Source organism: Bradyrhizobium semiaridum (genome assembly GCF_020329505.1).
GTDB classification, from domain to species: domain Bacteria; phylum Pseudomonadota; class Alphaproteobacteria; order Rhizobiales; family Xanthobacteraceae; genus Bradyrhizobium; species Bradyrhizobium semiaridum.
This window is the reverse complement of the sequence record NZ_JAGKJJ010000010.1, coordinates 1-57671: the sequence shown is the minus strand read 5'-3', so window position 1 is coordinate 57671 and position 57671 is coordinate 1. Positions and strand designations below refer to the sequence as shown.

General features: G+C 65.6%; 49 protein-coding genes and 1 pseudogene (1 of these 50 running past the window's edge). 15 read left to right on the top strand and 35 right to left on the bottom strand.

Features of this window, described 5'->3' with window-relative positions; genetic code table 11:
- The 3 genes in view from J6500_RS14240 to J6500_RS14230 are tightly spaced (each overlapping or abutting the next) and all read right to left on the bottom strand, a layout consistent with a single transcriptional unit that may run on beyond the window.
- Positions 1-242, bottom strand: partial view of an ABC transporter permease gene (locus J6500_RS14240; protein WP_225713334.1) — the start only. It extends 574 nt beyond the left edge of the window; 242 of the gene's 816 nt are visible here — the first part of the coding sequence; the start codon lies at positions 240-242; its stop codon lies off the left edge, out of view.
- Positions 242-1156 (bottom strand): ABC transporter permease, encoded by a 915-nt coding sequence (locus tag J6500_RS14235; RefSeq protein ID WP_225713333.1) that lies wholly within the window; start codon positions 1154-1156, stop codon positions 242-244. Before J6500_RS14235 ends, J6500_RS14240 begins: the two co-directional genes overlap by 1 nt.
- Positions 1153-2253, bottom strand: a complete 1101-nt coding sequence (locus J6500_RS14230; RefSeq protein ID WP_225713485.1) for an ABC transporter ATP-binding protein — start codon at positions 2251-2253, stop codon at positions 1153-1155. The genes J6500_RS14235 and J6500_RS14230 overlap by 4 nt, the downstream gene beginning before the upstream one ends.
- A gap of 295 nt (positions 2254-2548) precedes the next feature.
- On the opposite strand from J6500_RS14230, the gene J6500_RS14225 reads away from it, so the two are divergent.
- Positions 2549-3778, top strand: coding sequence for a tetratricopeptide repeat protein (locus tag J6500_RS14225; protein WP_225713484.1), 1230 nt, complete (start codon positions 2549-2551; stop codon positions 3776-3778).
- 6 nt (positions 3779-3784) lie between these two features.
- On the opposite strand, the gene J6500_RS14220 is transcribed toward J6500_RS14225, so the two are convergent.
- The 3 genes from J6500_RS14220 to J6500_RS14210 form a co-directional block, all read right to left on the bottom strand.
- Positions 3785-5599 (bottom strand): chloride channel protein, encoded by a 1815-nt coding sequence (locus tag J6500_RS14220; protein ID WP_376707804.1) that lies wholly within the window; start codon positions 5597-5599, stop codon positions 3785-3787.
- Positions 5600-6176: 577 nt separating this feature from the next.
- A complete protein-coding gene (locus tag J6500_RS14215; RefSeq protein ID WP_225713331.1) occupies positions 6177-7760 on the bottom strand; it encodes an ABC-F family ATP-binding cassette domain-containing protein in 1584 nt (527 codons plus the stop codon).
- Between the two features lie 269 nt (positions 7761-8029).
- Positions 8030-10717, bottom strand: coding sequence for a sensor domain-containing protein (locus J6500_RS14210; protein WP_225713330.1), 2688 nt, complete (start codon positions 10715-10717; stop codon positions 8030-8032).
- Between the two features lie 192 nt (positions 10718-10909).
- Here J6500_RS14210 and J6500_RS14205 point away from each other — a divergent pair, with 192 nt between their 5' ends.
- Positions 10910-12082, top strand: coding sequence for an NAD(P)/FAD-dependent oxidoreductase (locus tag J6500_RS14205; protein ID WP_225713329.1), 1173 nt, complete (start codon positions 10910-10912; stop codon positions 12080-12082).
- A gap of 87 nt (positions 12083-12169) precedes the next feature.
- Here J6500_RS14205 and J6500_RS14200 read toward each other — a convergent pair whose 3' ends face one another.
- Positions 12170-12355 carry a YdcH family protein gene (locus J6500_RS14200; RefSeq protein ID WP_225713328.1) on the bottom strand — a complete coding sequence of 62 codons (186 nt, stop codon included), beginning with the start codon at positions 12353-12355 and terminating at the stop codon, positions 12170-12172.
- Positions 12356-12596: 241 nt separating this feature from the next.
- Here J6500_RS14200 and J6500_RS14195 point away from each other — a divergent pair, with 241 nt between their 5' ends.
- The 3 genes from J6500_RS14195 (at position 12597) to J6500_RS14185 (ending at position 13473) form a co-directional block, all read left to right on the top strand.
- On the top strand, positions 12597-12803 hold the full coding sequence (locus tag J6500_RS14195; RefSeq protein WP_029085523.1) for a YdcH family protein: 207 nt from the start codon (positions 12597-12599) through the stop codon (positions 12801-12803).
- Between the two features lie 191 nt (positions 12804-12994).
- A complete protein-coding gene (locus J6500_RS14190; RefSeq protein WP_225713327.1) occupies positions 12995-13207 on the top strand; it encodes a hypothetical protein in 213 nt (70 codons plus the stop codon).
- A 14-nt stretch (positions 13208-13221) separates the two neighbouring features.
- Entirely contained in the window at positions 13222-13473 is a 252-nt protein-coding gene (locus tag J6500_RS14185) for a hypothetical protein (RefSeq protein WP_225713326.1), read from the top strand.
- 39 nt (positions 13474-13512) lie between these two features.
- On the opposite strand, the gene J6500_RS14180 is transcribed toward J6500_RS14185, so the two are convergent.
- The gene (locus J6500_RS14180; RefSeq protein WP_376707803.1) at positions 13513-14226 is read right to left on the bottom strand and encodes a GGDEF domain-containing protein; all 714 of its coding nucleotides are present in this window, start codon (positions 14224-14226) and stop codon (positions 13513-13515) included.
- A 151-nt stretch (positions 14227-14377) separates the two neighbouring features.
- Between J6500_RS14180 and purE the strand changes: the two genes are divergently transcribed.
- Together purE and J6500_RS14170 are read left to right on the top strand one after the other, a co-directional pair.
- The gene (gene purE, locus J6500_RS14175; protein ID WP_225713324.1) at positions 14378-14866 is read left to right on the top strand and encodes a 5-(carboxyamino)imidazole ribonucleotide mutase; all 489 of its coding nucleotides are present in this window, start codon (positions 14378-14380) and stop codon (positions 14864-14866) included.
- The gene (locus tag J6500_RS14170; protein WP_225713323.1) at positions 14863-15966 is read left to right on the top strand and encodes a 5-(carboxyamino)imidazole ribonucleotide synthase; all 1104 of its coding nucleotides are present in this window, start codon (positions 14863-14865) and stop codon (positions 15964-15966) included. Before purE ends, J6500_RS14170 begins: the two co-directional genes overlap by 4 nt.
- 64 nt (positions 15967-16030) lie before the next feature.
- On the opposite strand, the gene aqpZ is transcribed toward J6500_RS14170, so the two are convergent.
- On the bottom strand, positions 16031-16753 hold the full coding sequence (gene aqpZ / locus J6500_RS14165) for an aquaporin Z (RefSeq protein ID WP_225713322.1): 723 nt from the start codon (positions 16751-16753) through the stop codon (positions 16031-16033).
- Between the two features lie 263 nt (positions 16754-17016).
- On the opposite strand from aqpZ, the gene rpsU reads away from it, so the two are divergent.
- Positions 17017-17316, top strand: coding sequence for a 30S ribosomal protein S21 (gene rpsU, locus J6500_RS14160; protein ID WP_225713321.1), 300 nt, complete (start codon positions 17017-17019; stop codon positions 17314-17316).
- 185 nt (positions 17317-17501) lie between these two features.
- Positions 17502-18086, top strand: coding sequence for a tetratricopeptide repeat protein (locus tag J6500_RS14155; protein ID WP_225713320.1), 585 nt, complete (start codon positions 17502-17504; stop codon positions 18084-18086).
- Positions 18087-18307: 221 nt separating this feature from the next.
- Here J6500_RS14155 and J6500_RS14150 read toward each other — a convergent pair whose 3' ends face one another.
- The 10 genes from J6500_RS14150 to J6500_RS14105 form a co-directional block, all read right to left on the bottom strand.
- Positions 18308-19156: a hypothetical protein gene (locus J6500_RS14150; protein ID WP_225713319.1), complete on the bottom strand. Its 849-nt coding sequence runs from the start codon at positions 19154-19156 to the stop codon at positions 18308-18310.
- Between the two features lie 263 nt (positions 19157-19419).
- Positions 19420-19704 carry a cupin domain-containing protein gene (locus tag J6500_RS14145; protein ID WP_225713318.1) on the bottom strand — a complete coding sequence of 95 codons (285 nt, stop codon included), beginning with the start codon at positions 19702-19704 and terminating at the stop codon, positions 19420-19422.
- A gap of 37 nt (positions 19705-19741) precedes the next feature.
- Complete coding sequence (locus J6500_RS14140; RefSeq protein ID WP_225713483.1) at positions 19742-21118, bottom strand: sodium:proton antiporter; 1377 nt, start codon at positions 21116-21118, stop codon at positions 19742-19744.
- A 60-nt stretch (positions 21119-21178) separates the two neighbouring features.
- Positions 21179-22276: a calcium:cation antiporter gene (locus tag J6500_RS14135; protein ID WP_225713317.1), complete on the bottom strand. Its 1098-nt coding sequence runs from the start codon at positions 22274-22276 to the stop codon at positions 21179-21181.
- A gap of 55 nt (positions 22277-22331) precedes the next feature.
- Complete coding sequence (locus tag J6500_RS14130; RefSeq protein ID WP_225713316.1) at positions 22332-23150, bottom strand: alpha/beta hydrolase; 819 nt, start codon at positions 23148-23150, stop codon at positions 22332-22334.
- Positions 23151-23345: 195 nt separating this feature from the next.
- Complete coding sequence (locus tag J6500_RS14125; protein ID WP_225713315.1) at positions 23346-24743, bottom strand: NAD(P)(+) transhydrogenase (Re/Si-specific) subunit beta; 1398 nt, start codon at positions 24741-24743, stop codon at positions 23346-23348.
- Between the two features lie 44 nt (positions 24744-24787).
- On the bottom strand, positions 24788-25105 hold the full coding sequence (locus J6500_RS14120) for a proton-translocating transhydrogenase family protein (RefSeq protein WP_016841609.1): 318 nt from the start codon (positions 25103-25105) through the stop codon (positions 24788-24790).
- 11 nt (positions 25106-25116) lie between these two features.
- Positions 25117-26241: a Re/Si-specific NAD(P)(+) transhydrogenase subunit alpha gene (locus J6500_RS14115; RefSeq protein ID WP_225713314.1), complete on the bottom strand. Its 1125-nt coding sequence runs from the start codon at positions 26239-26241 to the stop codon at positions 25117-25119.
- 140 nt (positions 26242-26381) lie between these two features.
- Complete coding sequence (locus J6500_RS14110) at positions 26382-26534, bottom strand: aa3-type cytochrome c oxidase subunit IV (protein ID WP_225713313.1); 153 nt, start codon at positions 26532-26534, stop codon at positions 26382-26384.
- 178 nt (positions 26535-26712) lie between these two features.
- Entirely contained in the window at positions 26713-28623 is a 1911-nt protein-coding gene (locus J6500_RS14105; protein WP_225713312.1) for a M3 family oligoendopeptidase, read from the bottom strand.
- Between the two features lie 142 nt (positions 28624-28765).
- Between J6500_RS14105 and J6500_RS14100 the strand changes: the two genes are divergently transcribed.
- From J6500_RS14100 to mepK, 3 genes are all read left to right on the top strand, one after another.
- Positions 28766-30256, top strand: coding sequence for a sigma-54-dependent transcriptional regulator (locus J6500_RS14100; RefSeq protein ID WP_225713311.1), 1491 nt, complete (start codon positions 28766-28768; stop codon positions 30254-30256).
- Between the two features lie 309 nt (positions 30257-30565).
- Positions 30566-32824 carry a L,D-transpeptidase family protein gene (locus J6500_RS14095; protein WP_225713310.1) on the top strand — a complete coding sequence of 753 codons (2259 nt, stop codon included), beginning with the start codon at positions 30566-30568 and terminating at the stop codon, positions 32822-32824.
- 265 nt (positions 32825-33089) lie between these two features.
- Positions 33090-34721, top strand: coding sequence for a peptidoglycan L,D-endopeptidase MepK (gene mepK / locus J6500_RS14090; protein WP_225713309.1), 1632 nt, complete (start codon positions 33090-33092; stop codon positions 34719-34721).
- An 82-nt stretch (positions 34722-34803) separates the two neighbouring features.
- Here mepK and J6500_RS14085 read toward each other — a convergent pair whose 3' ends face one another.
- From J6500_RS14085 to J6500_RS14075, 3 genes are all read right to left on the bottom strand, one after another.
- On the bottom strand, positions 34804-36567 hold the full coding sequence (locus tag J6500_RS14085) for an adenylate/guanylate cyclase domain-containing protein (RefSeq protein WP_225713308.1): 1764 nt from the start codon (positions 36565-36567) through the stop codon (positions 34804-34806).
- Between the two features lie 112 nt (positions 36568-36679).
- Positions 36680-36952, bottom strand: coding sequence for a DUF2312 domain-containing protein (locus tag J6500_RS14080; protein WP_225713307.1), 273 nt, complete (start codon positions 36950-36952; stop codon positions 36680-36682).
- Positions 36953-37179: 227 nt separating this feature from the next.
- The gene (locus J6500_RS14075; RefSeq protein WP_225713306.1) at positions 37180-37482 is read right to left on the bottom strand and encodes a DUF1244 domain-containing protein; all 303 of its coding nucleotides are present in this window, start codon (positions 37480-37482) and stop codon (positions 37180-37182) included.
- Positions 37483-37730: 248 nt separating this feature from the next.
- On the opposite strand from J6500_RS14075, the gene J6500_RS14070 reads away from it, so the two are divergent.
- A complete protein-coding gene (locus J6500_RS14070) occupies positions 37731-38285 on the top strand; it encodes a DUF1036 domain-containing protein (RefSeq protein WP_225713305.1) in 555 nt (184 codons plus the stop codon).
- Positions 38282-39718 carry a pyruvate kinase gene (gene pyk / locus J6500_RS14065; RefSeq protein ID WP_225713304.1) on the top strand — a complete coding sequence of 479 codons (1437 nt, stop codon included), beginning with the start codon at positions 38282-38284 and terminating at the stop codon, positions 39716-39718. Before J6500_RS14070 ends, pyk begins: the two co-directional genes overlap by 4 nt.
- A gap of 62 nt (positions 39719-39780) precedes the next feature.
- Here pyk and J6500_RS14060 read toward each other — a convergent pair whose 3' ends face one another.
- Both J6500_RS14060 and J6500_RS14055 read right to left on the bottom strand, forming a co-directional pair.
- Positions 39781-40209, bottom strand: coding sequence for an OsmC family protein (locus tag J6500_RS14060; RefSeq protein WP_225713303.1), 429 nt, complete (start codon positions 40207-40209; stop codon positions 39781-39783).
- Between the two features lie 85 nt (positions 40210-40294).
- Positions 40295-40969: a TetR/AcrR family transcriptional regulator gene (locus J6500_RS14055; RefSeq protein WP_225713302.1), complete on the bottom strand. Its 675-nt coding sequence runs from the start codon at positions 40967-40969 to the stop codon at positions 40295-40297.
- Between the two features lie 367 nt (positions 40970-41336).
- On the opposite strand from J6500_RS14055, the gene J6500_RS14050 reads away from it, so the two are divergent.
- Positions 41337-42839 (top strand): hypothetical protein, encoded by a 1503-nt coding sequence (locus J6500_RS14050; RefSeq protein WP_225713301.1) that lies wholly within the window; start codon positions 41337-41339, stop codon positions 42837-42839.
- A gap of 356 nt (positions 42840-43195) precedes the next feature.
- Here the strand turns inward: J6500_RS14050 and J6500_RS14045 are convergent, their stop codons facing one another.
- The 11 genes and pseudogenes from J6500_RS14045 to tolQ all read right to left on the bottom strand — a co-directional run bounded on the left by J6500_RS14045 (position 43196) and on the right by tolQ (position 56718).
- The gene (locus J6500_RS14045; RefSeq protein ID WP_225713300.1) at positions 43196-44395 is read right to left on the bottom strand and encodes an ABC transporter substrate-binding protein; all 1200 of its coding nucleotides are present in this window, start codon (positions 44393-44395) and stop codon (positions 43196-43198) included.
- 148 nt (positions 44396-44543) lie between these two features.
- Positions 44544-46466 carry an ATP-dependent zinc metalloprotease FtsH gene (gene ftsH / locus J6500_RS14040; protein ID WP_225713299.1) on the bottom strand — a complete coding sequence of 641 codons (1923 nt, stop codon included), beginning with the start codon at positions 46464-46466 and terminating at the stop codon, positions 44544-44546.
- A gap of 274 nt (positions 46467-46740) precedes the next feature.
- A pseudogene (tilS, locus tag J6500_RS14035) lies at positions 46741-47594 on the bottom strand (tRNA lysidine(34) synthetase TilS).
- A gap of 56 nt (positions 47595-47650) precedes the next feature.
- Positions 47651-48685 (bottom strand): tol-pal system protein YbgF, encoded by a 1035-nt coding sequence (gene ybgF / locus J6500_RS14030; protein ID WP_225713298.1) that lies wholly within the window; start codon positions 48683-48685, stop codon positions 47651-47653.
- A gap of 235 nt (positions 48686-48920) precedes the next feature.
- Positions 48921-49403 (bottom strand): peptidoglycan-associated lipoprotein Pal, encoded by a 483-nt coding sequence (gene pal / locus J6500_RS14025; protein WP_225713297.1) that lies wholly within the window; start codon positions 49401-49403, stop codon positions 48921-48923.
- A gap of 310 nt (positions 49404-49713) precedes the next feature.
- Positions 49714-50448 (bottom strand): N-acyl amino acid synthase FeeM domain-containing protein, encoded by a 735-nt coding sequence (locus J6500_RS14020; protein WP_225713296.1) that lies wholly within the window; start codon positions 50446-50448, stop codon positions 49714-49716.
- 171 nt (positions 50449-50619) lie between these two features.
- Positions 50620-52959, bottom strand: coding sequence for a putative bifunctional diguanylate cyclase/phosphodiesterase (locus J6500_RS14015; RefSeq protein WP_225713295.1), 2340 nt, complete (start codon positions 52957-52959; stop codon positions 50620-50622).
- 178 nt (positions 52960-53137) lie between these two features.
- Entirely contained in the window at positions 53138-54442 is a 1305-nt protein-coding gene (gene tolB, locus J6500_RS14010; protein ID WP_376707806.1) for a Tol-Pal system beta propeller repeat protein TolB, read from the bottom strand.
- Positions 54443-54533: 91 nt separating this feature from the next.
- On the bottom strand, positions 54534-55469 hold the full coding sequence (tolA, locus tag J6500_RS14005) for a cell envelope integrity protein TolA (RefSeq protein ID WP_225713294.1): 936 nt from the start codon (positions 55467-55469) through the stop codon (positions 54534-54536).
- A 34-nt stretch (positions 55470-55503) separates the two neighbouring features.
- Positions 55504-55971 carry a biopolymer transporter ExbD gene (locus tag J6500_RS14000; RefSeq protein WP_225713293.1) on the bottom strand — a complete coding sequence of 156 codons (468 nt, stop codon included), beginning with the start codon at positions 55969-55971 and terminating at the stop codon, positions 55504-55506.
- A gap of 33 nt (positions 55972-56004) precedes the next feature.
- The gene (gene tolQ / locus J6500_RS13995; protein ID WP_211988413.1) at positions 56005-56718 is read right to left on the bottom strand and encodes a protein TolQ; all 714 of its coding nucleotides are present in this window, start codon (positions 56716-56718) and stop codon (positions 56005-56007) included.
- Between the last annotated feature and the right edge of the window lie 953 nt (positions 56719-57671).

Sequence of the window (57671 nt, the reverse complement as noted above, 5' to 3'; positions counted from 1 at the left end):
AACGTCGCCAGCGTCGCCGACACCGCGGCGACCGACAGACTCATCCAGGCCGCCTCCAACATGGCGCGGTCGTTGAAGAACTCTTGGTACCAGCGCAGCGACCAGCCGCCCCACACCGTGACCAGCCGCGAGGCGTTGAAGGAGTAGATCACCAGGATGACGATCGGCAGATAGAGGAACGCCAGCCCCAGCGCCAGCGCGGTCATATTGAAGCGCGTGATGCTGGTGACCGGGCGCGCCATCAGTTCCTCCCCGCCAGCTGCCGCCGTTGCAGGCGGTCGTACAGCACGAGCGGCGGCACCAGCAGCAGCAGCAGCGCGACCGCGGCAGCGGAGGCGACCGGCCAGTCCTTGTTGGTGAAGAACTCGAGCCACAGCGTCTGCCCAATCATCAGCGAGCCGGAGCCGGCAAGCAGATCGGGGATCACGAACTCGCCGACGATCGGAATGAAACAGAGCAGCGCGCCGGCCCCGACGCCCGGCAGCGACAGCGGAAACGTCACCAGCCAGAACGCCTTGAGCGGCGAGGCGCCGAGATCGTTCGCCGCTTCGAGCAGCGATGCATCCATCCGCGACAGCGTCGCATAGAGCGGCAGGATCATGAACGGCAGATAGGAATAGACGATGCCGAGATACATCGCGCTGTCGGTCGACAGCCAAACCAGAGGCGCGGAGACGATATGCAGCGCCAACAGGATCTGATTGAGCAGGCCGTCATGCTGCAGGATGTTGATCCAGGCATAGATGCGGATCAGGAACGAGGTCCAGAACGGCACGATCACCAGCATCATCGCGACGCCCTGCCAGCGCCGCGGCAGCCGGGCCATGCCGTAGGCGATCGGATAGCCGATCACGAGCAGGATCAGCGTCGCGCTCACCGCGACGACGAGGCTGCGCAGATAGGACAGGATGTAGAGGTTGTCGGAGAGCAGCAGCCTGAAATTGTCGAACGACAATTGCGCGAAGGCCGCGGCCAGCGCCGCGCGGCCCTCGGCGACATCGAACACCGGCGTGTAGGGCGGCTGTGCGATCGCAGTCTGCGACAGGCTGATCTTCAGCACGAAGCCGAACGGCACCAGGAAGAACAGCACCATCCAGACATAGGGCGCGATCGCGGCAAACCGCGCCGGCCGGGCGAAGATGCGGCGCGCGCTCATTGCTCCAGCACCAGGCAGTCGTCGGCGGTGAACCACGCCACCACCCGCTGGCCGGCCAGATAGGCATCGACGTCGAGCCGTGCGGTGTTGGCCATCGACGCGCGCAGGATGGCTCCGGATTCCAGCCGCACCTTGTAGGTGGTCACGCCGCCGAGATAGTTGACGTCCGCGACCACGCCGTCGAGGCGATTGATCGTCTGCGCGTCGCCCTCGCCGTTGGCCGGCGCGCGGCGCGACAGCTTGACCTTCTCGGGTCGGATCGCGACGCTGACCACGTTCTTCGTCACCGGCGGCCACAATTCCGAGACCGTGAGCGTACCGGCCTCCGCGGTCGAAACGGTCAGGCGGCTGTGCCCGCTGGCGATCACCTGGCCGTCGAACAGGTTGATGTCGCCGACGAACCCGGCGATCCAGCGCGTCGCCGGCGCCTCGTAGAGATTGCGCGGGGTCGCGACCTGGACCAGGCGGCCCGCATCCATCACGCCGATCCGGCCGGCCATCGTCATCGCCTCCTCCTGGTCGTGGGTGACGATGATGAAGGTCATGCCGAGCCGGCGCTGCAACTCCATCAGCTCTCCTTGCGTGCTCTCGCGCAGCTTCTTGTCGAGGGCGGCGAGCGGCTCGTCGAGCAGCAGCACCTGCGGCCGCCGCGCCAGCGAGCGCGCCAAGGCGACGCGCTGCCGCTGTCCGCCGGAGAGCTGATCCGGCTTGCGCTTCTCCATCCCCTCCAGCCTGACCAGCGCGACCATCTCCGCGACGCGGGTCGCGATCTCGGCGCGCGGCATGCCGGCACGCCTGAGGCCGAAGGCGATGTTGTCGCGCACCGATAGATGCGGGAACAGCGCATAGTTCTGGAACATCATGTTGACGGGCCGCTCATGCGGCAACACATGGGCGATGTCGTTGCCGCCGAGCAGGATGCGGCCCTCGTCCGGGGTCTCGAAACCGGCGAGCATGCGCAGCAGCGTGGTCTTGCCGCAGCCGCTCGGGCCGAGCAGCGCGAAGAACTCGCCGGCCCGGATATCGAGCGAGAACGTGTCGACCGCACGGAAATTGCCGAACGATTTGGCGACGCCTTCGATGCGCAGCAATGGCATGTCCGAGACGGCCGGTTCAGGCAACGGCCTGGCCGCCTCCGCGCTCGCTTCGCTCGATGTCACGTCCTAGAGCCCCGATTCCCCGCCGGTCCGACAATGGCCGCAAGCTAGCGGCGGATCGCCATCGGCTCAACCGCTTCGCGCGACAACTCCCGCAATATTGTCGCGCGCCATGTCTCTGCTAGACTCCGCGCCGAATTCGGGAGGACAACCGATGATCCACGACCGCTACGGCCTGCCGCTGACGACCGCCTCGGACCGCGCCGCCGCATACTATGTCGACGGCGTCGATCGCATGCTGGCGGCCCTGCTTGGCGCCGATGCGGCGTTCGAGGCTGCGATCGCCGAAGACCCCGCCTTCGCGATGGCCCATATCGGGCGCGCCCGCGTGCACCAGCTCAACATGGAAGGCGGCGCGGCCCGTGCCAGGGCGGCCACGGCCCGGGAGCTCGCCGCGGCTGCGAGCCCGCGCGAGCGCCAGCATATCGAGATCATGGCGTCGGTGATCGAAAGCCAGGCGAAGAAGGCAATGGCGATGGCCGAACAGCACCTGACGGAGTATCCGCGCGATGCGCAGGTGCTGTCGCTGCTGCTCGGCGCCTTCGGGCTCTACGCGTTCTCGGGCCGGGCCGATCATGACGCCGCGCGGCTCACGCTTTGCGAACGCTATGCGGCCGACTATGGCGATGACTGGTGGTTCCTGACCTATCTCGGCTGGTCCAAGACCGAGGCCGGCGACGTCGTCGCCGGCCGCGCCGTCACCGAGCGCGGCTACGCACTGAAGCCGGAGAATGCCGGCGCGGCGCACGCCGTCGCGCATGCGCTGTTCGAGCAGGGCGATGGAGCGGAAGGCCGCGCGTTCCTGTCGGCCTGGCTGCCGGCCAATGACCGAACCAGCTTCCTGCAGGGCCATCTCGCCTGGCACCTCGCGCTGATCGATATTGAGGAGGGTGACGCCGATGCCGCGCTCGGCATCTACGAGCGCCATATCAAGCCGGCGGGCCGGCCCTATCCGCCGCTCAACATCTACACCGATACGGCCTCGCTGCTGTGGCGGCTGTCGCTCGCAGGCAAGACCGGCCTCGAGCCCTACTGGAAGGATGTCGCCGCCTATGGCGACGGCCATTTCCCGAAGGCCGGTGCGCATTTCGCCGACGTGCATCACGCTTTGGTCGCCGCCGCCACGACGAGCGACGCCTTGCAGGCGCGGCTGGCCGAGATGGAAACGCGCCACGCCGACGGCAAGCTGGCGCCCGGCCCGTCCGCGATCGGCCTCGGCCGCGGGATCGCCGCTTTCGCGGCGGGCGACTACGGCGCGGCGGTGCGCATCCTCGCGCCGCTGATGCCCGAGCTGGTGCGGATCGGCGGCAGCCATGCGCAACGCGAATTGTGGGAGGATACATTCATCGTGGCCTGCCTGCGCGCCGGCGAGGGCAAGCAGGCGGCTGAGCTGATCTCGGACCGGCTGCACCGGCGTCCATCGCGGCGCGATCAGATGTGGTCGCAACAGGCGGCGCGGCAATAGCTGCGCTCAGTCCTCATAGCTGTCGATGACAGCATCGGCAACGGCGCGCTTGGTGATGATCCCGACGATGTCGTTGACACGCGGCCGCGCCGTGCCGCGAAACACGATCGCAGCGCCGGCACGATGGCGCTTCAGCCGCGCAAACGCCAAGCTGAGCAGGTCCTGGTCGCGGCAGATCACGAGCCGGCTCTCGACATAACGTTCGACCGGCACGTCCGGATTGCTGCTGGCCTTGAGCCACAGGCCTGACCGCGGCGGGATCAGCCCCACGATGCGCCCCTCGCGCTCCACCACGATGGCGCGGACGTCGTCGATATCATCAGGGACGATCGCCTGCCGCAGCGTGGTGCCCGCCCGCGCGACGATGAACTTCTTCTCCATGATGTCCCGCGCCTGCTTGACCAGATACAGGTTGATGTGCCGTTCCTTGGGAATCCGATGGCCGCGGTGCCGCAGCTTGATGGTGTAGATGGTCTCGCCGATCAGCGCGCGCCGCACGCCGGCCGCCAGCGCCACCGCGACGATGACAGGCACGATGATCGCGTAGTCGCGCGTCATCTCGAACACCATGACGATCGCGGTCATGACGCCACCGGTGCCGGCGCCGACCATCGCCGCCATGCCAATGATCGCCGCCGAGGGCAAGCTCAGTCCGGAATGGGGGAACACCACGCCGATCGCCGCGGCGAAGGCGGCGCCGAGCGTGGCGCCGAGATAGAGCGAGGGCGAGAAGATGCCGCCGGAAGCGCCGCAGCCAAGGCTCACCGTGGTCGCCACCATCTTCAGTACGAACAGCAGCGCGAGCAGCCCCGCCACCGTCAGCTTCTGATCGAAGATCGACTGGATCACCGAATAGCCGACGCCGTTGACGTAAGGTTGCCCGAAGCCGTGGGTGAGGCCCACCATCATCAGCCCGATGATCGACATGCCGATGATGTTCTGGGTGTACTCGTTACCCGGCAGCTTCGGGAAGCCGTCCTCCATGAACACCAGCATGCGGATGAAGGCCCAGGCTGCGACGCCGCAGAGCACGCCGAGCAGCACAAAGCTCAGGATCTCGGCCGGCGCGCTCGCTCCGGCGAGCGAGAACTGGACATCCGGGACGGCAAACGCCGGATCCGGTCCGATCAGGATTCGGCCGATCGTCGTCGCGGCTCCGGTCGCCACGACAACGGGGAGAAAGGTGCGGTTGGAGACCTCCGGCAGCAGTATTTCGAGCGCAAACAGCACGCCGCCGAGCGGGGTGTTGAAGGTCGCGGCGATGCCTGCGCCCGCGCCAGCCGACAGCAACGTGATCTTTTGCCAGGTCGACAGACCGATATATTGCGAGAATGCCGAACCCAGCGCCGAACCGATCTGAATGATCGGCCCTTCGCGCCCGACCGCGGCACCGGTGCCAATGGAAATCGCGGAGGCCAGCGCCTTGACGAGGGCGACCGCGCCACGAATGTTGCCGCGCTTGTAGAATACCGCGTCCATCACCTCGGGCACGCCGTGCCCCTTGGCTTCGGGAGCGAAACGCTTCACCAGGAACACGACGACGAGTCCGCCGATGATCGGCGAGAACAGTACCAAGTCCCCGAAGCGGCTCGGCCCCTCGCTGACATTGGCGTCGTAGGCGAAGCTGAGTGTGCCGTTGTAGGAGAGATTGTGGACCATCGCGATCAGCGCGCGGAACGCGACCGCGCCAAGTCCGGTCATGATCCCGATCACGAGGGCAAGGCCGCAAAGCGTCAGCAGGCTGACCCGCCGCTCCTCGGCGGCCGGCTTGCTGGCGGAGCCGAGGAGCGCGGGACTTGCGGACGTGGACACGGCGGGCATCAGAGATCACCGATAGGCTGGAGCAGTCGTCGTTGCTGCACGAATTATACCAATCAGGCCGAGATCAAAGCGCATATTGCTGGAACATGCATGCATGTTTCGCAGACGTGCGGCGAGGCGTAACTATGTCGTGACCCGATCTAATCTGGCGGCGGGAACTCCGGCCGCGTCGATCGGGCCAGCCGGCATGGTCAGCCCGAGCTTGGCCGCGGGCGCGGCGTACGTCTGCACATTTCGTAATATCGGAAAAATACCCCTGAGTTGCCCGACATGTCAAGCGCCTGACCGAACAGCGCCTGATCGAACGCCGGCCGTCGCCGGCTCCTTTGCATGGGGTTGTTTTTCGAGATTTGGCCGGCGGGGTCCTATCATGCGCCAGCGTGCGATGGGATTGGGTTGGGCCGGAGCGGCGTCGGCGGTTCACCTCTCCCTTGGGAGAGGTCGATTTACGCAGCAAATCGGGTGAGGGGTTACGGTCTGTCGAGAGAGCAAGAGCCCTCACCCGGCGCTTCGCGCCGACCTCGCCCCGCCCGGGAGAGGTGCAACCGAATCCGCGGTCAGACCGATTCAACCTCAATCACCCGCTTTGACCCGCACCGGGCGAGGCAAAGAAGTGCTCGGGTCCGTCGACTTCCGCAAGCTTGCTGCCCTCGATCACCCAGAACCGGTTCGCCACCTCGCGCACGAACTGGCGGTCGTGCGAGACGAGGAGGCAGCTCGCCTGCTGCGCCATCAACTCGTCCTCCAGCGCCTCCTGGCCCTCGATGTCGAGATGGTTGGTCGGCTCGTCGAGCAGATAGAAGTTCGGCTGGGTGAGCCGCAGCACCAGCATGCCGAGGCGCGCCTTCTGCCCGCCCGACAGCCGCCCGATCGGACGGCCCTGCATCTCGATCGACAGGCCGGCGCCGGCGAGCAAGCCGCGCGCCCGTTGATCGCCCACCTCGAAGCGGCGGGTGATCATGCGCATCGGCGTGTCGGTGTCCACCAGATCAGCCAGTGCCTGGTCGCAATAGCCGAGCACGAGCGACTCGGTGGCCTTGATCTCTGCCGCTGCCGTCTCCGCGCCTTCGATCGCCTGGCGCAGCGCGGCGACGAACCGGGTCTTGCCGGCGCCGTTCGGCCCGAGCAGCGCGATCCGGTCGCCCTTGCAGATGAAGCGCTGGCCGGTCCTGAACAATGGCCTGCCGTCGGGTGTGGCGATGGTGGCATCGTTCAGCCTGATCAGCACCTTGGCATGGCTCTCGCGGTTGGCGAGCTTGATGCTCCCGGCGGATCGGTCGACATGCGCAGGCTTTGCCGAGTCCTCCAGCTTCTCGGCACGCTGCTTCAACTGCCGGGTCTTCGACAGCAACAGGTCGCTGCCGGAATTGACGCCGAGATTGTGCAGCTTCGCCGCCTGCTGCCGCAGCTGGCGGACCGCCTTCATGTCGCGCTGGAAGCTGCGCTGGTCCGATGCATCGGCCTCGTCCGCCGCCGCGCGCGCTAGCGTGTAGGGCAGCGCGAACAGCAGCGACCGTTCCGGACGCAGGAACAGCGTCCGGTTGGTGCTGGCGTCGAGAAAGGCGCGATCGTGGCTCGCGATCACCACCGGCATCTCGCGCGGCAATGCGTTCAGCCAGGTCTCGAGCCGGGCGATTTTGGCGAGGTCGAGATGGTTGGTCGGTTCGTCGAGCAGCAGCACGTCGGGCTCGGTCACCAGCACGCGGGCCAGCACGGCAAGGCGCAGCCAGCCGCCGCTGAGTTGCCTGAGCGGCCGCTGCCAGAGTTCCTCCGGCACGTCGAGCGATTGCAGCACGATGTCGACCCGCCAGCCTTCACTGCCGCGTTGCTCGCTGGGCAGCGCCGCGAGGACGGCGGCATGGAACGGGGTGTCGAGCAGTTCAGGCGGGGCATCCTGCGCGACATGGCCGATGGTCAGGCCGCGCGACCGGGTGATGTCACCTTCGTTCGGCTGCATCGTCCCGGCGATACAGCGCAGCAGCGTGGACTTGCCACGGCCGTTGGCGGCGACGAGGCCGATGCGGTCGCCAGCGTTGACGACGAGGTTGAGTTCGGAAAACAGCGGCGCGTTCAGCGTCACGCCGAGATTGCGGACATTGATGAGGGTCACGATCGATTCTCTGGTCTTGCCGGCCATCACGGCATCCGGGGCAGCAGCCATCGACGGACGGGCGTGACGAAGCGCGGCGGGGGATTGAAGTGCAGGCACGAGCACTCAAGGGCTCGTCGCCGCACAGCCACGAAGGGCAGACCAGGAAGATAGAGTTGAGGTTTCCGGTCAGCCCTGCAAACGCATTTGCAGGGCGTTAACGGGGCCACGCCGGAGGTGGTGATCGGCAAATCTCGTCACGACGCAGCCTCCTTTCCGGTTGGAATGATGTGACGCGGTGAAAATAGACGCGCCTGGAGCGGAAGGCAAGCACACCGGAGCTAGCCGGTCTTGCGCACGGGCTCCACAATGTCGCTGCGGCCGACCAGCGCGGCGTACTGGCCGATCGGCGCCGGCTTGCCGAGCAGATAGCCCTGCACCGCGTCGCAGCCTTCCTCCGCGAGGAAGGCAAGCTGCGGCTCGGTCTCGACGCCCTCGGCGACGATCGACATTTCGAGGCCGTGGCCGAGATCGATCACCGCGCGCACGATCGCGGCCGACTGCGGGTTGCGGCCGAGATTGATGACGAAGGCGCGGTCGATCTTGATCTTGTCGAACGGGAACGCCTGCAAATAGCTCAGCGAGGAATAGCCGCTGCCGAAATCGTCCATCGAGATGCGGACGCCGAGCGCCTTCAGCCGCCGCAGCAGCGATAGACCGCGATCGAAATCCTCGATCAGCACGCCCTCGGTGATTTCCAGCTCGAGCCGGTCGGGCGCCAGCCCGGTCTCGAGCAGGATCGAATGCACGAGGCCGACGAGATCGCCATGGGTGAATTGCGCCGGCGACAGGTTGACGGCGACCTGCAGCGGCACAGCCCAGGACGCCGCCTCGCGGCAGGCTTCGCGCAGGATCCACTCGCCCATCTCGACGATCAGCCCGCTTTCCTCGGCCAGCGGAATGAAGTCGCCGGGCGGCACGAAGCCGCGCACCGGGTGATGCCAGCGCGCCAGCGCCTCGAAGCCGATCACCTCGCTCGCCGCGATGCTCGTCCCGGCGGCGGCCTGCGGCTGGTAGTAGAGCGACAATTCGCCGTTCCTGATCGCGACCGACAGCTCCTGGTGCAGCACGCGGCGGTCGCGGACCTGCTGGTCCATCTCCGGCTCGTAGATCGAGATCGTGCCGCGCGACTTCGCCTTGGCACGGAACAGCGCCGCGCCGGCATTGGCGAGCAGCGAGGCGGCATCCGGGCCGTTGTGCGGGAACACCGCGATGCCGGTGGTGAGGCCGGTGCGCACCGACTTGCCGTCGATCGCGAAATCCTGTCCGAGCGCCTCGGCCGCCTGCTCGGCGAGCGCGATGCCGGCCGCGGGCTGCCGGCCGTCGATGATCAGGCCAAATTCGTCGCCGGACAGCCGCGCCACGACGCCGCCGCGCGCCGCCGACTGCAGCCGCTGCGCCACCTCGATCAGCACCTTGTCGCCCATCGCGTGGCCGAAGACGTCGTTGATCTCCTTCAGCCCGTCGAGATCGACGCAGAGCACCGCGAATTCCTCGTCGGTGCCGGCGCAGGCCTCGATCATCTGGGTCAGCGCCTGCAGGAAGGCAGCGCGGTTCGGCAGATCGGTCAGGCCGTCGTGATAGGCCATGTGCGCCATCCGCGACTCGGTCTGGCGCCGGTCGGTGACGTCCTCATGGGTCTTGATCAGGTATTGCGGCTCGCCTTGCTCGTCGAGCACCGTCATGCGGCGGGTCAGGAACAGCCGCAGACCGTCCTTGGTCGAGATCGGGTGCTCCTCGGCGATCATGCCGCGCTTGCGCAGCGCCGCCTCGTCGCGGGCGATGATCAGCTTGGCTTCGCGCGGGTTGAAGATGTCGGCGGCGGTCAGCCCGGTGGCATCCTCGCGACGGCGGTTGAGGATGGTCTCGGCGCTGCGGTTGGCCAAGAGGTAGCGGCCGTCCTTGACGCGCTGGACGATCAGCGAGACCGGGATGTTGTCGACCACGAGCTCGAGGAACTTCTTGTTGTTCTCGAGCTCGCGCGACAGCGAGCGGCGCTCGGTGACGTCCTCGAACAGAGCGATCAGGAATTCCGGCGCGCCGGCCTCGTTGCGCGCGATGACGCGGTTCGACGCCAGGATGCGCTTCTGCGTGCCGCGTTCGACGACGAATTCGCTGCGGTGATAGCCCTCGGACGCGTTCAAGGCGGCGCGGTCCGCCGCCTCGATGCTGGCGGCGGTCTCGGGACGGAAGATCTCGTCGGCGCGCTTGCCGACGATGTGATCGCGCGAGAAGCGGGAGAACCGCTCGAAGGCGCGGTTGGCGAAGATGTAGCGGCCGTCCTCGATGTTCTTGGCGGCGACGCAGACCGGGACGTTGTCGAGCACGGATTCCAGGAATTGCGTGGTCGAGGCCAGCTTGCGCGACAGCACGCGCTGGTCGGTGCAGTCGAGATGGGTCGCGACCGAACCGCCGTTCGGCAGCGGGAAATACTTCACCAGCACCGAGCGGCCGCCCGGCAGCTCGGTGACCATGCCTTCGGGGGCGGCGGCCTTGGTGTAGAAGTCGTCGGGACTGACGTCGAGCGCGCCGCGACTGCGGCGCAGCTCGAGCAGTTCGGGCCCGGTCATGTTGCGGCGGATGTCGGCGCGCGACAGGCCGTAGATGTCGAGATAGCGATCGTTGCAGAACACGATCCGGCCGGTGGCGTCGGTCATCACGACGCCCTGGTTCAGATGGTTCAAGGCCGACGAGACAAAGGCGTTGCGCCGCAGCTGCGCCCGCTTGGCCTTGCGCAGGGCCGACAGCACCCAGAGCCCGACCGCCCCGAAGAAGGAGGTCACAACCACGCTGCCGATCAAGAGCTCCCAGACCACGTTCGGATCGAGGTCACCGAGGTAGTTCGACGGGGCGAACGCGCCGGTGCCTGCCCAGGCCGCGCCGCCTGGCGAGACGGCGGCGATCAGGCAAAGCACGGCCTTTGCCGGAATCGAATCCTTCCCGCCCGCCTGCCGCTTCCTGCCAACCATCAGTCACCCGCGGATTTCGCGGCGGAGTGTCCGGGCGCGGCGGTTTGGATCGGGTAAACGCGTCGTGATGCAACTGGAAAATGTGACTTAAAATACGGCAATTGCCCCGACATGATTAATGGTCCACTAACAGGGCGGCGATCTGAAACTATTCCAGACAGCCCAAGCACTTAGAGTTTCAAGCGCTTGGGGATGGAATTTGCTAGATGGTCGCGCGCGACGCGACCGCTGTCGCGGCAAGCTTCTGATCTGAAGGACGAGATGGACAGGGTTGATTGCGTGATCGTGGGCGCCGGGGTGATCGGCCTCGCCGTGGCCCGCCGGCTGGCGCAGGCCGGCCGCGAAGTTGTCGTGATCGAGGAGGCGGAGGGCATCGGCACGATCACCTCGTCGCGGAACAGCGAGGTGATCCACGCTGGCATTTATTACCGCGCCGGCAGCCTGATGGCGCGGATGTGCGTCAGCGGCAAGCACAAGCTGTACCGTTACTGCGCCGAGCACGGCATCCCGCACAAGAATTGCGGCAAGCTGATCGTCGCCACTACGGCCAAGGAAACCGAGAAGCTGGAGTCGATCCGCGCCCATGCCGAGGCCAACGGCGTCGACGACATGCAGCTATTGTCCGGAGCAGCGGCGCGCGCGCTGGAGCCGGCGCTGAACTGCGATGCGGCGCTGCTGTCGCCCTCCACCGGGATCATCGACAGCCATGCCTACATGCTGGCGCTGCGCGGCGATGCCGAGGAGGCCGGCGCCGCCTTCGCGTTCCACACCCCGCTGCTGCACGCGACGGCCACCGCCGACGGGTTCGAGATCGAAGCCGGCGGCGCGTCGCCAATGACGCTCGCCTGCGATCTCCTGATCAACGCCGCCGGCCTCGGCGCCTCGGCGGTGGCGCGCAGCATCGAGGGCATGCCGATCGAACAGATCCCGACGGCCTATCTCGCCAAGGGCAATTATTTCAGCTGCAGCGCGCGGGCGCCGTTCTCGCGGTTGATCTACCCGGTGCCGGAGCCCGGCGGGCTCGGCGTGCACCTCACCCTCGACATGGCCGGACAAGCGAGGTTCGGCCCCGACGTCGAATGGGTCGATCACGTCGACTACGCCGTCGACCCGGCGCGGGCCGAGCGGTTCTATCCGGCGATCCGGAAGTATTGGCCGACGCTGCCGGATGGTGCGCTGATGCCGAGCTATTCCGGCATCCGGCCCAAGATCGTGCCGCCAGCGGTCGCGACCCAGGATTTCCTGATCCAGGGGCCGCGCGACCATGGGGTCAACGGGCTGATCAACCTGTTCGGGATCGAGTCGCCCGGACTGACGTCGTCGCTCGCGATCGCCGACCATGTCGGTGAACTGGCCGAGATCTGAGCAACCGCAGCAATACCGGCCGAGGGATGGGCACGCGTGGTGTCCATCCGGCGGCGGCTAGGCTTGGTTAACTTGCGGGGGGGACTGCTAGTGGACGGTGTCGTCCGCGGTTTGCCTCAACCGCTCGATCTCGTCCTTGACCATCAACTTCCGGCGCTTCAACTCGACAATCTGCAGGTCGTCTACGGAGGGGTGCACGAGAGCTTCGTGCAGTTCGTTTTCCAGTATTTTGTGCTTGCGCTCCAGTTCAACGAGATGCGCCTGTATTGCCATTGCGAACTCTCCTCGGTGGGTTAAACCTCAGGTTCGATCCGGACCCGTGAGTGTACACAAGTGGGCGGTGCTGTCGATGGGGGACGCGAAATGCCGCATGATGCTTTTCCAGTCTATCTGTAACCAATCGTGACTACGGAACCGGTCCGGCTTGCGTCGCGCGCGCCCAGGGACGATATTTCGGCAAGCGGCGGCCGCTTCGCCTGCCACAACCTCACCGTGCTTATCAGTAACGTACACCATGAACGACCAAGATGAGCGCGAACTTCACGCCGAGCTGGCGCGTCTGCAACAAGAGCACCGCGATCTCGATGCCGCGATCGACGCGTTGCATCAGTCGCCGGCGCCGGACTTGTTGATGCTGCAACGCTTGAAGAAGCGGAAGCTGCAATTGCGCGATCGCATCGCCTTCATCGAAGACCAGATCACGCCCGACATCATCGCCTGAGGCGCGCGCTTGCGAATTGCGCAGCAGCCGGTCCACGGCAAGCGCGGTGTTGTCCCCGTCATCCACAGCGAGTGTCAGCTTCAAGTTCACGGGCACCACGGTGCATGGGCGTTTTTTGACCCTTGACTCTATCGGAACAAAAAGAGAACATAATCCACCAAGCCGTCAGCCTCAGGAAAGGGAGTTTCGCCATGTCCGGATCGTCGTCCCTGCTCGACAACAGCCGCTACGAGAAGGCGTGCGATCAGGCGATCGCCATGTGCGACGGCAATCTACGCAGCACCATCAAGGCGCTGATCATGGCCAATGAATATCTGGAAGCCGAGCTCGAGGAATTGCAGGCCGCGATCACCGCCGGCTGCGTGCCTGCGCCGGCGCAACAAGCGGCGAGCGACGCCGCCTGATCGGGAGCACCGCGATGGCCGATGTCACCTATTACGTGGCGCTGCCCTTCTTGCAGGACGATGACGGCTCGCCGATCGCGGGCAACGCCGAGGAGTGCCAGAGTTCGGCGATCGCGCTGCGGCGGGCCGAGACGATGTCGCGGATGCCCGGAAGCATCGGCGCGGTTGCGTTCAGCCGCACCGGCGATCCCGCGATCGGCGAATTCGGCGACGCCAAGCTGCTGCGCGCGTTCGGGAATGTGCCGGAGGATCTCAGCGCATTGTGAAAGCATGGTCCGGAAAGCGTGAAGCGATTTTCCAGGACCTCATGCGCCAGAGGATTCGTGCCGCCGCTGCGCCTTGCGCAGATACATCGCGCGATCGGCTTCATTGAGGACGTGTTCGATGTCGGAGTGCGCGCCGATGAGCGCGACGCCGGCCGAGGCGCCGGCGCGGACATGGCGGCCATCGAACACGAAGGTCAGACGATCGATCGTCTGTTCCAGGGTCGCGGCCTTGGCCCTCGCATCGGTTTCGCTGAGATTCCACAGCAGCAGCGCGAACTCGTCACCGCCGAGGCGGCCGATCACGTCGGAGGCGCGCACCTGGTCCAGCACCGCCGCGACGATCGCCTTCAGCACCGCATCGCCCGCGGCGTGGCCGTGAGTGTCGTTGATCGGCTTGAGCCGATCGACGTCGAGCACGATCAATGCGCCGGTGGCGTGGTAGCGCTTGATGAAGGCGACTGCCCGGGTCAGCTCGCGCTCGAAGCCCCGCCGGTTCAGGATGTCGAGCAGGAAATCGGTCTCGGCGGTGGCCTGCAACTCCTCGATCCGGGCCTGCGCCCGCGCCAGTTGCGCCCGCAGCCGGCGAATCGTCGATTTGTCGGCCGACGCGACCGCTCCGCGCCCGGCAGGGGCGGTTCCGGCTCGGCCGGAGGCGGATTTGCGTGTAACCGCCGCGTCTTTCGGCCGTTTTGTGGCCTTGGAAGTCGCTTTGGAGGCCGCTTTGGAGCCGGCTGCCCTCGTCTTCTTCTTCATGCGCATCCTTGTTGAGGCCTGCTTATGAAGGCTTGCCGGGATTCACCAAGACAGGATAGTGCATTCTAACTCCCTTGCCACGCCTTGGATGACGCCCGGGCCGTCCCTATAATCGGCCTATGCTTTTGGATTCCTGCACAGAATTGACGACATGACCGCCCCGATCGCCATTATCATGGGAAGCCAGTCCGATTGGGAGACCATGCGCCATGCCGCCGACACGCTGGTGGCGCTCGGTGTCGCCTGTGAAACCCGGATCGTTTCCGCCCACCGCACCCCGGACCGGCTCTATGCCTTTGCCAAGGGCGCCAAGGCGGCCGGCCACAAGGTGATCATCGCCGGCGCCGGCGGCGCGGCGCATCTGCCGGGCATGACGGCGGCACTGACCGAGCTTCCGGTGTTCGGAGTTCCCGTCGAGTCGAAGGCGCTGTCGGGCGTCGATTCGCTCTACTCGATCGTGCAGATGCCGGCCGGCATTCCGGTCGGGACGCTCGCGATCGGCAAGCCCGGCGCGATCAACGCAGCGCTGCTCGCGGCCAGCGTGCTCGCCCTCAACGACCCCGCTTTGTCGGCCCGGCTCGCGGCCTGGCGCCAGCAACAGACCGACGCTGTCAAGGACCGCCCGGAGGCCTCGGCGTGACCTCCTCCAATGCAGTGAAGCTGAAGCCGGGCGACACCATCGGAATCCTCGGCGGCGGCCAATTGGGCCGGATGCTGGCGACGGCGGCGGCGCGCCTCGGGCTGCGCTGCCAGGTGTTCTCGCCCGATCCGGACTCGCCGGCCTTCGACGTGGTGCAAGCGGCGACCTGCGCCGAATATGCCGATGTCGAGGCGCTCGAACTGTTCGCCAACGACGTCAACGTCGTCACCTATGAATTCGAGAACGTGCCGGCCGCCACCGCCATGGTGCTGGCCGCGCGCCGCCCGGTGCTGCCGGCGCAGACGATCCTCGAGACCACGCAGGACCGGCTGGTTGAAAAGGATTTCGTCAGCAAGCTCGGCATCGGCACCGCCGACTATGCCGATGTCTCCTCGGTCGCGACGCTGCGCGCCGCGATCGCGCGCATCGGCCTGCCTGCCGTGATCAAGACCCGCCGCTTCGGCTATGACGGCAAGGGTCAGGCGATCGTCCGCGACGGCGACGACCTCGACCAGATCTGGGAGGACCTCGGCACCAAGTCGGCGATCCTCGAGGCGTTCGTGCCGTTCGAGCGCGAGATCTCGGTGATCGCTGCGCGTTCGACGTCCGGGCAGATCGAATGTTTCGACGTCACCGAGAACGAGCATCGCGACCACATCCTGAAAACATCCCGCGCGCCGGCGGCGATCCCTGACGCGCTCGCCGCGCAGGCGCGTGCGATCGCCGAGAAGATCGCATCGGCGCTCGACTATGTCGGCGTGCTGGCGGTCGAGATGTTCGTGGTGCCGGGCAGCGGCGCACCGACGGTGCTGGTCAACGAGATCGCGCCGCGGGTACATAATTCCGGCCACTGGACGCTCGACGGCGCCTCGATCTCGCAGTTCGAACAGCACATCCGGGCAATCGCCGGCTGGCCGCTGGGCAAGCCGGTGCGCCACGGCGAAGTCACCATGACCAATCTGATCGGCGATGACATCCTGAGCTACGAGCAGTGGCTCACGGTCCCCGGCGCCACGGTGCATCTCTACGGCAAGGGCGCGCCGCGCCCCGGCCGCAAGATGGGCCATGTCACCGAAGTGATGCCGCCGCGCAAGCCATAGCCGCGGCGGCTTTCTCGACATCGATAGAAATGGGATCGTGGCAACCACGATCCCATTCGCAAGATCACGCCGTCTTCACACCGGCCACGACGCCGGTCGGCTCGTCGCTGAGCCAGCGGTAAATGACGCCGCCGAGCGCCCCGCCGATCAGCGGCGCGACCCAGAACATCCAGAGCTGCGCCACGGCCCAGCCGCCGACGAACAGCGCCGGACCGGTGCTGCGGGCCGGATTCACCGAGGTGTTGGTGACGGGGATGCTGACGAGGTGGATCATCACCAGCGCGAGCCCGATCGCGAGCGGCGCGAAGCCCGCCGGGGCCTTGCCATGGGTCGATCCCATGATGATGAACAGGAACATCATGGTCATGACCACTTCCATGATGAAGCATACCACCATGCTGTACTGGCCGGGTGAGTGCGCGTCATAGCCGTTGGAGGCAAACCCCTTGCTGACATCGAAGCCGGGCGCACCGCTGGCGATCACATAGAGCAGCCAGGCCGCGATGATCGCGCCGGCGACCTGCGCGATGATGTAGGGCAGGATCTGGCCGGCCGGGAAACGCCCGCCGGCGGCCAGGCCGACCGTGACGGCCGGGTTGAGGTGACAGCCCGAGATATGGCCGATCGCATACGCCATGGTGACCACGCTCAGACCGAACGCCAGCGACACGCCAACCAGGCCGATCCCGACCTGCGGAAAGCCGGCCGCGATCACCGCACTGCCGCAGCCTGCGAATGTGAGCCAGAACGTGCCGATCAGCTCGGCCGCATATTTCTTCATATCCATGTGGCATCTCCCCTATTTCCAATGTCCGGACACTATAGGTTCCGGGAGCGGCCCTGATCCCGGCGCCAAACCACCCAAATCAGGGCCGCACGAGGGCATTCTCGCCTCATTTCGTGGCTTTACTAGGCCCGAAAGTCACGCCACCGGTGGACATCTGCGCATTTGTCTGATACATGCGCGCGCCTAGGGTTAAAGAGGCAGGCCTTTGCCGCCCCTTTGCTTTGCCAGAATTCCGAACCGATCAATTCAAAAGAGGATGCCGCGTGCAGGTTCTCGTCCGCGATAATAATGTCGACCAGGCTCTCAAGGCGCTGAAGAAGAAGATGCAGCGCGAGGGCATTTTCCGCGAGATGAAGCTCCGCGGTCACTATGAGAAGCCCTCCGAGAAGAAGGCCCGTGAAAAGGCCGAAGCCGTGCGCCGCGCACGCAAGCTGGCGCGCAAGAAGCTGCAGCGCGAAGGTCTGCTGCCGATGAAGCCGAAGCCGGTGTTCGGCGCCGGTCCGGGTGCCGACCGCGGCGCCGGTGGCCGTGGTGGCGCAGGCGCTGGTCGCGGCCCGCGCTGAACCGGTTTGCCGATCTGGAAGTCCAACAACGCGGGCCCTCGGCCCGCGTTGTTGTTTTGAAGCAGGCGGTATTCCGGGTTACCAATGCAAAATTACCTGCACGAGCATTTTGCATAATGGCTGTCCCGGCGCCCCGCTCCCGATTCGGACCTGCGCATCGCCGCCGAGCGCCGCAGGCCGTGCTTGTGGCAGCGGCTCTCGCCTTGCCGCTTGCGAGCTGCTCCTTCGACCTCGGATCATGGGGGTCGGACGACAAGCCGAAAGCCCCGGCCGCCGCAGCCGAGAAGCCGGCCGACACGATCACCTCGCAGGACATCAGCACCGCCAAGGATCACGCGGTCCGTGGCGGGGTGCTGGTGCGCTCCGGCAAGACCGACGAGGCACTCTCCGAGTTCGATCAGGCGCTGGCAGCCGACCCCTACAACATCCAGGCGCTCTACGGCCGCGGCCTGATCTATCAGGGGCGCGGCCAGCACCAGCAGGCGATCGAGGATTTCACCGCGGCGAGCGGGCTGTCGCCGCAAAAGGTCGAGCCGCTGCTCGGCCGCGCCACCAGCTATCTCGCGCTCGACAAGGCCAAGGAGGCGGCCGCCGACCTCGACGAGGCCGTGCAGGCCGATCCGTCCAGTGTGGGGGCGTGGACCGCCCGCGGGCAGGCCTATGAGCGGCTCGGCGACAAGGCCAAGGCGTCGGCGTCCTACAACCGCGCGCTCGCCCTGCGCCCCAAGGACGAGGCCGCGCGCAGCGGCCTGGCACGCACCGGCGGCTAGCTAGCGCATGATGAGATTAGGTCAGCTGGTACGGGATCGGAGGTTCACCTCTCCCTTGAGAGAGGTCGGCGCGCAGCGCCGGGTGAGGAGTTACGGTCCCTCGTTGGAGCTGCGGCCCCTCACCCGATTTGCTGGCGCAAATCGACCTCTCCCGTCGGGGAGAGGTGAACCGAGAGGCCGGACCGATTTAACCTAACCGCATTTCGCCTTAGCGCTTCGGCTTACTTCGGCAGGACGGCGTGGAACACCGACTTGGCGGCGGACAGCATGTCGTCGGCGACCGAGCCGCGATCCTTCGGGGGAGCTTCAGACGCTTCGGCACGCAGATCGAGCGGCGGTTGCAGCACCGGCACCGGAATATCGGCCGGGGGCGTCAGCCGATTGGCATCCTGGACATTGCTGGCATAGGGCGCGCGCGGCTGGGTCGGAGAATCCGCGACCACGTCGCCGGTCGGGTTCGACACCATGATCGGCGGCGGCAAGGGCCGGATCGCAGGCGCGGCCGCCGGACGTGCCTGGTCAGGCAGGCGGGCGACGTCGGTGCTGCGCGGCGCATCCTGGGACTTTGCTGCGTCCTGCTGACGCTCCTTGCGCAGCCGTTCGATCGCAGCGCGCGCGAGATCGTTGGCGTCGCGATTCTCGTCAGGTGTGACAGCAGCCTCAGCCGGCTGCGCGACCGCCGGCGTCAGCTTCGCGATCGACTTCGGCGCGGCGGCGGGATGGTGACGCGCATCGGCGGGGATGCTGGCGGTCTCGGCCGGCGCATCGGCCTTCAGGTCGGATGATTTCTCGGCAGGCTTGTCGGCGGCAGGCTTCTCGGTGACGCTGGCCTTCTCGGACGCCGAGCGTTCGATCAGCGTGCGCTCGGACATGCCCTTGGCCTTGACGCCGGCTTCGGGAAGGCTGCTGACGACGGTGGGCTTGTCGGCGGGCTTGGCGGCGGACACGGCGGCAGTTGCCGGGGCTTCCGGCTTGGCAACGATGTAGTGGTTAACGATGTACGCCCCGATGATGGTCGCCGCCACAGACGGCAAGATGTCCATCACGAATTTCTTCAAGTAACTCAGCATGGCCTGCCACTCCCCGCCCCGGATTTCATGCTGGAACTTTGAGGCACATTCAGGGATCAACTGCGTCGGATCGGTGGCAAACCCCCGTTCCGCCGGTCACCTTTGGTGTCACTTCGGTTTCAGCTGGAGGGCCCCCGCGTCCTACGGCCGCATCCACCTCCAGATCATCGTGCAGCCGTTAACGAGAAGTGAATGTCCACATCCCGCGTGTCATGATTCGCCATTCCGTCCCGGCGGTTCCACCCTCCGCGGCGTGCATAGGCTCAGGACTTGAGCTCGACCTCGAGGAACACGATCTCGCTCGCGGTCTCGTTGAGCACGTCGTGCTGGACGCCGGCCTTGCGGAAATAGGACTTGCCGACCCCGAGCTGCGCCTTCGAGCGCTCGCCGTTCGGCGCCACGATCGTCATCTCGCCGGCCGTGATCGGCACGATCACATAGTCCATCTCATGGGTGTGCGGACCGGTGGCGCTGCCCGGCGCCAGCCGCCATTCGGTGACGCGAACCTCGGCGGTATCGACCTGAACATCCGATTTGGCGCTGAGCATTCTTGTTTCTCCAGTGGGTCGACCTTCCGGTCGGGCTTCAGTTGAAGACAGGGGCGATCGGCAGAAAGGTCAAGAGCAGAAACAGCGGAACGAGAACAAGGGAGGCCCAGAACAGATAGCCGAAGAAGCTCGGCATCTGGATCCCGCGCTCCGCGGCGATCGCAGCGACCATGAAGTTCGGCGCGTTTCCGATATAGGTGAGCGCGCCCATGTAAACTGCCCCCATCGAAATCGCCGCCAGGGTGCCCGACAGCGCGTTCATCAGGGCCTCGGCATTGCCGCCGGCCAGCTTGAAGAACAGCAGATAGGTGGGTGCATTGTCCAGGAATGCCGACATCAGGCCGGTGTACCAGAAATAGGCAACCTGCTTGGGGGTGCCGTTGGCTTCGGTCACCGCCGACAACAGCCACGCGAAGAAGCCGTGCTTGCCGGCATCGAGCGCGGCCAGCACCGGAATGATGGTGACGAAGATCGCGGCGAACAGTTTTGCGACTTCCCGGATCGGCTCCCAGGTGAATCCGTTCACCTTGCGATGTTCCTCACGCGTCAGCCAAAGCGATAGCAGCGCGATCAGGATCAGCATGCCGTCCCGAACCAGATTTTGCAGCTCGAGATGCGTGCCGAAAACATCCACGGCGATTCCTGGCTTCCAGTTCGCAGAAAGCAAGATGCAGCCTATGATCGCGGCCACCAGCGGGAGATTGAGCAGCCCCTCGATCCTGATCGGGGCCGGGGAGGACTTGCCGGCGTCGACGGATTCGCTGCGAAAGCGCCAGGTGTCGAAGGCGATGAAGACCGTCAGCAACAGCCCGGCCACGATGAGCGTCTGAAGCCAGAGATGGCGCGCCGTCCAGAAGAAGTCCACGCCATTCAGGAACCCGACGAACAATGGCGGATCACCCAGCGGACTCAACGCACCGCCGACATTGGCCACGAGAATGATGAAGAACACGACCACATGCGTGTTGTGGGGGCGCGCAAGGTTGGCACGGATCAGAGGCCGGATCAGGATCATGCTGGCTCCGGTCGTGCCGACGATGCTTGCCATCGCCGTGCCCAGCGCCAGGATGATCGTGTTGCTCAACGGTGTGCCCCTGATGTCGCCGCTCACGACGATGCCTCCCGCGACCGTGTAGAGCGCGAACAGCACGACGATAAAGCTCAAATACTCGGCGAGCAGCGCATGGGTCACGGCGGCTACCATCGCCTCGCCTCCCGCAAACCACAGGATCGACGCGAGCGTTATCACCGACCATGCGGCCGCGATCTTCCCGTAATGGTCATGCCACAGCTTCGGAAACAGCAACGGCCCGGTTGCGATCGAGAGCAGCAGACCGACGAACGGCAACGCGAGCGGCCAGCGCAGCGACGCGCCATCGAGCGTGGCGGCATCGGCGCTATCCGGAAGGAGCATGAACAGCAGCAGAGCGGCAGCTGCCGGGGATTTCCATTTCAGCACATCAGAGGTCCGGTCTTACGGAACGAAGAGGAGGAAGATGTACACGGCGAACACCACCATGTGTACAAGACCGAACAGGATGTTGGTCCGGCCGGTCCCGAAGGTCAGCATGCTGAGCATGAACGTCAGCAGAAGGATCACCATCTCCTGTGGATTGAGCCCCAGCACCAGTTCCTTGCCGAGCGTATGGGCGGCAACGGCGACCGCCGGGATCGTGAGGCCGATCGTCGCAAGCGAGGAACCGAGCGCGAGGTTGATGCTCTTCTGCAAGTCGTTCTTGCGTGCGGCCGAAACCGCGGCGACGCTCTCCGGCAGCAGGATCAGCAGCGCCACCACCACGCCGGCAAACGCCGCGGGCGCACCGATCTTCGCCGTCACGACGTCGATCACGAGCGAGAATTTCTTGGCCAGCAGCACCACGGTCAGCAGCGAGACCAGCAGCAGGACGACGCTGAGCGCGAGCGTCCGGCCGGACATCTGCGCGCCGGCATGGCCCTCGTCCAGGCCGCCGCTGATGAAATAGTCGCGGTGGCGGATGGTCTGGGTGTAGAGGAAGACGGCATAGAGCAGGATGGTGACGACGCTGACGAAGGCGAGCTGGGCCGCCGAATAGAACGGTCCCGGCGCGGTCAGCGTGTAGTTCGGCATCACCAGCGTGATCGTCGCCAGCACGAACAGCACGCTCAGATAGAGGTTGGCACCGGTGAGCTGGAAATCCTGCTCGCGGTATCTGATACCGCCGATGAAGATGCAAAGCCCGACGAGGCCGTTGCAGACGATCATGACCACCGCAAACACGGTGTCGCGCGCCAATGTCGGGGCCGGCTTGTCACCGAGCATGATGGTCGAGATCAGCGCCACCTCGATGATCGTGACGGCGAGCGTCAACAGCAGTGTGCCGAACGGCTCGCCGATCCGCTCCGCGATCACTTCGGCGTGGTGGACGGCCGCGAACACGGTGCCGAACAGGATCACGAGCAGGATGAGCGCGAACAGCCAGCCGCCGGGCGACGGCGCGAAAGAATAGCCCGTTACCGTGAGCGCGGCGAACAAGGCGACCGCCAGGGCGGGAAACAGCCAGGCCGACCGCGGCATCGGTCCGTGTGCGCTCATCTCGTCAGGTCCCCAATTCGACTGACCGCGAGTATGCGACAGACAATCGTCGCCGTCAGCCTTTTGACGCGCCGATAAATCGCCTTGCCACGTCGGTCGCGCCGAAATCGTCGAGATTGTCGTGGCCGCCGCCCGGCAAGCGCACGAATGTCTTGGGCTCCCGGGCAAGGCCGAACAGCCGCTCGCCGAATCGGATCGGGATCACGGGATCAGCGCTGCCATGCATGATCAGGAGCGGCGCCGTGACGCCGGCGATGCGCCGGTCGGAGTGGAATTGGTCCCGCATCAACAGCCGGATCGGCACGAACCAAAACGCAGCGGCGGCGATGTCGGCCGCCGACGTATAGGGCGCCTCGAGGATCAGCCTGCCGACGGGATGCTCGGCCGCGATGGCGACCGCAACGCCGCTGCCGAGCGAGAAGCCCCAGGCCACGACCTGCCTCGCGCCATAGCGCGCCGTGGTGAACGCGTAGGCCGCCGCGGCGTCCTGCAGCAGTCCCTGCTCGCTCGGCGATCCGCTCGAGCCGGCATAGCCGCGATAGGACAGCGCAACCAGCCCGGTGCCGTCGGCGGTGATCGCCTTGAAGCGCGCGACGCGGCCGGCCAGGAAATCGCCATTGCCGAGAAAGAACAGCACGACCGGCCGGCCCGGTTTCGGCGGCACATGCCAGACGATGACCTTCTCGCCGTCGGCGGTGGTCAGGACATGCTCTTCGGCTTCGGGAAGGCCTGCGGCCGTCGGCGCGGTGCGCCCGACCGGCGGCGCCGGAAACAGCATCTCGCGCTGCTTGACGAACAGCCAGGCGAGGCCGCCGAGATAGATCACGGCCACTGCGATCAACAGCCACTTCAGGATTGCGAGTGCGAGCGCCATTCGGGAGGCCGCGGTTATTTTCTGCGTTTGGGCTTCAGCCGCCTCTCCACCTCGAGCCGGATGCTGTCCGGAACCGGCCGGCACGCGCAGGCCACCGCATGCGCCGCGTGCCATGCGACGCGCTGCTCACGCGTGGGCCGGGGCGGCATGCGATGGTCGCGATGCCACTCCCGGTTCAGCGCCATCGCGCCGGTCTCACATCGCCTTGACGATGTTCTCGGTAACCTTCTTGGCGTCGCCGAGCAGCATCATGGTGTTGTCGCGATAGAACAGCGGATTGTCGATGCCGGCATAGCCCGAGGCCAGCGAGCGCTTGATGAACATCACGGTGCCGGCCTTCCAGACCTGCAGCACCGGCATGCCATAGATCGGCGAGGTCTTGTCCTCTTCCGCGGCCGGGTTGGTGACGTCGTTGGCGCCGATCACGAAGGCGATGTCGGCCTGAGCGAACTCCGAGTTGATGTCCTCGAGCTCGAACACCTCGTCATAGGGCACGTTGGCTTCGGCGAGCAGCACATTCATGTGGCCGGGCATGCGCCCCGCCACCGGGTGAATGGCGTATTTCACCTCGACGCCTTCCTTCTTCAGGATGTCGGCCATCTCGCGCAGCGCGTGCTGGGCCTGCGCTACCGCCATGCCGTAGCCCGGCACGATGATGACCTTGGAGGCGTTCTTCATGATGAAGGCGGCATCGTCGGCCGAGCCGAGCTTGGCGGGCTTCTGCTCGCCGGAGCCGCCGCCGGCCGCCGCGGTCTCGCCGCCGAAGCCGCCGAGGATCACCGAGATGAACGAGCGGTTCATCGCATGGCACATGATGTAGGACAGGATCGCACCCGACGAGCCGACCAGCGCGCCGGTGATGATCAGCGCCGAGTTGCCGAGCGTGAAGCCGATGCCGGCCGCGGCCCAGCCGGAATAGGAGTTCAGCATCGAGATCACCACCGGCATGTCGGCGCCGCCGATCGGGATGATCATCAGGACGCCGAGCACCAGCGCGATGATGGTGATCAGCCAGAAGTCGACGGCGCTGCCGGAGCGGACCAGGCCGAAGATGAAGAACACCAGCGCCAGCGCCAGCACGATGTTGATGATATGGCGGAACGGCAGGATGATCGGCGCGCCGCTCATGCGCGCGGAGAGCTTCAGGAACGCGATCACCGAGCCGGTGAAGGTCAGCGCGCCGATCGCGACGCCGAGCGACATCTCGACCAGGCTCGAGGCATGGATGTTGCCGGGCGTGCCGATGTCGAACGCCTCGGGCGCGTAGAACGCGCCGGCCGCGACCAGCACCGCGGCCATGCCGACCAGCGAATGGAACGCGGCGACCAGTTCCGGCATCGAGGTCATCGGCACCCGGCGCGCGATCACGGCGCCGATGCCGCCGCCGATCGCGACCGCCAGGATCACCAGCAGCCAGGCGATGCCGTCGGCCGGCGGATGGCTCGCCAGCGTGGTGCCGACCGCGATCGCCATGCCGACCATGCCGAACATGTTGCCCTGGCGCGAGGTGGCCGGGCTCGACAGGCCGCGCAGCGACAGGATGAACAGCACGCCCGCAACGAGATATAGCAGTGCAGAGAGATTGGCGCTCATCTCAGGTCCCCCAAATCCTTAACTCACCCCGAGGTGATTGCCGCTCACTTGGCTTTCTTCTTGTACATCGCCAGCATGCGCTGGGTGACGAGAAAGCCGCCGAAGATGTTCACGCAGGCGAAGATCAGCGCCACGAAGCCGAAGCCGCGGGCCCAGCCCGAGCCGCTCGACACCATACCGACGCCGACCGCGAGCAGCGCGCCGACCACGATCACCGAGGAGATCGCATTGGTCACGCTCATCAGCGGCGTATGCAGCGCCGGGGTCACCGACCACACCACGAAATAGCCGACGAACACGGCGAGAACGAAAATCGACAGCCGGAACACGAACGGATCGACGGCCTGCGCGAGATGCTCCATGGCTTCTCTCCTTACTTCGGCTGGAAGTTGGGATGGATGACGGCGCCGTCCTTGGTCAGCGCGGTGGCCTTGACCAGCTCGTCGTCCCAGTTGACCGCGAGCGTCTTGTTGGCCTTGTCGATCATCGTCTCGATGAACGAGAACAAATTGCGCGCGTACAGCCCCGATGCCGAGGCCGCGACGCGGCCGGCGACGTTGGTGTAGCCGACGATCTTGACGCCATCGACGTCGACGACTTCGTTCGCCCTGGCGCCCTCGACATTGCCGCCGCGCTCGACCGCGAGATCGACCAGCACCGAGCCCGGCTTCATCGACTTCACCATCTCGGCGCTGATCAGCTTCGGCGCCGGCCGGCCCGGGATCAGCGCGGTGGTGATCACGATGTCCTGCTTCTTGATATGCTCGGCGGTCAGCGCGGCCTGCTTGGCCTGGTACTCCTTCGACATCTCCTTGGCGTAGCCGCCGGCGGTCTGCGCGTTCTTGAACTCCTCGTCCTCGACGGCGAGGAATTTGGCGCCGAGCGATTCGACCTGCTCCTTGGTGGCGGGCCGCACGTCGGTCGCGGTGACCACGGCGCCCAAGCGGCGCGCGGTCGCGATCGCCTGCAGCCCGGCGACGCCGACGCCCATCACGAACACCTTGGCGGCGGGAACGGTGCCCGCCGCGGTCATCATCATCGGGAAGGCGCGGCCGAACGCCTCGGCGCCCTCGATCACCGCACGGTAGCCGGCGAGATTGGCCTGCGAGGACAGCACGTCCATCACCTGCGCGCGGGTGATGCGCGGCATCAGCTCCATCGCGAAGGCGGCAATGCCGGCATCGGCCATCGTCTTGAGCGCGGCCTCGTTGCCGTAGGGATCCATGATCGCGATCACCAGCGCGCCGCGCTTGTATTTCGCCAGCTCGGAGGCCTCGGGCCGCTTCACCTTGATGACGATGTCGGCATCCTTGAGCGCATCGGCGCTGACGGTGGCACCGACAGCGGTGAACTCCGAATCGGGCAGGCCCGACTTGATGCCTGCGCCCGGCTCGACCGCGACCTCGGCGCCGAGCGCCTTGAATTTCTTGACGGTATCGGGCGAGGCGGCAACCCGCGGCTCGGACGGATCGATTTCCTTGGCAACGGCAATCTTCATGGGCCCTCCGGCGGCGCCAGCAGCGCACGCGTCTTCAGCCTAGCGTTATTTTCGCCAGATTGGATACCCGGTTTCTTGAGACCGGGCTCGACAGCAGTCGGCACCGCCGCGGGACGGCGGAGCCGTTGACCGATCAGGGATCAGACCAGGAAATAGGCCATCAGGATAAGGATGATGGCGACGGAGATGGTGCCGTATTTGACGAGCTTGATAAACCCTTCATAGGTCTGCTCGTGCGCCACGTAATCGTTGCCGTCGGCGGTCGTGTAGGCCACTTCGCTATGGTCTGCCATCGCTGTCCCCAGTCAAAAATTCCCGTTCGGCGAGCCATTACCGCAAACGGGATTACAGGGCAACGGCGTGGTCCCAATCGGGCGATTTGGAACGCCGATTAACCCCATTCCGGCTTGGCGGGGGCCGAACTCCGTCCAACTCCCCCCGATCGCCCCGGCAATCCCGCGGCTTGCCGCCTCAGCCCATCGCCTCCAGCTCGTCGATCATGCCGGCGATGACGGAGAGGCCGCCATCCCAGAACTTCGGGTCCTTGGCGTCGAGCCCGAACGGCCGCAGCAGCTCCGAATAATGCTTGGTGCCGCCGGCCGCGAGCATGTCGAGATAGCGCTCGGCGAAGCCTTCCGAGGCGTGCTCGTAGACCGCATAGAGCGAGTTCACCAGGCAGTCGCCGAACGCATAGGCGTAGACGTAGAACGGCGAATGGATGAAGTGCGGGATGTACATCCAGAAGGTCTCGTAACCCGGCTTGATGTCGATCGCGGGACCTAAGCTCTCGCCCTGCACGCTGAGCCAGATCTGGCCGATCCGCTCGGCGGTGAGCTCGCCGTTCCTGCGCTCGGTATGGATCGCCCGCTCGAATGAATAGAACGCGACCTGCCTGACTACGGTGTTGATCATGTCCTCGACCTTGCCCGCGAGCAGCGCTTGGCGCTGCTTTGCGTTCTTGGTCTGCGACAGCAGCCGCTTGAAGGTCAGCATCTCGCCGAACACGCTGGCGGTCTCCGCCAGCGTCAGCGGCGTCGGCGCCATCAGCGCGCCGTTCCGCGCCGCCAGCACCTGGTGCACGCCGTGACCGAGTTCATGCGCCAGCGTCATCACGTCGCGCGGCTTGCCCTGGTAATTCATCAGCACATAGGGATGCGCCGACGGCGTGGTCGGATGCGAAAACGCGCCGGGCGCCTTGCCGGGCCGCACCGGTGCATCGATCCAGCGATCGCTGAAGAAGCGCTCGGCGATCTCCGCCATCCTTGGCGAGAAGCCGCGATACGCGGTCAGCACCATGTTGCGCGCCTCGGGCCAGGCGATCATGCCCGATGCCGCGAACGGCAGCGGCGCGTTGCGGTCCCAGTGCGGCAGCTTCTTCTTTTTGAACCAGCCGGCCTTCAGCGCGTAATAGCGATGCGACAGTCTCGGATACGCCGCGCGCACGGACGCGACCAGCGCATCGACGACCTCGCGCTCGACGCGGTTGTTGAGATGGCGGGCGTCGGCGACATCCTTGAAGCCGCGCCAGCGGTCGGAGATCTCCTTGTCCTTGGCGAGCGTGTTGGTGACCAGCGCGAAGGTGCGCTCATTGTCCTTGAAGGTCTTGGCCAGCGCCTGCGCCGCGGCCTTGCGCTTGTCGCCGGCCTTGTCCTGCAACAGGTTCAGCGTCGGCTCGATCGCGAGCTCCTTGCCGGCGACCTTGAAGCGCAAGCTGGAAATGGTCTGATCGAACAGCCGGTTCCAGGCGGCGTAGCCGCTCTGCGCCTTCTCGTGGAACAGCTGCTCGACGCGGTCCTCGAGCTGGTACGGCTTGTCCTTGCGGAGGTCCTCGATCCATGGCCGGTAGTGACCGAGCGCGGGCTCGGCCATCGCGCGCTCGATCACGTCGTCGTCAATCCGATTGAGCTCGAGCGAGAAGAACAGCAAATGCACCGACGCCGCGGTCAGCCGCTCCGACACGTCGCCGTAGAATTTCGAGATCGCGGGATCGACGCTGTCGCCGGCGTGAACGAGGCCGGCAAAGGAGCCGAGGCGGCCGGCGAGATCGTCGATCGCCTCATAGCGCCTGACTGCCTCGGCCAGCCACTTGCCGCCGCCCTCGCCAGCGGTATTTTCGGCCAGCTTGCCCTTGTAGTCGGTCTCAAACGCGACGCAATCGGCATCCATCCTCTGCAGGTCGCGCGCCACTTCCGGCGCGTCGATACCGGAATAGAGGTCTGCCAGATTCCATTCGGGCAGCTTGCCGGTCTTGCCGGCTGCCTTGACCGCAGACGTCCTGGCTGCCGGCTTCTTGGCCGCCGGTTTCTCGATGGCCGGTTTGCGTCGAACCGATTGCGTGCGGAGAGCAGACTTGTTGACGGCGGATTTGGAGCGCGAGGTCATCTTGTTCAGAATCCTACTTCAGACGGAAAGACGGCGGCGGCAGCGCAATGAGTGCGGAATTGCAACATTTAAGAGTGCGTTAATCGGCATCGGCGACAGTGCCCCGATTCGAGACAAATAATCGTAGCGTGCGGGGAAAACCATGGCTGCCACCATTTTGATCGCCGATGACGACGCCGTACAGCGCCGTTTGGTTGAAAACATGGTGCAGAAGTGCGGCTATGAGCCCCTCGTCGTCGACAGCGGCGATGCGGCGATAGCCGCCCTGACCGCACCCGAGGCCCGGGCCATCGACGCCGTCGTGCTCGACCTCGTGATGCCCGGCCTCGACGGCCTTGGTGTCCTCGCAAAGATTCGTGAAGCTGGTTTGAACATCCCGGTCATCGTGCAGACTGCGCATGGCGGCATCGACAACGTGGTGTCGGCGATGCGCGCTGGCGCGCAGGATTTCGTGGTCAAGCCGGTGGGCTTCGAGCGGCTCCAGGTGTCGCTGCGCAATGCGCTGAACGCCTCCGCGCTGAAGGGCGAATTGCAGCGCATCCGGCACAGCCGCGAGGGCCGGCTGACCTTCTCCGACATCATCACCCGCAGCGAGGCGATGGCCGGCGTGCTGCGCACCGCGCAGAAGGCGGCGTCCTCGACCATCCCCGTGCTGATCGAGGGCGAGTCCGGCGTCGGCAAGGAATTGTTCGCGCGCGCCATCCACGGCAGCAGTGAGCGCAAGGCCAAGCCGTTCGTCGCGGTCAACTGCGGCGCGATCCCGGACAACCTCGTCGAGTCGATCCTGTTCGGCCACGAGAAGGGCGCGTTCACCGGCGCCACCGAGCGGCATCAAGGCAAGTTCGTCGAAGCCCATGGCGGCACGCTGTTCCTCGACGAGGTCGGCGAATTGCCGCTCGCCACGCAAGTGAAGCTGCTGCGCGCGTTGCAGGAGGGCACGGTCGAGGCGGTCGGCGGCCGCAAGCCGGTCAAGGTCGACGTCCGCATCATCTCGGCAACCAACCGCAAGCTGCTCGACCTCGTGAAGGGCGGCCAGTTCCGCGAAGATTTGTTCTACCGCCTGCACGTGCTGCCGCTGACGATCCCCGCGCTGCGCCAGCGCCGCGAGGACATCCCGCATCTGCTACGGCATTTCCTGGCGCGGTTCTGCGCCGAGGAGAACCGCAGCATCACCGGCATCAGCGGCGAGGCGATGGCGCATCTGTCGCAGCTCGACTGGCCCGGCAACATCCGCCAGCTCGAGAACACGGTGTACCGCGCCGTGGTGATGAGCGACGGCGACCAGCTCGGCCTCGCCGACTTCCCGCAGGCCACCGCGCATGCCGTGCCCGAAGGCAAGTCGCTGCAGGGCGAACCGCTGGTGGTGTCGCCCTCGACAGCGCCGGCCATGCTTTCCGGTAATGAAATACCTCAAACGGTCGCTTTGCCGGCGGCAGGCAGCCTCGCGATGCTGAACGCGTCCGGCGACGTCCGCCCGCTGGAAGATCTCGAGAACGAGATCATCCGCTTCGCGATTTCGCATTACCGTGGCCAGATGTCGGAGGTCGCGCGCCGTCTCAAGATCGGCCGCTCGACGCTCTATCGCAAGCTCGATGAGACCGCGGCCGGCACACGCACGAGCGACGCCAGCTAGGGCTGGTCGCCGAGCACATCACACAGGGGAACCGTTTGAACCGTGGCTTGGCGGTGACAGACAAAGGCTGTGCCGCGTGGCAAAAACACACAGCCCGAAATGAAATCAGGCATTTCGAGGTCAGTTTGTCGTGAGTTGCCCCGCATGGCGCTGGCTGCATGAGAGGGGCGTATGTATCGTCTGCGTTGTTGCGTGCAGGCGTGCGAGTCGATCGAGAAGGCCGGCGCTTTCCGCGCAAGCTGTGAAACCAAAATCTGATTTGAACTGCTCCAGACAAGGCGGGGCAGTTTCACCCAAGGGGGTGTGACAATGCGTGACTGTTCGAACGACCGTCGGGGATTTGACCGCGTATTGATGGCCGTCGCGGCAACCTTCCTCACGGTGTCCGTGACCTCAGCCCACGCGCAGGACGCTCCCCGCAGCAGCGCCGCAGAACTCGCGATCGACGCCGCGATCCCGCGTCCCGAACCCGCCAACGTGCCACCGCCGACCGCTTCCGATTTCAAGGCGGACACCACCGCCGCGCTGCCCGATGCCGCGAAGGCGACTGACGCCAAGCCGACTGACAGCAAGCCGGCCACTGCCCAGACGAACGAAGCCACGCCAAGCGATGCGAAGCCGGCCGAGCCAAGCACCGCGAAGGCCACCGAGCCGCCGAAGCCGGCCGATGTTGCCACCACGCCGCCGGCTGACAAGCCCGCTGATGCGCCGAAAACGGACACTGCAGTGGCGCCGCCTGCCGCAACCGCGCCGGCCACCGCGACTGCGCCCGCCGCAGCTCCCGCGACGGCCGCGGCGCCCGCTGCCGAGCCCGTCAAGGCTGCGAGCAACGTGCCGGCCGAGGATCAGCCGGTCGCCGACAAGCTGCGCGAGCTGCTCGCCAGCAAGACGCTGCGCACCTTCGACCGCAAGAACGAAAAGCCGGCCGCCGAGAAATTCTATTCGGCGCGCGAATACGCGCCGGTCTTCACGCATGGCGGCAAGCTGACCGAGACCGGCAAGGGCGTCATCGCGCGGCTGAAGGACGCCGCCTCCGACGGCCTCGATCCGGCCGATTATGCGGTGCCGGATTTTGCCGCCGCGACCACGCCGGATGCGTTGGCCGAGGCCGAGCTGAAGCTCGCCGCCAGCATGCTGGATTACGCGCGCCAGGCGCAGAGCGGCCGCATGCACTGGTCGCAGGTGTCGGGCGACATCCTCTACCCCGAGCATCCGATCGATCCGGCGGAAGTGCTCGCCACCGTCACCAGCGCCAAGGACGCCTCGACCGCGCTCGACGGCTACAACCCGCCGCACAAGCTCTACAAGGAGCTGAAGAAGAAGCTCGCCGAACTGCGCGGCCAGGGCAACGGCCCTGTCATCACGATTGCCGAAGGACCGGCGCTGAAATACGTCGCCGCGAAGAAGAAGCAGCCGGCCGCCGAGATGGACGATCCACGCGTGCCGGATCTGCGCAACAAGCTCGGGATCACCGAGAATCCCGACAGCACCACCTATGACGCGACGGTCGCCCGGGCAGTGGAGAAATTCCAGAGCAGCGTCGATCTGAAGCCGACCGGCGTGCTCGACGAGCGCACCGTGAAGGCGCTGAACAGCCCGAAGCGCGACAAGCAGATCGATACCGTGATCGTCAACATGGAGCGCTGGCGCTGGCTGCCGCGCCAGCTCGGCGCCGCCAGTGTCGGCAACGCCTATGTCATCCTCAACATCCCGGACTTCACGCTGAAGGTGATGCACAACGGCACGCAGGCCTGGAGCACGCGCGTCGTGACCGGCAAGCCCGGTCAGCACGCCACGCCGCTGCTGACCGAGACGATGAAGTACATCACGGTCAACCCGACCTGGAACGTGCCGCCGTCGATCATCTACAACGAGTATCTGCCGGCCTTGCAGCAGGATCCGACCGTGCTGCAGCGGATGGGCCTGCGCCTCGAGCGCAACCGCGACGGCTCGATCCACATTTCACAGCCGCCCGGCGAAGCCAACGCGCTCGGCCGCATCCGCTTCAACTTCCCGAACAAGTTCCTGGTCTATCAGCACGACACGCCGGACAAGTACCTGTTCGCCAAGGAAGAGCGCGCCTTCAGCCACGGCTGCATGCGGGTGCAGAATCCGGATCAGTACGCCTCGGTGCTGCTCAACATCACGATGCCGAACGAGCGCTACACGCCGGAGCGGATCCGCAGCATGTACGGCTCGAACGAGGTCGACCTGAAATTCCCGACGCCGATCCCGGTCAACATCACCTACCAGACCGCGTTCGTCGACGATGCTGGCAAGCTGCAATTCCGCCGGGACATCTACGGCCGCGACGCTGCCATGCTGTCGCTGCTCAAGAACAGCCGCGGCAAGGATCTGGAGATGGTGGTGGCCCGCTCGCAGCCGAGCTATTCGCGTCCGCCGAGCAGCAGCTTGCCCGCCGGCGTCAACGTGGCCGGCGACAACAGCGGCTGGAATAACTCCGGACCGAACTTCTTCGAGCGGCTGTTCGGAGGATTCGGACAGCCGGAGCCGCAGCCGATCCGCCGCGGTCAGGCCCAGCAGCAGCGCCGGGTGATCACCCGGTAACCTGCCGCACGGCCAGTTTCAGCTAAATTTTGAAGTGAAATCAACGATCTCGCGCCAAACGCGGGATCGTTTACGTTAACCATTATGCATCTCTGTTGGGGAATGCGGCACTTTTTTGCCACACTCAAGCGGTTAGTTAAGCCTAACTTGGGGGCGGGTCGGTAAACCTCGGTTAACCCTCCCGCTTTAAGAAAGCGTTCACCGTCTTTTGCAGGGGGTCTGCGGAAGATGCCGACCGAACGCTCGTCGACTGGGTGGGCAAATAGTGCTGGCTGTCTTCGCACGCCACATCAAACAGCTGTCTCTGCCTAGGGCCGGATACCAAGCTGGCCTTGCGACGCTGTTGTTGCTGGCCCAAGCCGGAACGGTTCACGACGCCACCGCGCTGAACGAGACGCGCACCCTCTCCTTCCACCACACCCATTCCGGCGAAGATCTCACCGTCACCTTCAAGCGCGACGGCCGCTACGACGAGTCCGCGCTGAAGCAGCTCAATCACTTCCTGCGCGACTGGCGCAACCAGGACGAGACGGTGATGGACCGTCACCTGTTCGACATCCTCTGGGAAGTCTATCGCGACGTCGGCGGCAAGCAGCCGATCCAGATCATCTCCGCCTACCGCTCCCCAGCCACCAACGCCATGCTGCGCCGCCGCTCCTCTGGTGTAGCGCGGCACAGCCAGCACATGCTGGGGCATGCGATGGACTTCTTCATCCCGGGCGTCCAGCTGGAGCAGATCCGTTTCGCCGGCCTTCGCCTGCAGCGCGGCGGCGTCGGCTTCTATCCGACCTCCGGCTCGCCATTCGTCCATCTCGACACCGGCAGCATCCGCCACTGGCCGCGCATGACGCGTGATCAGCTGGCCAGGGTGTTCCCCGACGGCCGCACCGTGCATCTGCCGACCGATGGCACGCCGCTAAAGGGCTATGAGCTCGCCAAGGCCGACATCGAGCGCCGCGGCAATGGCGACGACACCGCGACCATCGCAAGGCCGAACCTGTTCGCCAAGTTGTTCGGCGGCAAGTCGAGCGAGGACGACGAGGAAGCCGCGGCTCCGGCGAGCGCCAAGCAGGCTCCGAGCACCGTCGTGGCGGCCGCCGCGCCCGCCAAGCCCGCTGATCCGATTCCGTTGCCGCGCGCCAAGCCGCAATTCGCCGCTGCGATCCAGCTCGCCGCAGCCGATGCCCAGATCGTGCCGATGCCGAAGGCCAAGCCGGCGGCCCAGGATGCCGACAAGGCCGCAGACAAGACCGCCGCAGACAAGTCCGAGGCGAAGCCGCAATCGCCCGCCGACATCATCAACGCCCGCGGCTTCTGGGGTGACGACGGTGCCGGGCCGAAGCAGGCCTCGGCAGCCCAGATCGCGGCGCTGAAGGCCCGTGAAGCCGTCGGCGCCTCCGACCCGCAGACCACCGGAACCGCCTCCGAAAGCTTCAGCAAGGCCCTCGCCTACGCGCCCGCCGCCTCATCGCCGGTCGACCGCGCCAACATCGTCGCAGCGACCGCGCCGATGCCGCGCAGCACGCGCCCGACGCGCAATGCGCCCGCCGCTGCCACCGAGATCAACACCGTCGTCGTCAAGGGCGCGCAGGGCCAGGGCGTACAGGGTCAAGGCGTGGTCACGACGTCCGCGCGTATCTCGGCGGCCAAGGGCAACGACCTCTGGATGCGCGTCGTGATGCTGGCGCCGAGCGCCAGCAGCGGCATGCTGACCACCGTGCTGGGCGACAGCGACATGAGCCTGATGCGCGCCCATTTCGTGAAGCCGCCGGCCTCGATCGCCATGACCTTCTCGGATGATCCGATGATGGGCATGTCCTGCGACCGCTTCTCGGGCTCTGCCACGGCCACCCTGCCGACCCAGTCCTTCGTGCTGCGCACCGCGTCGCTACGCTGAACCCCATCTCAGCTCAGCCTTGCCCCCGCATCGGAAGTGCCACCTCTGCCGTTGGGAGATGTGAACCGGGACCGCCGATGCTTCAAGCCGGCAGCCCGGCCTTGAGCAGACCTGCCTCATAGCGGGCCCGGTCGACATCGCGCTTGTAGTGCTGGGTGGCCAGATGGGTGGCGACCGAGAAGGTCGGCTCGCGCTTCAGCACCTCGGTGGCGTGCGCGGCGGCCGCCACGGCGTCGCCCATCTGCGCCAATGTCGCGGCGAGGAAGGCGTGATGGGTGTGGTCGGGCCGCGTGATGCGTGAGAACGCGTCGGCGGCATCGGCGTATTTCTCGGCGCAGTAGCAGGCCCGGCCGAGATGGCTCCAGAAGCGCTCGGGGTGGAACGGATTGAGCCGCATCGCCCGCCTGATCCAGTCAATGCCCTCTTCCGGCCGGCCGAGCCAGGTCAACAGCTCGCCCTGCTGCACGACGACGAGGTCGTAGTTCGGGTTGAGCGCGAGCGCACGTTCCTGGTGATAGGCCGCCTTGTCGTGATCGTCGCGGTTGAGATTCAGCGCGGCGAGGATCCGGTGCACGTCGCTGTCGTTGTCGTCGAGCTTGAGCGCGATCTCGAGCTCGGCGGCGACCTGCGCGAAGGTCGCGTCGCGGTCGGCGCACCAATTGTAGACCCAGGTCTGCCCGAGCACGCAGGCCCGCCAGGCATGCGCATGGGCATAATTTGGGTCGAGCATGATCGCCCGCTCGAGCAGGCGCTGCGCTTCCGCATTGTCGTCGCGCGCCGAGCGATGATGCAGCACTTTGGCGGCGAGCACGCACTCATAGGCCGCCATGTTGTCGGTCGGCTTGCGCTTGACGCGATCATGGGCGGCGGCCTCGACGCGGCCCGGCAGGGTCGACACGATGGCGCGGGTCATCTCGTCCTGGATCGCGAAGATGTCGGCGAGCTCGCGGTCATAGCGTTCGGCCCAGACGTGGCGGTCGGCCTCGGCGTCGATCAGCTGCACCGTGACGCGGATACGCCCTCCGGCCTTTCGCACGCTGCCCTCCAGCACGTAGTCGACCGCGAACTCCTTCGCGACGTCCTGCACCTTCACGGCCTTGCCCTTGTACACGAAGGTGGAGTTGCGCGAGATCACCAGCAGGTCGTGGAAGCGCGACAGCTCGGTGATGATGTCCTCGGTGAGGCCGTCGGCGAAGAACTCCTGCTCGGGATCGCCGCTCATGTTGGCGAGCGGCAGCACCGCGATGGAGGGCTTCCTGGCGCCCGGGGGCGCTGCTTTGCCCGCAGGTGGCGCGGAAGCCGCCCCTGCCTCCGATGCGAGGTGGACGCGGAAGACGCGGATCGGGCGGGCGATGTTCTTGACCGTCTGGTCGCCGAGATCCTCGAAGCTGAGGTTTTCCAGCCGGTCCCCGACCTGGTCGCGGACTGCGCCCGAGATGCAGATGCCGCCGGGCTCGGCGAGCACCTCCAGGCGCGAGGCGACGTTGACGCCGTCGCCGAAGATGTCGCTACCGTCGACGATCACGTCGCCGAGATTGATGCCGATGCGAAACTGCATCCATCGTCCCGGCGCGACGTCGGCATTGCGCTTAGCCATCCGGCGCTGCACCTCAGCCGCGCACAGTACCGCATCGACGACGCTGTGGAATTCGACCAGCAGGCCGTCGCCGGTGGTCTTGATGATGCGGCCGCGATTCTTGGCGATGGCCGGATCGATCAGCTCGATCCGGTGGGTTTTCAGGCGCGCAAGCGTACCGGTCTCGTCGGCCTCCATCAGCCGGCTGTAGCCGACCATGTCAGCCGCGAGCACCGCAGCGAGCCGGCGCTCTGGTCCTGGCACATCCATCTGCGATCTGCCCGGTTACCTCACAGGCAGTCTAGCAAATCCTGGGAATTTCCCCAAGCGATGAAACCAGCGGTGAAACCGGCGCCATGGCCGCCAGAGGCAGCTGGCCGGCTCAGAGCATCCCGAGCGCCTGCATGTAGGTTTCCAGGATGGTTTCCTGCTCCTGGCGCTCATTGGCATCCTGCTTGCGCAGGCGCACGATGGTACGCAGCGCCTTGACGTCGAAGCCGTTGCCCTTGGCCTCCGCATAGACGTCCCGGATGTCGTCGGAGATGGTCTTCTTTTCTTCTTCCAGCCGCTCGATGCGCTCGATGATGGATTTGAGCTGGTCCTTGGCAAATCGCGTTGCGGGCTCTTCCTGGACGGCGGCAGACGACATGGCCATCGCGTACTCCTGAACTGGCATTGAAGATGACGCGAATACGCGTCATGCGCACCGCTTGCTGCGGGCGACCCTCGATTTTGGGGCGCGTTCCGTCAAGGACACATCGCGCTCATCCACAGCGCGCCCACAGGAGATGCAAGCGAGCTTCATCGGGCGTCATCCGGGAATTCCCGGTACGCACATGCGCGGCCAGGTTCGTGCTTCGGACGCCCCGGAACGGACGTGGCTCAGTGTCCGCTCTGTGCCTTCTTCATCGCCGCCAGCTGTTCCGGCGTCGCGCTGCCTTGATATCTGGCTTTCCACTCCTCATAGGGCATGCCGTAGACCGCCTCGCGGCTCTCGTCCTTGCTGACCGCAATGCCCTTGGCGTCGGCCTCTTCCTTCATCCAGTTGGAGAGGCAATTGCGGCAGAAGCCGGCCAGGTTCATCAGATCGATGTTCTGGACGTCGGTCCGGTTCTGCAAATGGCTGACGAGGCGCCGGAACACCGCCGCCTCGAGTTCTGTTCTGGTTTTGTCGTCTACGCCCATCGCCATCATCCCACTGTGTGATCGCCATCATATTGATCTGAAGTAGGAATTGTCACAGATTTTGCCATATCGCCGCGCAATACGGGCCCGCCCCGGCGGCAGATGCTACGGTCCCGCCGCATCACAGATGTGCGCACGCCGTTGACAGTAACTTGCCGGCACGCGAAATCGTCAACGATTTGATATAGCTTCGCCGCATGAATCCGACAGATTCCCCCGCTTCAGCCCCCCAAATCACGCGCCTCGCCATGGCCGGCGTGCTGCCGATGCTGGCGCTTCTTGCGGCGTGCCTATGGACCAGCCCGGCGGCGGCCGATTTCCGGCTTTGCAACAATACGTCCAGCCGGGTCGGCATCGCGCTGGGCTACAAGGATGCCGAGGGCTGGACCACCGAGGGCTGGTGGAACGTGTCCTCGCGCAGCTGTGAAACACTGCTGCGCGGCAATCTGGTCGCCCGCTATTACTACATCTACGCGCTCGACTATGACCGCGGCGGCGAATGGTCCGGCCAGGCCTTCATGTGCTCGCGCGACAAGGAATTCACCATCAAGGGCACCGAGAATTGTCTCGCGCGCGGCTATGACCGCACCGGCTTTTTCGAGGTCGATACCGGCGAGCAGCGCGCATGGACCGTCCAACTGACCGAAGCCAACGAACAACAGCCGCAGAAGGTGCCGGGAATGCCGGGCGGCGTCGGGCCAGGAGGCCCGCCGACGATGCCGACCCTGCCCAACCCGCCGGGCGCAGCGCCTCCGGGCGCGTCTGGTCTGCCGCCAGCCGCAACGCCCGGAAACAAGCAATGAGACGACTGCGCCGCATCAAGATCCTCGCAACCCTCGGCCCGGCCTCCTCAGACAGCGCAATGATCCGCAGGCTGTTCGAGGCCGGCGCTGACGTGTTCCGGATCAACATGAGCCACACCCCGCATGACAAGATGCGGGAGTTGGTCAAGACCATCCGCAACGTCGAATCGAGCTACGGCCGGCCGATCGGCATCCTGGTCGATCTGCAGGGGCCGAAGCTGCGGCTCGGCTCGTTCGAGAACGGCTCGACCCAGCTCAACAACGGCCAGTCGTTCACGCTGGATTCCGACAAGACGCCGGGCAACAACAGCCGCGTGCAGCTGCCGCATCCGGAGATCCTGGCCGCGCTGCGGCCGGGCCATGCGCTGCTGCTCGACGACGGCAAGGTGCGGCTGATCGCCGAGGAGACCTCGCCCGAGCGCGCGGTCACGCGCGTCGTGATCGGCGGCAAGATGTCGGACCGCAAGGGCGTCAGCCTGCCCGACACCGACCTGCCGGTTTTGGCGATGACGCCGAAAGACCGCGCCGATCTCGAAGCCGCGCTGCCCGAGGGGATCGACTGGGTCGCGCTGTCCTTCGTGCAGCGCGCCGAGGACGTGCACGAGGCCAAGAAGATGATCCGTGGCCGCGCCGCCGTGATGGCCAAGATCGAGAAGCCGCAGGCGATCGACCGCCTCGCCGACATCATCGATGCCTCCGACGCACTGATGGTGGCGCGCGGCGATCTCGGCGTCGAGCTGCCGCTGGAGCGGGTGCCGAGCCTGCAGAAGCAGATGACGCGGATGGCGCGCCGTGCTGGCAAGCCGGTGGTGATCGCGACGCAGATGCTGGAATCGATGATCCAGGCGCCGGTGCCGACCCGCGCCGAAGTCTCCGACGTCGCCACCGCCGTCTATGAGGGCGCCGACGCCATCATGCTGTCGGCGGAATCGGCCGCCGGCAAATATCCGGTCGAGGCGGTCTCGACCATGAACCGCATCGGCGAGGAAGTGGAGCGCGACCCGACCTATCGCGGCGTGCTCAACGCGCAGCGCATCGACCCTGAACCGACCGTCGGCGACGCCATTGCGGACGCGGCGCGGCAGATCGCCGAAACGCTCGATTTGTCGGCAATCATCTGCTGGACCTCCTCCGGCTCGACCGCGATCCGCGTGGCGCGCGAGCGGCCCAAGGTACCGGTGGTCGCGATCACGCCGAACCTCGTCACCGGACGCAAGCTGTCGGTGGTGTGGGGCGTACATTGCGTGGTCGCCGAGGATGCCCACGATCTCGACGACATGGTCAATCGCGCCGGCTCGATTGCCTTCCGCGACGGCTTTGCCAAGGCCGGCCAGCGCGTCATCATCGTCGCCGGCGTGCCGCTGCGCGCGCCCGGCACCACCAACATGCTGCGAATCGCCTCGGTGGGGCCGAACGGCGACGCCGAGATGTGACGGATCGTTCCGGGCCACGCATCGGCGTGACCCGGAAGTTGATTCGATCAGCCGTTTTGCGATCAGCTCTGCAACGACGCGTCGAGCGTGATCTTGGTGTTGAGCAGTTTCGACACCGGGCAGCCGGCCTTGGCCTTGCCGGCCAGTTCCTGGAACGTGGCATCGTCGGCACCGGGGATCTTCGCGGTCAGAGCCAGATGCACCGAGGTGATGGCGAAGCCGTCGCCGACCTTCTCCAATGTCACGTCAGCCTTGGTCTCCATATGCTCGGCCGTCAGCTTGGCCTCGCCCAGGATCAGCGACAGCGCCATGGTGAAGCAGGCGGCATGGGCCGCGCCGATCAGTTCTTCCGGGTTTGAACCGGGCTTGCCCTCGAAGCGGCTGGCGAAGCCGTAGGGGTAATCGTTGAGCGCGCCGCTCTTGGTCGAGATCGCGCCCTTGCCGTCCTTGATGCCGCCCTGCCATTTGGCCGAGCCATGGGTCGTGGTCATGCGTTGCTCCGTGAGGTTGGCTACCGAGCCCCAAGCCTACAACGCCGATGCGACAGGACGTGTTCGCGTAATGCGGCCTAAAGGCTCACGCCCCCACCAACGCCTTGGCCGGCGTCGTCGCCTGCACGACGAGGCCGCGGGCCCGCGCATCCATCACGCCGACCGCGCGCAGCGCAAGCAGCGTCACGGTCTGCACCGCCTCGCGCTGCTTCACGGGATCGTCGAGATTGGCCGGCGCCAGCGGGCCGACCAGCGCCTCGTGCAGCGCGCCGAGCAACGCCGTGGCGGCCAGCGCCGTATCCTGCGCCGGCAGATGGCCGGCGCGCACCGCAGCGTCGATGCGGGTCGCAAGCTCTCCAGCGATATCGCGGCGGCTGGCGAGGCGCGAGGCGGTGACGTCGACATCGACCGGCTCGGCGAGAATGCCCCAGGCGAGCTTGCGCTGCGACAGCACATGCGCCGCGATCGTGGTCACCGCGGCGGCGAGCGCCGACGACGGCCCGGGCGCGGCATCCGCGGCACGCCGGATCGCGGTCAGCTCGTCGCGCGAGACTTCCGTGATCAGCTCCGAGATCAGTTCGGCCTTCGACGGGAAGTAGCGATAAACGGTTCCGGCCGCGACATTGGCCCGCACCGCGACCGGCGCGATCTGGACCGCGGCCATGCCGCCGTCAGCCGCAGCGTCCCGCGCCGCCGTCAGGATTGCGCTGCGCCGCGCGGCCAGCCGTTTCACGACCTGATGAGTGCGCCGATAGACCATGGCGTTGCCATCCCCCCGCGGTGCGTCCGGCCGGCGCCCACCGGCAGAGAACGCACGCGTCTTCAATGTTTTGAGCGATCGATCCTGCAATCGCCTGAAGAAGTGAACAACTATTCAGACGGGATGACAAGGAGGAATTGTGAGGAATTTGCGACGCCAGCGGAGGGCGACGATCGGCGCCTCAGATCGCCCGGCGCGCGATGGTAAACCGCCCTCTAACACGATCGGGGCACATCGAAGCGCCTGTTCCCGAAGCGCAGCGATCCCGCCAATGCATTTACCCGAATTTATCGGGAGCCATGGTCCATTGGCCGCAACGCCGCGCCCGGTGTTGCCCTCGATGTCCCGCGTCCAACCAAGAAGGCCCATGTCCCTCTCCATCACCAGCAGCGTGAGCAACCGGAGCGCGGCGCGCGGACTGATGCCGCTATGCGCCGGCGTCGGCGCCTACCTGTTCTATCTCGCTGCGGGCGAGATCCTGCTGCGCGATTCCGACACGATGTGGCAGATCAAGGTCGGGCAGTGGATCCTCGACCACCGCGCGATGCCCTATAGCGACGTGTTCTCGTTCACGCGCTACGGCGAAACGTGGATCTCGAGCTCGTGGCTGTCGCAGGTCGCGTTCGCCTTCGTCTACGGGCCGGGCGATTGGGCCGGGCCGGTGATCCTGACCTCGCTTGCGATCGGCGCCACGGTTGCGATCTTCCTGCATCTGTTGAGCCCGTATTTCGATCCGGCGCGCGCATTCCTGATCGCAGCGCTGGCGCTGCTGTTGTCGACGACGCATTTCTTCGCGCGGCCTCACGTGCTGGCGCTGCCGGTGCTGGTCGCGTTCCTCGGCGGCCTGATGGCGGCCGCCGATCGCCGCAGCCATCCCTCCTGGTGGCTGCTGCCGCTGATGGCACTGTGGGCCAATCTGCATGGCGGCTTCCTGCTCGGACTGGCGCTGATCGGACCGATCGGCCTCGAAGCGGTGTGGAGCGCGGAGCCGAGCCGCCGCCGCGACCTGATCGCGCGCTGGGCGCTGTTCGGCCTCGCCGCGCTCGCGGCGAGCTGCCTCACGCCCTATGGCTGGAATACGCTGCTCGGCGCCACGAAGATCCTCAGCCTCGGCAAGCTGCTGTCGCTGATCTGGGAATGGATGCCGGCCGATTTCAGGACGCCGAGCTTGTTCGAAGCGACGCTGCTCGGCTTGGTCGGCATGGCCTTCTATCGCAAGCTGACGCTGTCGGTGCCGCGGATCCTGCTGCTGCTCGGCCTGATCTATATGGCGCTGACCCACGTCCGCAACATCGAGATCTTCGCCTTCATCGCCCCGCTCGTCCTCGCCAGGCCGATCGCCGAGCAATGGGGAACGACTGAAGCCACCGAGCCGCGCTTCGGTGAGGCACGGTCGGTCCCCTTCGTCACGATCCTGGCGGCGGTCGCGGTCCTGATCGGCGGCGGCGTGACGACGAAGCTCTTCGTCGACCAGCATCCCTTCAAGTTCCTGCCGTCGGTCACGCCGGTTGCCGCGGTCGACCTGCTGCAGCAGCAGAAGGCGCAGCGCATCTTCAGCACTGCGCCGTTCGGCGGCTACATGGTCAGCCGCGGCATGAAGGTGTTTATCGACGGCCGCGCCGAATTGTATGGCGAGCAATTCGTGCTCGACTATTTCGACGCCACCGAAGCCAAGAATGTCGGCCAGCTGCTCGGTCTGCTCGACAAGTACCGCATCGACGCCACGCTGCTGAATGCGACATCGCCCGCAGGCTACGCGCTCGATCACGCCGCGGGCTGGAAGCGGCTCTACAAGGACGGCACCGCCGTCATCCATGTCCGTGCAAACGACAAGACCAGCCTGCTGCCGGCCGCGCAGAGCACAAATTAGCGCGATGTTGGCCCCGTCACCCTGAGAGCTTGTGAATGTATGATTTACGAGCGGCGCCAAACATTCAGCGTCGTCCCTGCGAAAGCAGGGACCCATAGCCACCGATGGGCGTTGTTGCGCGCCGCTGGGGCCACAGCCTTTCTCAACAATCTAATCCTGTGGTTATGGGTCCCTGCTTTCGCAGGGACGACGCCGGCTATGTTGCACCGCTGTTCAACCCGTCATCCTGAGGTGGCCGCTTCAGCGGCCCTCGAAGGGTCGACGGCCACTGACCGGGCCGTTCATCCTTCGAGGCTCGCAAGGCTCGCACCTCAGGATGACGGAATCGGCGTGACGCTCTCGACCGAACAGACCGCTCAATTCCCCGTCTGCAGATCTCCGAAATTATCCCAGGTCTTGCCGTTGAAGCGCATGAACTGCATCTGGTCGACCGGCACGTGGTCGGTCGGCGACGTATTGACCCTGATGCCCGGCAGCAGCATCGGCAATTCCAGGTCCTTGATTGCGAATGCCTGCTTCAGGATGTTCTCGGTCGACAGATCGTTGCCGCAGGCCTTCAGCACCGCCTCCAGCGCCATCGCGCTGTTGTAGGCGTTGACGTAATTGGTATCGTGCTGATCGCCGTCGGGCACGTATCTGGTCATGAATTCGCGCCAGCCCTTCATGCCGGCATCGTCTTTCCAGGCCGGATCGTCGGGATCCTTCACATAGGCCGTGGAGATGATGCCGGTGCCGGCCTCGACGCCGGCCGGCTGCATCACGGTTGAAATCCACACCGCCGTATTGGACAGGAAGGTCAGCGGCCGCCAGCCGATCTCGTAGGCTTTGCGGATCGCCTGCGCCGCGAACTTCGGCGTCGCGGCGATCACGAAGACATCGGCGCCTGTCGCCTTCAGCTTGACGATCTGCGAGTCGATGGTCGGCTCCGTGATCTCGTAGGTCGCAACGGTGGCGACCTGGTCGTAGCGCTCGCCGAGCACGTCCTTCAGCCCCGCCAGATAGTCGCGGCCGTAATCGTCGTTCTGCGCGATCACGGCAAACTTTGCGTCTGGATTCTTCGCCAGCGCATGGCGCGCATAGAGCCGCGCCTCGTAGCGGAACGGCGCCTGCACGCCCATCGTCGCCTGCGGAAACTGCGCGATGTCGCCGAATTTCGAGGCGCCGGAGGCGAGGAACAGCTGCGGGACGTTCTTGCCCTGCAGATATTTTGCGATCGCGGTGTTATGCGCGGTGCCGATCGAGGAGAAGATCAGCGCGACCTCGTCGCTCTCGACGAGGCGCCGCGTCTGCTCCACCGTCTTCGGCGGCGCGTAGGAGTCGTCGAGCGAGATGAAGTTGATCTTGCGGCCGTTGATGCCGCCGCGCTCGTTGACCATCCTGAAGTAGCCGGCCTCGCCTTTGCCGAGCGCGCCAAACGCCGACACCGGCCCGCTATAGGGCATGGTCTGGCCGATCCTGATTTCGGTTGCGGTGACACCGCGGATCTCGGCGGCGTGCGAGACGGCCGACAGCAGCGGCAACGCAATCGCGCCGAGGGTGCCAAATGCCTTGCGCATCGGCTCCCTCCCCTATTTCCCGCCGCGCTTCCCGGGCGCGTTAACCGGCCGCCGGGGAGGATGCCATATCAACAGGCGGTCACAAAATACAAAAGCCCGGCTCGAGGCCGGGCTTCCGTAACACTGGATTTGTCGGGGCCGGTGAGGCTTACGCCTGCGGCTGCGGCTCGAGGCCGGTGTCCGGATCGGGACGCGGGCGCGGCTTGCCGGCGGGCGGAACGGCGGAGGCCCGCGGCGTCGACGGCTCCAGCACCGACTCGCGGTTGGGCTTCTTGCCCTTGAGGAGGTCGGTGATCTCGTCGCCGGTCAAGGTCTCGAACTCGAGCAGGCCCTTCGCCAGCGTCTCGAGATCCTCGCGCTTCTCGGTGAGGATGCGGGTCGCTTCCTTGTAGCCTTCCTCGACCAGACGCTTGATCTCGGAGTCGATCTTCTGGACGGTCGCCTCCGACGCGTTCTGCGTGCGCGAGACCGACATGCCCAGGAACACCTCGTCCTGGTTCTCGCCATAGGAGACGGTGCCGAGCTCTTCGGACAGGCCCCAGCGCGTCACCATCATGCGGGCGAGGCGGGTGGCCTGCTCGATGTCGGAGGCGGCGCCCGAAGTCACCTTCTCGCGGCCGAAGATCAGCTCTTCCGCGACACGGCCACCCATCATGATGGCGAGCCGCGAGGTCATCTGCTCCAGCGACATCGACAGCTTGTCGCGCTCCGGCAGCTGCATCACCATGCCGAGCGCACGGCCGCGCGGAATGATGGTCGCCTTGTGAATCGGGTCGGTCGCGACGACGTTGAGGCCGACGATGGCGTGGCCGCCCTCGTGATAGGCCGTCAGCAGCTTCTCTTCCTCGGTCATGACGAGCGACTTGCGCTCGGCGCCCATCATCACCTTGTCCTTGGCCTCTTCGAACTCGGCCTGCGTCACCATCCGCTTGTTGCGGCGGGCGGCGGTCAGCGCGGCTTCGTTGACGAGGTTCATCAGGTCGGCGCCCGAGAAGCCCGGCGTACCGCGCGCGATGGTCTTGAGGTTGATATCCGGCGCCAGCGGCACCTTGCGGACGTGAACCTTGAGGATCTGCTCGCGGCCGACGACGTCCGGATTGGGCACCACGACCTGGCGGTCGAAGCGGCCGGGACGCAGCAACGCGGGATCGAGCACGTCGGGACGGTTGGTCGCCGCGATCAGGATCACGCCTTCATTGGCCTCGAAGCCGTCCATCTCGACCAGCAGCTGGTTCAGCGTCTGCTCGCGCTCGTCATTGCCGCCGCCGAGACCGGCGCCGCGATGACGACCGACCGCGTCGATTTCGTCGATGAAGATGATGCACGGCGCGTTCTTCTTGGCCTGCTCGAACATGTCGCGGACACGGCTCGCGCCGACGCCGACGAACATTTCGACGAAGTCAGAACCGGAGATGGTGAAGAACGGCACGTTGGCTTCGCCGGCGACCGCACGCGCGATCAGCGTCTTGCCGGTGCCGGGAGGGCCGACCAGCAGCACGCCGCGCGGAATGCGTCCGCCGAGCCGCTGGAACTTGCCGGGGTCGCGGAGGAATTCGACGATCTCCTGCAGATCCTGCTTGGCCTCGTCGACGCCGGCGACGTCCTCGAAGGTGACGCGGCCATGCGCTTCGGTCAACATCTTGGCGCGCGACTTGCCGAAGCCCATCGCCTTGCCGGCGCCGCCCTGCATCTGCCGCGACAGGAAGATCCAGACGCCGATCAGCGCGATGAACGGCAACCACGAGACGAGCAGCGAGACGAACCACGGCACGTTGTCGCCCGGCGGCTTCGCGGTGATCGAGACCTTGGCGTCATAGAGGCGCTTCACGAGGTTGGGATCGCTCGGCGCATAGGTCTGGAAGCTCGAGCCGTTGGTGAACGTGCCATGAATCTCCGGCCCCTGGATCACGACGTCACGGACGTGGCCCTGGTCGACTTCGGTCAGAAGCTGCGAGAACGAGATGTCCGATGAGGAGGTGCGCTGACCCGGATTCTGGAAAAGCGTGAACAACGCCAGCAACAGCAAAACGATAATGACCCAGAGGGCGAAATTCCGCAGATTGGCGTTCATGGTCTTCCTTCGTGGTCGCGCGGATCGCGGCCTCTCTCATCCTTGGGCAAGTCTCTATCCTTGGGCCGGCTCTTTGGGAATCCCCAGGGAATCCATCCCGTCGATGGCATACAATTTAGGTGCCGGAGCGATCGATGCCAAGGGAACCGCACATGACTATTTACCGCATCCTAGCGCGATTCCCGCTCAAATAATGGCGCTGAATCCGGTGTTTTTCGGGGTGGTTAAGCCTCCTTCCCGGATTATTACGGCGATTGTAACAATCGGCCCGGGCTCAGGCGGAACGTGTCCGCCGCCGCGGCGCCGGCGTCACTCTGATGCGGCCGCCGGCAGCGCTGACGACGGCTCCGGCGAGGGTCTGTTTGAACCTGCCGCCGCGGTCCTCCAGGGTACGATCCAGCGCCGCAAGCAGGGTCTCGACCTTGCCGAGTTCGGCGGGCCCTTCGTATCCGGCACGGTCGATGGCACGCATAAGCAGGCGGAGACGGATTTCCTCCGGCATCGCCATGAACAGCGCCGCATCGATGCCGGCGTCGTGGTCGTTCCCATCCTTCAACGCAAGATAGCGCTCGGCGCCGTCGACCAGCACCTCCACGGCGGCATTGGCTCGCGCGAGCCGCGCCGCAAGCCGTGCCAGGTTCCTCGCATCGCCGCCCTCCTTGGCGAGAACAGGCATCAGCGCGCGCAGCCGCGAACGCGTGAACGCCGGATCGCGATTGGTCGGATCGTCGGCGAAATCGATGCGCGCCTTGTGCAGCGTTGCGATCAGCTGCGCCTTGGCGACGTCGAGCAGCGGCCGCGTCAGCCGCACGCCGTCGCGCTCGGTCTCGCGCGTCATCGCCGAGAGGCCGGCGATGCCGCTGCCGCGCAGCAGGCGCATCAGCAGCGTCTCCGCCTGATCGTCGCGGGTGTGCGCGGTCAGGATGTGCGTGGCGCCGTGCCGGCGCGCGGCCCGCGCCAGCAGGCCGGCCTGCGCGACAGGGCACGACGCCAGCGCGCGGCGAGCCACATCAGCGCCACGGAATCCGGACCGCCGGATACTGCGAGCACGATCGCGGGCGCGCTCGCGAGGCCCGCGAACAGGCGTTTGGCGTCCCTTGCCGAAATGGCGGACAGATCGTCTGGCATCGCAAGACCCAGCGTTTCGCAAGAAGAGGTCGGGCAGCGACCTCCGCGACGCCGGTTTAGCACTTCACCCGTTTTTGCTCACGGTCGATGGCGGCCTTCACGCCGCCGGATGCCCGCGGATATTTCCGCGTCACCTCGCCGAATGCGGCGCAGGCGGCTTCCTTTTCCTTCAGCGCCGCCAGCGACTGGCCGAGCCGCAGCAGCGCGTCCGGCGCCTTGGCGGATTTGTCGAACTTGGTGGTGACCCCGAGGAAGGTCTCGGCAGCGTCGCGATATTGCTGGCGCTGGAAATAGCTTTCGCCGAGCCAGTATTGCGCGTCCGCGACCAGCGGGTCGGCCGGATATTTCTGCGCGAAGTTCTTCATCGTCTCTTCGGCGAGCGCGTAATCCTTGCGCTGCATGTAGCCGATGCCGAGATCGAACTCATCCTTCGGCGTCGCCGACGGCGGCAAGGTGGTCAGGCCGGCGCCGGGGCCACGCGGCGGGCTGGTATTGCCGAGATCGAGCGGCTCTCCCGCGCCCCGGCCGCCGGGCGCACCGATGGCCGCCTCGTTGGACAGCGGCGCCGGGCCGCCACCGAGAGCGCGCGGCGCACCCGGTGCATTGGGGTTCAGCGACGGGTCGAACGCATCGCCGCGGCCGCGGCGGCCGCCAGGAGCTGCCTGAGGCGCCTCCTGCACGATCGGCGCAGGAGCCGCGATCTGCTGTTGCTGGTCATAGCCGCCCTGTTGCCGGCCATATCCCGGCTGCTGCGGCTGTCCGTAACCCTGTTGCGGCTGCGGATAGCCGGCCTGCTGTTGCGGATAGGCCAGGGATTGGGGCTGCTGCGGCGCGACGTTGGGCGAGGCCGCGGCTTGGCCTCCCGCCCCAGCGGGCTGGCCGCCGAGCTGGCGCAGCCGCTCCTCGAGCTGGCGGTTGCGGTACTGCAACTCCTCGTTCTGCCCGGTCAGCTGCCGCAGCTGGTTTTCCAGCCGCTGGATCCGCATCTCGTAGTCGCCGCCATCATCGGATTGCGCAAAGGACGGCGACGCAATGGCAATCAGCGCCGCGAGCGCCGCAGCGGAGGAAAGGTATTGAAGCCTGGATGACATTTTGCCCTGACGACGAGATCGGCGTGAAAAGCGAGCGACATTGAGCGATGGAGTACGCCGGAATTGTGACTGGACCTTCAAATCCAGCTCAACGTCGCGCGAAATGGTTTAATCCCGGCGGCAAAACAAGCAAGCGGGCAGTTGCGGGCGGTCCCGTTCATCAAGATGACGATACGCCAAAATGAAACCGGCGCCCGAAGGCGCCGGTTTGGAAGCATTGATCCGCAAGATCGCGTCAGGAGCTGGCGTTCAGCACGGTGACGGCGCGGCGGTTCTGCGACCAGCAGGAGATGTCGTTGCAGACCGCGACCGGGCGCTCCTTGCCGTAGGAGATGGTGCGCATGCGGCTCGGGTCGATGCCGCGCGAGGCGAGGTAGGCGCGGACCGACTGGGCGCGGCGGGCGCCGAGCGCGATGTTGTATTCGCGAGTGCCGCGCTCGTCGGCATGGCCTTCGATGGTGAAGGAGTAGCGGTTGTAGCTCTGCAGCCACTGCGCCTGCTTGTCGAGGGTCGCGGTCGCCTGTGGGGTGAGATCGGTCTGGTCGCTCTCGAAGAACACGCGGTCACCGACATTGACCACGAAATCCTGCGGGCTGCCCGGGGCCGCGGCGCCCGCAATCGCGCCATTGGCGTCCAACGGATTCTTGTTGGCGCAGGCGCCCATCGACAGCGCCACCGCCAGAACCGCAGCCAGCTTCATACCCTGGAGATAATTCATTCCCGGAGCCTCCACGCTCACGCTCTTCGTACTACCCAATCGGTCTACAGGGCGATGGTTAAGCGAACGTTCCGTCAACCTTGACGAGACCTTGCCGGACCCCATCAAATGCCAGCCAATGGCGAAAAGCGCCCCCGATGGTTAATGGGTGGCAAATGTGGCGCGACGGTGAAGAGAAGGCAAGGATTGCCCAAAGCCGCCTGCAGCGGGAGGTAATATCGAGTTCCCAAGGCCGGTGACCGGCGCCGAGCCGCTGGCCGGAGCCGAACGTCGCGCGGCGGGGCTGGCGTTGACCGGTTGATTCGCGGGGTCAGGTGCTCAGCACGATCGAGGGCCGCGCGAAGCGATCGATGGTCGCCTGCCGAGGGGTGTGGTGCTCCCGCTCGAACAACATGCGGCGCTCGAACGCCGACGAGCGCATCATCGGATAGCGCGTAAAGACCTTGTCGCGCATGGTCGGGAAATCCGCCGCCATCAGGCCGACCGGCTTGAGCAGGCCGGGGAATAGGCGCGGCTCGGCAATGGTCTCGTGGAAGAAGACGCGGCGGTAGAACGCCTGGTGCTCGGGACGCACGATCGCGAGCCCGAGATCGGCGTTGAAATACTCGCAGGCCATATAGGCGAGGCGGACCGTGACATAGGGCAGTTCAGGCGCGCGGCGGGCGCGATCGGGATCGGCGACGAACCGCGCCGGATCGATGATGATCTCGTCGCGATCGAGCTTCGGGTGCAGGATCTCGCCGAACGCCTCCGCCGAGCAGGACTCGCGCCATTGCTGGGTCAGCACGCTGATGCGCACCGAGCTTGCCAATTCGCCGTCGAGATAGACGCCGAAGGTCCAGGAATTCGGCAGATCATCATATTGATCGGTGACGCGCTGCTCGCGCGATTCCTTGACCGCGCCTTCGCGCAGATAGGCGCGGTAACGCAGATGGTAGATTTCTTCCTTCTCAGCCGGCGTTTGGGCGAGGCGGTAATCAACGTGATCAAGCAGCTCCGCCCCCCGCGAAAAAGCGACGGGAGACGCTGCGACGGGCGACCTCATACCAAACTCCGGCTTCCCACACACACACACACGAACAACTTCTGCGAGCTGGCGAGAATCTTAACAGTCCCCTAACGAATTTGCAAAACGTTGACGGCATTACAGTTAACCGGCACCCGTGGAACGCTGGCGCCCGGTTTCCCGGCTTACAACTTGTCGTTTAGGAAATGATCAGGCGATCGAGCGCGACGGGAGCGGAATGAGCTTCTCGTCGGAGCTGCGGCGGCCGTGCGATGCGTTCAGCAATTGCCGGATCCGCACTGCCGGAACCGGCCGGCTGAACAGATAGCCCTGGGCTTCGGTAACCGCGCCGTCGGCGCTGATCAGCTCGAGCTGGTCGTTGGTCTCGACGCCCTCGACCACTACAGACATGCCGAGATCGGCCGACAGCCGTGCCACGCCGCGCAGCAGGGTCAGCGGACGGTCGCTGTCGATGCCCTCGAGGAACGACCGGTCGATCTTGACCTTCTGCAACGGGAAGTTGTGCAGATAGCTCAGCGAGGAGTAGCCGGTGCCGAAATCGTCGAGCGAGATCCGCACCCCGAGCGTCCGCAACTGGGACAGCACGTCGTGGGTCAGCTGGGTGTTATGCAGCAGCGAAGACTCGGTGATCTCGATCTCGAGCCGGTGCGCCGGCAGGCCCGAAACCTCGAGCGCGTAGCGCACCTCGCTCAGCACATCGCGCTGATGGAATTGCTGCGGCGAGAAATTGACGGCGACGCTGACCGCCTCGGGCCACTTCATGCACTCCATGCAGGCCTTGCGCAGGATCCAGCGGCCGAGATCGACGATCAGCCCCATGTCCTCGGCGACCGGGATGATGTCGACCGGCGAGACGGTGCCGCGCACCGGATGGTTCCAGCGCAGCAGCGCCTCGCAGGTCGAGACCTTGCCCGACCTCAGATTGATCAGCGGCTGGTAGAACAGCTCGAACTCCTCGTTGGCCAGCGCCTTGCGCAGGTCGAGCTCGAGGATGCGGCGCGCCTCGACGGTTTGCGCCATCTCGTCGCGGAAGAAGCAGAAGGTGCCGCGGCCATCGGCCTTGGCGCGGTAGAGCGCCATGTCGGCGTTCTTGAGCAGGGTATCGGCGCTCACGCCAGGCGCGGTCATTGCGATGCCGACGCTGGCGCCGATCTCCACCAGATGGTTGTCGATCTTGTAGCGCTCGCTGAGGCGATCGACGATGCGGCGGGCCAGCCCCGCAGCATCTTCGTGCGAATGGATGTTCTGCTGGAACACGACGAACTCGTCGCCGCCGAACCGCGCCACGAAATCTTCCGGCCGCAGCATCTCGCGCAGCCGCTCGGCAACCGCGCACAATAGCTGGTCGCCGCAAGGATGGCCGAGCGTGTCGTTGACCTGCTTGAACTGATCGAGATCGACGAACAGCAGCGCAGAGCGATGCTCGCTGCCGTGCTGCGTGGCGAGCAGCCGGCCGATCTCGTCGCGGAAATTGACCCGGTTGGGCAGCGCCGTCAGTTCGTCGTAGCGCGCGAGATGGCTGATCCTCGCCTCGGCGTCCTTGCGTTCGGTGATGTCCTCGACCAGCACCACCGTACCGCCGCCCGGCATCGGCTGGAAGGTCCAGTCCAGCGAACGATTCTTGGCGGGATCCGGGTCGCTGGTCACGAGATCACCGGCCTGCGAGCTCTCGATCTCCGACAGGATTTGCTGGGCGGTCGCCACCGAGATCGCCCCGGACAGCACGCAGGCATTGCAGATGTCGGACACGCTGGCGCCGCGCTGCACGAAATCATCCGGCAGCTGCATCATCGCGATGAAGCGCCGGTTCATCACCGCGAGCCGGCCGTCGGCGCGGAACATGCACAGCCCGTGCGGCATGTTGTTGAGCGCGGTATCGAACTGGTTCGCCAGCGCCGACTCGCGGAAGCTCGCAGTCAGCGCCTTGACGAAGATCGCGTGCAGGCTGAGGTTGATGCCCTTGAGGCCGAGGAAGAACAGCACCAGCAGGATCGACAGGCCGACATAGTAGAAGTCGCCGTGGATCGCCAGCGCCAGCGACATCGGCCCGCAGGCGACCAGCACGTGGAGTTGCAGCAGCCGCGGCCGGCCGTAATTGCGGGCGGCGCCGCCTGCCGTATAACCGACCGTCACCGCGACGCAGAGCATGTGCGCGACGGCGTCACCGCTGCCGATGATGGTGACGAAGCACCAGGCGCCCAGCACCGCGGCATAGACCATCGCGCCGATCGAGTAGCGCGGCGCCCAGACCTTGGCTTCCTCATAGGTCAGCCCGCCGCCCTGCCCTTCGTCGTATTTGCGCATCTGGAACGCGCGCGCAGTGCCGATGGCGATGATCAAGAAGGCGAACGGCCACAGCAGCGCGTTGCCGGTCTTGAGCGCGGTCATCACCGCGGCGGTGGCGGTGGCGACGCTGCCGAGGAACATCGCCCAGAAATTCTGGCGCATCGAATCGACAAGCGCAGCGTAGAGCACTGGCTCCAGCTCGTCCTGGCTGCTGCCTTGTCTTTTCTGATCGACCAACTGCATCGGCAGGCGTACGTCCTCTTCAGGCCGCATCCTTACCGATCGCAGATGAAGTCTTTCTGAGGGAATATCGTTAGCAAGTCGTTGCCGCACTCCTGAGAGGCAGCAAATTCACCATGAAAATCAGCGCACTAGGCAAGAGCCGCCAGCCGCTACCGGGGTTACCCGGGGGCAATGCGGCTCACGACAGCAGCGGCGACCAGGCGGGATCGGAGGCAAAGCCCGGCGTCGGCACGCGCAGCTCGTTGCGGCCGGAGACGTCAATCGTGTACAGCGACGGCCCACCATTGCCGCCGGGATCGCGGAAGAACATCACGACCCGCCCGTTCGGCGCAAACGTCGGGCCCTCATTGTGGAAGCCCGAGGTCAGGATGCGCTCGCCCGAGCCGTCGGTCTTCATGATGCCGATCGCGAACTGCCCGCCGCCCTGCTTGGTGAAGGCGATGTAGTCGCCGCGCGGCGACCACACCGGCGTCGAATAGCTGCCGTCGCCGAACGAGATGCGCTGCGCCTGACCGCCGGTCGCCGGCATCACGTAGATCTGCGGCTTGCCGCCGCGATCGGATTCGAAGCAGAGCCGTGAGCCGTCGGGCGCGTAGGACGGCGAGGTGTCGATCGCCGGCGTATCGGTCAGCCGCGTCATCGCCTTGGAGCGCAGGTCCATCACGAACAGGTTGGAATTGCCGCCCTGCTGCAGGCTCATGATGATGCGCTGGCCGTCCGGCGAGAAGCGCGGCGAGAACGACATGCCCGGGAAGTTGCCGACGATCTCGCGCTGGCCGGTCTCGATGTTGAGCAGGTAGACCCGCGGATCGCCCTGCCCGAATTCCATATAGGTGATCTCCTGGGTCGACGGCGAGAAGCGCGGCGTCAGCACAAGGTCCGAGCCGCGGGTCAGATAGCGCACATTGGCGCCGTCCTGGTCCATCAGCGCCAGCCGCTTGACGCGGCGCTGCGCGGCGCCGGTCTCGTCGACGAACACGACGCGGGTGTCGAAATAGCCCTTCTCGCCGGTCATCCGTTCATAGATCTGGTCGGAGATGATGTGGGCGATGCGCCGCCAGAACTCGGCCGAGGTGTCGTATTGCTGGCCGGCGAGCTGCTGGCCGGTGTTGACGTCCCAGAGCCGGAACTCGGCCTTGACGCGCCCGTTGGCCTGCCGCGTCATGCGGCCCGTCACCAGCGCCTGCGCGTTGATGCTCTTCCAGTTGTTGAAGTTCGGCGGGGCGTCGATGTTGATCGACTTCTCGAGATAGGTGGCCTGGTCGATCGGCGCGAACAATCCGCTGCGCTTGAGATTGTTGGTGATAACCTGCGTGACGCCGGCGCCGACTTCGGTATCGCCCGGCGTGCCGGCGGCGAAATTCGGGATCGCGATCGGGATCGGCGCGAACTCGCCCTCGGTGATGGTGATCCGCTTCTGCGCCAGCGCTCCGCGTGCGCCGAATGTCGACGCCGCGACGAGAGCTGCCATTCCGGACATCATCTCGCGGCGGTCGGGACGAAACAACTTTTCTCGCAACTTATCTGAACTGCTCATCGGAACGCTTTTGGCTTGGATAATGGTTGCACCGGGCTCAAAGTGGCTTTTCCTGGAAGACCGGCGTGAAGGACTTCCATTCGTCGAAGAATGCTGCCGGCAGGCGATACGGCTGGCACTGAATGATCGCGCGCATCGCGCTCTCGGCGTAGGCGCGGGCGTAAGGCGTCGACGGCGTGCCATCCAGCACCGGCATACCCTCCAGCCCCCCATCGCGCTTCAGGCGAATATCAATCGCAACCTCCGGCCTCTGCGCATCGAGCCCGCCATAAGGCTTGTTCTTCCAGCAGACCTCAACCTGCTGCCTGAACATCGCGCCCCAGGTCGCGGAATTGTCGGCGGCCTTGCCCCTCGACGTGCCGAGCGCGGCGTTGGCGTTCAGCGTATCGCCGGTCATCGAGGCGCGCGTCGGATCGCGCTTGTCGAGCAGCTCGGCGATCTTGCTCTTGTCGAACACGCGCTCCCTCGGCTTCTGCTCCGGTGGCGGCTTGGCGGCCTGCTGCACCGGCTTCGGCGGCGGCTTCTTCTCTTCCTTCTTGATCGCTTCGGCGATCGGGTCGGGCTTTACCGGATCGGGCTTCTTCTCGACCGGCTTCGGCTCTTCCTTCGGCTTGTTCTCGACCTTCTTCGGCGGATCCGGCTTCTTCTCTTCCGGCTTCTCGACCTTCGGTGACGGCGCGGGCGCGGTGTCGGTCACCACCGGCGGCTTCTTGTCCTCGACCTTGCCGACGGCGTCGTCGACCGGCTTGGCTTCGGCGACCTTCTCGACCAGCGGCTTCGGATTTTCCTTCTTGCCGTCCTTCTGGCCGGCCATGACGTGGGAAAGCTGGTCGGACGAGACCACGTCGACGGCAACGGACTCCTCCTCCGGCATCACGAACGCCTTGGTCGAGAACGACACCAGGCCCCACCCGATCACGAGGACGTGCAGGACAATCGATGCCGCCAGAGTCTTGTCGACCTTGACCTTCAAATCAGGCTTCCCCGTGCCTTGCCGCACATGGTGTTTAACCGCCTTCCGGGATGATGACGATATTCGCCTTGAATCCCGCGGCCCGGACCTGGCCGAGCAATTTCATCATATCCGTGTAACAGACGTCCTTGTCGCCGCGGAGATAGACCACTTTTTCAGCTTCCGACCGTGCATCCCCGATCGCCTTGATCTTGCCCGGGAATTCGGCGGCCGTGACCGGCGCGTCGCCGAGATAAAGATCGACGTTCGAGTTGCAGCTGCCGTTGGTCCGCTTCACCGACAGCGTCAGCGGCGGCTGGTTCGACGAGATCGACTTGCCGCCTGAGGCAACCGGCAGGTCGATGTCGATGTTCGACGTCATCAGCGGTGCCGCCACCATGAAGATGATCAAGAGCACCAGCATCACGTCGACCATCGGCGTGACATTGATCTCGGCCATCACCGGCTTGCGGCCGCCGCGGCGGCGTCCGCCGCCGCCAGACCCTGCCATGCTCATCGCCATGATCGTGCGCTCGCAATTCCGTTCATCAGGTCCTCACGCCCGCTCGTCGATCTGACGCGACAGGATGGCGGAGAACTCGTCGGCGAACCCTTCGAGGCGCGCGGCCTGCCGGTTCACTTCGGAGGTGAACTTATTGTAGAAAATTGTCGCCGGAATTGCGGCGATCAGGCCGATGGCGGTGGCAAACAGCGCCTCGGCGATACCGGGCGCCACCACCGCCAAAGAGGTATTTTTCGAGGCCGCGATCGACTGGAAGCTCGACATGATGCCCCAGACGGTGCCGAACAGGCCGACGAAGGGCCCGGCCGAGCCGACGGTGGCCAGCACCAGCAACCGCCGCTCCAGCCGTTCCACCTCGCGGGCGATCGAGACGTTCATGACCTTCTCGATCCGGGCCTGCAGGCCGGCAAAGGACCGCGTCTGGCTCTCGAATGAGCGCTTCCACTCCCGCATTGCAGCGACGAAGCAGGCCGCCATCGACTGGGTCGGCTTGGCCGACAGCGACCGGTAGAGTTCCTCGATCGACTGTCCGGACCAGAACGCCTGCTCGAAGCGGTCCATGGCGCGCTTGGTGCGCCCGTACAGCAGGATCTTGTCGATCGCGATCGCCCAAACCCAGACCGAGCAGGACAAAAGTCCCAGCATCACGCATTTGACGACCCAATGGGCCTGCCAAAACAGCGCGATCAGCGACACATCGCTCGATGCCAGGGGCAGAGCTGACTGAGCCACGTCGGCGGGATTCATCGGCAATATCCTCTCAACGCAAGTGTCCCAAATAGGCGGGCCGCGATCGGCACCGCTTCCACGGCCGCGCCCGGCGCGGCAAGATTGCGCAAGAGCCTCTTACATCTGTCGCATGGGGGGCCCGTCCAAAGCCGGGCCCTGCTTCCCTTGCCAACATGTCAAAACGAGGGCTTTTCACGCGTCATTCCGACCCTAACCAAACGCTAATCATAGTTAAGGCGAGGTTACCAAAGGGAAATTTGGGGACGGAAATGCCGCCAGGTGAGGAGGTTGGCGGGTTCCCGGAAGGGACCAATGAAGGCCCGCTCGGGGAAGGCCCTCCCCCGCCCGTCGGCCCCTGCGAAGCTATCAGGCCCGTCATCCTGAGGTGCTCGCGGAGCGAGCCTCGAAGGATCGACGGCCACCAGCCGGGCCGATTCATCCTTCGAGGCTCGTCCAGCGGCGCCATTGCGCCGCAAGGCTCGCACCTCAGGATGACGGTGATAATTTGATTCAACGGTCAAACAGCTTGCTCGGTGTCCTCGCCCGGCCGGTGCGCAATTGCGCACATGGACGGCGATCCAGTATTCCAGAGGCAGCAGTGCTTGAGCCGAGAGGCCGCGGCGTACTGGGTCGCCCGTCGAGCCGGGCGATGACAGTTTTGGGGGGATACGGCTTCGCGCTCTCGGGACATGATTTGTCCCGAGCTTTGCATTTCGTTTCGCCCTTCTTCGAACAGAGGGCGCAGGGAAAGCCGGGTGCCGATCGCACCCATGGGCCCCGAGCAATGGGTAGAAAGCTCGGGGGTAGGACCACAGGTGTAACCGGAAACAACCCGGCTTTCCCTGCGCGATGGGTTACGGCTTATACGTGCTTACCCCGGCGAGACTGGGCTTTGTTGTCACCGCCCTCGCAAGACGCAATTGCATCGAGCGAGAGGACACCTGCCACCAGGGCGTCCGGCCTGCACGATT

Coding starts and splice junctions, on each gene's coding strand:
- J6500_RS14100 (WP_225713311.1), top strand. CDS start 28,766: ATGGCTGCCACCATTTTGATCGCCGATGACGACGCCGTACAGCGCCGT.
- J6500_RS14185 (WP_225713326.1), top strand. CDS start 13,222: ATGGCCGATGTCACCTATTACGTGGCGCTGCCCTTCTTGCAGGACGAT.
- J6500_RS14115 (WP_225713314.1), bottom strand. CDS start 26,241: ATGAAGATTGCCGTTGCCAAGGAAATCGATCCGTCCGAGCCGCGGGTT.
- J6500_RS14210 (WP_225713330.1), bottom strand. CDS start 10,717: ATGGTTGGCAGGAAGCGGCAGGCGGGCGGGAAGGATTCGATTCCGGCA.
- J6500_RS14140 (WP_225713483.1), bottom strand. CDS start 21,118: ATGCTCCTTCCGGATAGCGCCGATGCCGCCACGCTCGATGGCGCGTCG.
- J6500_RS14145 (WP_225713318.1), bottom strand. CDS start 19,704: ATGCTCAGCGCCAAATCGGATGTTCAGGTCGATACCGCCGAGGTTCGC.
- J6500_RS14120 (WP_016841609.1), bottom strand. CDS start 25,105: ATGGAGCATCTCGCGCAGGCCGTCGATCCGTTCGTGTTCCGGCTGTCG.
- J6500_RS14135 (WP_225713317.1), bottom strand. CDS start 22,276: ATGAGCGCACACGGACCGATGCCGCGGTCGGCCTGGCTGTTTCCCGCC.
- tolB (WP_376707806.1), bottom strand. CDS start 54,442: ATGATGTCCGGAATGGCAGCTCTCGTCGCGGCGTCGACATTCGGCGCA.
- J6500_RS14095 (WP_225713310.1), top strand. CDS start 30,566: ATGCGTGACTGTTCGAACGACCGTCGGGGATTTGACCGCGTATTGATG.
- J6500_RS14085 (WP_225713308.1), bottom strand. CDS start 36,567: ATGGATGTGCCAGGACCAGAGCGCCGGCTCGCTGCGGTGCTCGCGGCT.
- J6500_RS14130 (WP_225713316.1), bottom strand. CDS start 23,150: ATGGCGCTCGCACTCGCAATCCTGAAGTGGCTGTTGATCGCAGTGGCC.
- J6500_RS14180 (WP_376707803.1), bottom strand. CDS start 14,226: ATGAAGAAGAAGACGAGGGCAGCCGGCTCCAAAGCGGCCTCCAAAGCG.
- ftsH (WP_225713299.1), bottom strand. CDS start 46,466: ATGAACGCCAATCTGCGGAATTTCGCCCTCTGGGTCATTATCGTTTTG.
- J6500_RS14080 (WP_225713307.1), bottom strand. CDS start 36,952: ATGGCCATGTCGTCTGCCGCCGTCCAGGAAGAGCCCGCAACGCGATTT.
- purE (WP_225713324.1), top strand. CDS start 14,378: ATGACCGCCCCGATCGCCATTATCATGGGAAGCCAGTCCGATTGGGAG.
- J6500_RS14225 (WP_225713484.1), top strand. CDS start 2,549: ATGCTGGCGGCCCTGCTTGGCGCCGATGCGGCGTTCGAGGCTGCGATC.
- J6500_RS14190 (WP_225713327.1), top strand. CDS start 12,995: ATGTCCGGATCGTCGTCCCTGCTCGACAACAGCCGCTACGAGAAGGCG.
- J6500_RS14205 (WP_225713329.1), top strand. CDS start 10,910: ATGGAATTTGCTAGATGGTCGCGCGCGACGCGACCGCTGTCGCGGCAA.
- J6500_RS14110 (WP_225713313.1), bottom strand. CDS start 26,534: ATGGCAGACCATAGCGAAGTGGCCTACACGACCGCCGACGGCAACGAT.
- pyk (WP_225713304.1), top strand. CDS start 38,282: ATGAGACGACTGCGCCGCATCAAGATCCTCGCAACCCTCGGCCCGGCC.
- J6500_RS14150 (WP_225713319.1), bottom strand. CDS start 19,156: ATGCTGAGTTACTTGAAGAAATTCGTGATGGACATCTTGCCGTCTGTG.
- J6500_RS14195 (WP_029085523.1), top strand. CDS start 12,597: ATGAACGACCAAGATGAGCGCGAACTTCACGCCGAGCTGGCGCGTCTG.
- J6500_RS14015 (WP_225713295.1), bottom strand. CDS start 52,959: ATGCAGTTGGTCGATCAGAAAAGACAAGGCAGCAGCCAGGACGAGCTG.
- J6500_RS14105 (WP_225713312.1), bottom strand. CDS start 28,623: ATGACCTCGCGCTCCAAATCCGCCGTCAACAAGTCTGCTCTCCGCACG.
- J6500_RS14020 (WP_225713296.1), bottom strand. CDS start 50,448: ATGAGGTCGCCCGTCGCAGCGTCTCCCGTCGCTTTTTCGCGGGGGGCG.
- J6500_RS14045 (WP_225713300.1), bottom strand. CDS start 44,395: ATGCGCAAGGCATTTGGCACCCTCGGCGCGATTGCGTTGCCGCTGCTG.
- J6500_RS14075 (WP_225713306.1), bottom strand. CDS start 37,482: ATGGGCGTAGACGACAAAACCAGAACAGAACTCGAGGCGGCGGTGTTC.
- aqpZ (WP_225713322.1), bottom strand. CDS start 16,753: ATGGATATGAAGAAATATGCGGCCGAGCTGATCGGCACGTTCTGGCTC.
- J6500_RS14060 (WP_225713303.1), bottom strand. CDS start 40,209: ATGACCACGACCCATGGCTCGGCCAAATGGCAGGGCGGCATCAAGGAC.
- J6500_RS14200 (WP_225713328.1), bottom strand. CDS start 12,355: ATGGCAATACAGGCGCATCTCGTTGAACTGGAGCGCAAGCACAAAATA.
- pal (WP_225713297.1), bottom strand. CDS start 49,403: ATGAATTATCTCCAGGGTATGAAGCTGGCTGCGGTTCTGGCGGTGGCG.
- J6500_RS14070 (WP_225713305.1), top strand. CDS start 37,731: ATGGCCGGCGTGCTGCCGATGCTGGCGCTTCTTGCGGCGTGCCTATGG.
- tolQ (WP_211988413.1), bottom strand. CDS start 56,718: ATGAATCCCGCCGACGTGGCTCAGTCAGCTCTGCCCCTGGCATCGAGC.
- J6500_RS14055 (WP_225713302.1), bottom strand. CDS start 40,969: ATGGTCTATCGGCGCACTCATCAGGTCGTGAAACGGCTGGCCGCGCGG.
- J6500_RS14230 (WP_225713485.1), bottom strand. CDS start 2,253: ATGCCATTGCTGCGCATCGAAGGCGTCGCCAAATCGTTCGGCAATTTC.
- J6500_RS14220 (WP_376707804.1), bottom strand. CDS start 5,599: ATGCCCGCCGTGTCCACGTCCGCAAGTCCCGCGCTCCTCGGCTCCGCC.
- J6500_RS14215 (WP_225713331.1), bottom strand. CDS start 7,760: ATGGCTGCTGCCCCGGATGCCGTGATGGCCGGCAAGACCAGAGAATCG.
- J6500_RS14125 (WP_225713315.1), bottom strand. CDS start 24,743: ATGAGCGCCAATCTCTCTGCACTGCTATATCTCGTTGCGGGCGTGCTG.
- J6500_RS14235 (WP_225713333.1), bottom strand. CDS start 1,156: ATGAGCGCGCGCCGCATCTTCGCCCGGCCGGCGCGGTTTGCCGCGATC.
- J6500_RS14050 (WP_225713301.1), top strand. CDS start 41,337: ATGTCCCTCTCCATCACCAGCAGCGTGAGCAACCGGAGCGCGGCGCGC.
- J6500_RS14000 (WP_225713293.1), bottom strand. CDS start 55,971: ATGGCGATGAGCATGGCAGGGTCTGGCGGCGGCGGACGCCGCCGCGGC.
- ybgF (WP_225713298.1), bottom strand. CDS start 48,685: ATGTCATCCAGGCTTCAATACCTTTCCTCCGCTGCGGCGCTCGCGGCG.